Origin of the sequence: Streptomyces arenae (genome assembly GCF_022343545.1) — a bacterium.
In the GTDB taxonomy this organism is placed as follows: domain Bacteria; phylum Actinomycetota; class Actinomycetes; order Streptomycetales; family Streptomycetaceae; genus Streptomyces; species Streptomyces humi.
The window spans coordinates 1-41,767 of sequence record NZ_JAKQYH010000051.1; the positions used below are offsets into that span (position 1 = coordinate 1).

At 72.6% G+C, this 41,767-nt stretch carries 38 protein-coding genes; 26 read left to right on the top strand and 12 right to left on the bottom strand.

Going from position 1 to position 41,767, the window contains the following annotated elements:
* The 5 genes from MB828_RS22230 to MB828_RS22250 all read left to right on the top strand — a co-directional run.
* Window positions 1–1,205 (top strand): 4'-phosphopantetheinyl transferase superfamily protein (locus MB828_RS22230; RefSeq protein WP_301649728.1); only part of this gene is annotated, 1,205 nt, incomplete at its 5' end.
* Window positions 1,202–1,519, top strand: a complete 318-nt coding sequence (locus MB828_RS22235; protein WP_046734524.1) for an acyl carrier protein — start codon at window positions 1,202–1,204, stop codon at window positions 1,517–1,519. The genes MB828_RS22230 and MB828_RS22235, both read left to right, overlap by 4 nt.
* Before the next feature lie 3 nt (window positions 1,520–1,522).
* On the top strand, window positions 1,523–2,338 hold the full coding sequence (locus MB828_RS22240) for an alpha/beta fold hydrolase (protein WP_301649729.1): 816 nt from the start codon (window positions 1,523–1,525) through the stop codon (window positions 2,336–2,338).
* Window positions 2,335–3,501 carry a glycosyltransferase gene (locus tag MB828_RS22245; RefSeq protein WP_301649730.1) on the top strand — a complete coding sequence of 389 codons (1,167 nt, stop codon included), beginning with the start codon at window positions 2,335–2,337 and terminating at the stop codon, window positions 3,499–3,501. Before MB828_RS22240 ends, MB828_RS22245 begins: the two co-directional genes overlap by 4 nt.
* Complete coding sequence (locus MB828_RS22250) at window positions 3,498–4,553, top strand: class I SAM-dependent methyltransferase (RefSeq protein WP_301649731.1); 1,056 nt, start codon at window positions 3,498–3,500, stop codon at window positions 4,551–4,553. Before MB828_RS22245 ends, MB828_RS22250 begins: the two co-directional genes overlap by 4 nt.
* 63 nt (window positions 4,554–4,616) lie before the next feature.
* Here the strand turns inward: MB828_RS22250 and MB828_RS22255 are convergent, their stop codons facing one another.
* Window positions 4,617–5,642, bottom strand: a complete 1,026-nt coding sequence (locus MB828_RS22255) for a lysylphosphatidylglycerol synthase transmembrane domain-containing protein (protein WP_301649732.1) — start codon at window positions 5,640–5,642, stop codon at window positions 4,617–4,619.
* Window positions 5,643–5,844: 202 nt separating this feature from the next.
* On the opposite strand from MB828_RS22255, the gene MB828_RS22260 reads away from it, so the two are divergent.
* Window positions 5,845–6,492, top strand: a complete 648-nt coding sequence (locus tag MB828_RS22260) for a DedA family protein (RefSeq protein WP_301649733.1) — start codon at window positions 5,845–5,847, stop codon at window positions 6,490–6,492.
* A 90-nt stretch (window positions 6,493–6,582) separates the two neighbouring features.
* Here the strand turns inward: MB828_RS22260 and MB828_RS22265 are convergent, their stop codons facing one another.
* Window positions 6,583–7,110, bottom strand: coding sequence for a gamma carbonic anhydrase family protein (locus MB828_RS22265; protein ID WP_301649734.1), 528 nt, complete (start codon window positions 7,108–7,110; stop codon window positions 6,583–6,585).
* A gap of 109 nt (window positions 7,111–7,219) precedes the next feature.
* Between MB828_RS22265 and MB828_RS22270 the strand changes: the two genes are divergently transcribed.
* The 4 genes from MB828_RS22270 to MB828_RS22285 all read left to right on the top strand — a co-directional run bounded on the left by MB828_RS22270 (window position 7,220) and on the right by MB828_RS22285 (window position 10,789).
* Window positions 7,220–7,984 carry an acyltransferase gene (locus MB828_RS22270; protein WP_133024742.1) on the top strand — a complete coding sequence of 255 codons (765 nt, stop codon included), beginning with the start codon at window positions 7,220–7,222 and terminating at the stop codon, window positions 7,982–7,984.
* 147 nt (window positions 7,985–8,131) lie between these two features.
* Window positions 8,132–8,704 (top strand): helix-turn-helix domain-containing protein, encoded by a 573-nt coding sequence (locus MB828_RS22275; protein ID WP_301649735.1) that lies wholly within the window; start codon window positions 8,132–8,134, stop codon window positions 8,702–8,704.
* 32 nt (window positions 8,705–8,736) lie between these two features.
* Window positions 8,737–9,291 (top strand): YbaK/EbsC family protein, encoded by a 555-nt coding sequence (locus MB828_RS22280; protein ID WP_301649736.1) that lies wholly within the window; start codon window positions 8,737–8,739, stop codon window positions 9,289–9,291.
* Window positions 9,292–9,406: 115 nt separating this feature from the next.
* Window positions 9,407–10,789: an MFS transporter gene (locus MB828_RS22285; RefSeq protein WP_301649737.1), complete on the top strand. Its 1,383-nt coding sequence runs from the start codon at window positions 9,407–9,409 to the stop codon at window positions 10,787–10,789.
* Here the strand turns inward: MB828_RS22285 and MB828_RS22290 are convergent.
* The gene (locus MB828_RS22290; RefSeq protein WP_301649738.1) at window positions 10,780–12,162 is read right to left on the bottom strand and encodes a cation diffusion facilitator family transporter; all 1,383 of its coding nucleotides are present in this window, start codon (window positions 12,160–12,162) and stop codon (window positions 10,780–10,782) included. The genes MB828_RS22285 and MB828_RS22290 overlap by 10 nt on opposite strands.
* Window positions 12,163–12,239: 77 nt before the next feature.
* On the opposite strand from MB828_RS22290, the gene MB828_RS22295 reads away from it, so the two are divergent.
* Window positions 12,240–12,605, top strand: a complete 366-nt coding sequence (locus MB828_RS22295) for an ArsR/SmtB family transcription factor (RefSeq protein WP_301649739.1) — start codon at window positions 12,240–12,242, stop codon at window positions 12,603–12,605.
* Here MB828_RS22295 and MB828_RS22300 read toward each other — a convergent pair.
* Window positions 12,562–12,996 (bottom strand): MarR family transcriptional regulator, encoded by a 435-nt coding sequence (locus tag MB828_RS22300; protein ID WP_301649740.1) that lies wholly within the window; start codon window positions 12,994–12,996, stop codon window positions 12,562–12,564. The genes MB828_RS22295 and MB828_RS22300 overlap by 44 nt on opposite strands.
* Before the next feature lie 88 nt (window positions 12,997–13,084).
* On the opposite strand from MB828_RS22300, the gene MB828_RS22305 reads away from it, so the two are divergent.
* The gene (locus MB828_RS22305) at window positions 13,085–14,467 is read left to right on the top strand and encodes a DHA2 family efflux MFS transporter permease subunit (RefSeq protein ID WP_301649741.1); all 1,383 of its coding nucleotides are present in this window, start codon (window positions 13,085–13,087) and stop codon (window positions 14,465–14,467) included.
* Between the two features lie 7 nt (window positions 14,468–14,474).
* Here the strand turns inward: MB828_RS22305 and MB828_RS22310 are convergent, their stop codons facing one another.
* The 3 genes from MB828_RS22310 to MB828_RS22320 all read right to left on the bottom strand — a co-directional run bounded on the left by MB828_RS22310 (window position 14,475) and on the right by MB828_RS22320 (window position 18,039).
* Window positions 14,475–15,683: a 4-hydroxybenzoate 3-monooxygenase gene (locus tag MB828_RS22310; protein ID WP_301649742.1), complete on the bottom strand. Its 1,209-nt coding sequence runs from the start codon at window positions 15,681–15,683 to the stop codon at window positions 14,475–14,477.
* A 75-nt stretch (window positions 15,684–15,758) separates the two neighbouring features.
* Window positions 15,759–17,396, bottom strand: a complete 1,638-nt coding sequence (locus tag MB828_RS22315; protein ID WP_301649743.1) for an APC family permease — start codon at window positions 17,394–17,396, stop codon at window positions 15,759–15,761.
* 217 nt (window positions 17,397–17,613) lie between these two features.
* Window positions 17,614–18,039 (bottom strand): CoA-binding protein, encoded by a 426-nt coding sequence (locus MB828_RS22320; protein ID WP_301649756.1) that lies wholly within the window; start codon window positions 18,037–18,039, stop codon window positions 17,614–17,616.
* A 173-nt stretch (window positions 18,040–18,212) separates the two neighbouring features.
* Between MB828_RS22320 and MB828_RS22325 the strand changes: the two genes are divergently transcribed.
* The 3 genes from MB828_RS22325 (at window position 18,213) to MB828_RS22335 (ending at window position 20,242) form a co-directional block, all read left to right on the top strand.
* A complete protein-coding gene (locus tag MB828_RS22325; protein ID WP_133024751.1) occupies window positions 18,213–18,944 on the top strand; it encodes a hypothetical protein in 732 nt (243 codons plus the stop codon).
* On the top strand, window positions 18,941–19,483 hold the full coding sequence (locus MB828_RS22330) for a SixA phosphatase family protein (protein WP_301649744.1): 543 nt from the start codon (window positions 18,941–18,943) through the stop codon (window positions 19,481–19,483). The genes MB828_RS22325 and MB828_RS22330 overlap by 4 nt, the downstream gene beginning before the upstream one ends.
* A 132-nt stretch (window positions 19,484–19,615) precedes the next feature.
* Window positions 19,616–20,242, top strand: coding sequence for a YigZ family protein (locus MB828_RS22335; RefSeq protein ID WP_133024753.1), 627 nt, complete (start codon window positions 19,616–19,618; stop codon window positions 20,240–20,242).
* A 16-nt stretch (window positions 20,243–20,258) separates the two neighbouring features.
* Here MB828_RS22335 and MB828_RS22340 read toward each other — a convergent pair whose 3' ends face one another.
* On the bottom strand, window positions 20,259–21,662 hold the full coding sequence (locus tag MB828_RS22340; RefSeq protein WP_301649745.1) for an amino acid permease: 1,404 nt from the start codon (window positions 21,660–21,662) through the stop codon (window positions 20,259–20,261).
* 153 nt (window positions 21,663–21,815) lie between these two features.
* Here MB828_RS22340 and MB828_RS22345 point away from each other — a divergent pair, with 153 nt between their 5' ends.
* Together MB828_RS22345 and MB828_RS22350 are read left to right on the top strand one after the other, a co-directional pair.
* Window positions 21,816–22,502 carry a FadR/GntR family transcriptional regulator gene (locus tag MB828_RS22345; protein WP_301649746.1) on the top strand — a complete coding sequence of 229 codons (687 nt, stop codon included), beginning with the start codon at window positions 21,816–21,818 and terminating at the stop codon, window positions 22,500–22,502.
* Window positions 22,503–22,571: 69 nt separating this feature from the next.
* Window positions 22,572–24,044 (top strand): APC family permease, encoded by a 1,473-nt coding sequence (locus MB828_RS22350; protein WP_430381415.1) that lies wholly within the window; start codon window positions 22,572–22,574, stop codon window positions 24,042–24,044.
* 16 nt (window positions 24,045–24,060) lie between these two features.
* On the opposite strand, the gene MB828_RS22355 is transcribed toward MB828_RS22350, so the two are convergent.
* Window positions 24,061–24,288 (bottom strand): DUF5133 domain-containing protein, encoded by a 228-nt coding sequence (locus tag MB828_RS22355; RefSeq protein WP_133024757.1) that lies wholly within the window; start codon window positions 24,286–24,288, stop codon window positions 24,061–24,063.
* A 69-nt stretch (window positions 24,289–24,357) separates the two neighbouring features.
* Entirely contained in the window at window positions 24,358–24,828 is a 471-nt protein-coding gene (locus MB828_RS22360; RefSeq protein WP_301649747.1) for an ATP-binding protein, read from the bottom strand.
* A gap of 200 nt (window positions 24,829–25,028) precedes the next feature.
* Here MB828_RS22360 and MB828_RS22365 point away from each other — a divergent pair, with 200 nt between their 5' ends.
* The 6 genes from MB828_RS22365 (at window position 25,029) to MB828_RS22390 (ending at window position 33,866) form a co-directional block, all read left to right on the top strand.
* Window positions 25,029–25,394, top strand: a complete 366-nt coding sequence (locus MB828_RS22365; RefSeq protein ID WP_301649748.1) for an STAS domain-containing protein — start codon at window positions 25,029–25,031, stop codon at window positions 25,392–25,394.
* A gap of 257 nt (window positions 25,395–25,651) precedes the next feature.
* Window positions 25,652–29,926 (top strand): HAMP domain-containing protein, encoded by a 4,275-nt coding sequence (locus tag MB828_RS22370; RefSeq protein WP_301649749.1) that lies wholly within the window; start codon window positions 25,652–25,654, stop codon window positions 29,924–29,926.
* A 71-nt stretch (window positions 29,927–29,997) separates the two neighbouring features.
* Window positions 29,998–32,700: a SpoIIE family protein phosphatase gene (locus MB828_RS22375; RefSeq protein WP_301649750.1), complete on the top strand. Its 2,703-nt coding sequence runs from the start codon at window positions 29,998–30,000 to the stop codon at window positions 32,698–32,700.
* Between the two features lie 64 nt (window positions 32,701–32,764).
* Entirely contained in the window at window positions 32,765–33,121 is a 357-nt protein-coding gene (locus tag MB828_RS22380) for a PRC-barrel domain-containing protein (protein ID WP_133024761.1), read from the top strand.
* A 25-nt stretch (window positions 33,122–33,146) separates the two neighbouring features.
* A complete protein-coding gene (locus tag MB828_RS22385; RefSeq protein WP_165941542.1) occupies window positions 33,147–33,320 on the top strand; it encodes a hypothetical protein in 174 nt (57 codons plus the stop codon).
* Between the two features lie 102 nt (window positions 33,321–33,422).
* The gene (locus MB828_RS22390; protein ID WP_301649751.1) at window positions 33,423–33,866 is read left to right on the top strand and encodes a universal stress protein; all 444 of its coding nucleotides are present in this window, start codon (window positions 33,423–33,425) and stop codon (window positions 33,864–33,866) included.
* Between the two features lie 23 nt (window positions 33,867–33,889).
* On the opposite strand, the gene MB828_RS22395 is transcribed toward MB828_RS22390, so the two are convergent.
* Together MB828_RS22395 and ppk2 are read right to left on the bottom strand one after the other, a co-directional pair.
* Window positions 33,890–35,608, bottom strand: coding sequence for a SulP family inorganic anion transporter (locus MB828_RS22395; protein WP_301649752.1), 1,719 nt, complete (start codon window positions 35,606–35,608; stop codon window positions 33,890–33,892).
* Between the two features lie 346 nt (window positions 35,609–35,954).
* Window positions 35,955–36,758: a polyphosphate kinase 2 gene (gene ppk2, locus MB828_RS22400; RefSeq protein ID WP_301649753.1), complete on the bottom strand. Its 804-nt coding sequence runs from the start codon at window positions 36,756–36,758 to the stop codon at window positions 35,955–35,957.
* Between the two features lie 42 nt (window positions 36,759–36,800).
* Here ppk2 and MB828_RS22405 point away from each other — a divergent pair, with 42 nt between their 5' ends.
* The 3 genes from MB828_RS22405 to MB828_RS22415 form a co-directional block, all read left to right on the top strand.
* Window positions 36,801–39,182, top strand: coding sequence for a phosphoketolase family protein (locus MB828_RS22405; protein ID WP_301649754.1), 2,382 nt, complete (start codon window positions 36,801–36,803; stop codon window positions 39,180–39,182).
* Window positions 39,183–39,499: 317 nt separating this feature from the next.
* Window positions 39,500–39,940: a pyridoxamine 5'-phosphate oxidase family protein gene (locus MB828_RS22410; protein WP_133024766.1), complete on the top strand. Its 441-nt coding sequence runs from the start codon at window positions 39,500–39,502 to the stop codon at window positions 39,938–39,940.
* 104 nt (window positions 39,941–40,044) lie between these two features.
* Window positions 40,045–41,767: sensor histidine kinase (locus tag MB828_RS22415; RefSeq protein ID WP_301649755.1), on the top strand; the 1,723-nt coding region annotated here is incomplete at its 3' end.

A 41,767-nucleotide genomic window follows, 5' to 3' on the forward strand; every position in this document is an offset into this window, starting at 1 on the left:
CCCGCCCCCCGGCCCCCGAACGCACGCCCGACCACACCGCCGCCCAGCTCTACTCCGAGCGCTGGATGTTCCACGGCCCGGCCTTCCAGGGCGTCACCGAACTCACCGCGATCGGCGACCGGCACGTCCGCGGGGTGATCACCGCACCCGCCGCCCCGGGCGCCCTGCTCGACAACGTCGGCCAGCTCCTCGGCTACTGGATCATGGCCACCCGCGCCGAACGGACCGTCGTCTTCCCGGTCCAGATGCGGCGGATGCGCTTCCACGGACCGGACCCCGCCCCCGGCACCCAGGTCGGCTGCCTGGTGCGGATCACCTCGCTCACCGACACCGTCCTCGAGGCGGACGTGGAACTCACCGTCGGCACGCGGGTGTGGGCGCGGATCGACGGCTGGCAGGACCGGCGTTTCGACAACGACCCGCGGACCCGTCCCGTCGAGCGTTTCCCCGAGCGCCACACGCTCTCCGAGGCCCGGCCGGGCGGCTGGGCCCTGGTCCACGAACGCTGGCCGGACCTGGCCTCCCGCGAGCTGATCATGCGCAACTCACTGGCAGGGGTGGAGCGTTCGCGGTACGCGGAGCACCCGCCACGCGGCCGCCGGCAGTGGCTGCTCGGCCGGATCGCCGCCAAGGACGCGGTACGGCAGTGGCTGTGGCAGCATGGCGAGGGACCCGTCTTCCCCGGTGAACTCCAGGTCGACAACGACGAGTCGGGGCGGCCGTACGTGACCGGCAGGCACGGCCGCACCCTGCCCGCGCTGGACGTCTCGCTGGCCCACCGGGCCGAGGCGGCGGTGGCGATCGTACGCCCGCACCGCCCGGAACCCGGCCCGGGCATCGACCTGGAAGTGGTCACCGAACGCGATCCGGCCGCCGTGGAGGCCGCCCTCGGCCCGGACGAACTCCGGCTGCTGCGGGCGCTCTCGGCAAACGGCTCCCCGGCACTGTGGTTCACCCGGTTCTGGGCCGCCAAGGAGGCCGTCGCCAAGGCGGAAGGCACCGGATTCGGCGGCCGGCCACGGGACTTCACGGTGCTGGAGGCGGCCCCGGACGGCAGCCGGCTGCTGGTCTCGGGCCGGCTGGAACGCGCCTACCCGGTGCACTGCGCGCCGGTCCGCAATCCCCCCGCACTGCCGGACCGCGCGTACGTCGTGGCCTGGACGACCGGACCGGCAGCCGCAGACCCACAGGAGGACCCGCGATGAACCCCACCGAGCCCGAAGTCCGCGCCGACGAGGAGGCGGTGCTCGCCGACCTCACGCGGATGCTCCGGACCCTCCTGGAGGAGTACGGCGACGACGACGCCGAGATCGGCATGGACACCACCTTCAACCGCGACCTGGAACTGGAGTCCATCGACCTGGTCACCCTCGCCGGGCTCCTGGAGGAGCGGTACGGCAAGCGGGTCAACTTCGCCGAGTTCCTGGCCGGGATGGAGTTCGACGAGATCATCGGGCTGACCGTCGGCCGGCTCGTGGAGTACGTGGTGTGGAGTCTGAAGGCCACGGAGGCGGGCTGAACCATGGCGATGGTCGACACCGGAGACGTCCGGCTGCACGTACAGCGCATGGGCCCGGCGGAGGGCCGTACCCCGCTCGCCACCGTGGTCCTCGTCCACGGGCTGCTCACCGACAGCCTGGCCAGCTACTACTTCACGGTGGCCCCCGCCTTCGCCGCCTCCGGCCTGGACGTGCTCATGTACGACCTGCGCGGCCACGGCCGCAGCGAACGCCCGTCCGGCGGCTACACCCTGGACCACAACATCGACGACCTGGAGGCCCTGCTCGACCGGCTGTCGGTCACCGGTCCGGTGCACCTGGTCGGCAACTCCTACGGCGGCACCATCGCCTTCGGCTGGGCGGCCCGCCACCCGGAACGCGCCGCCAGCCTCACCCTCATCGAGTCCGAACCCGCCACCCCCGCCTGGGCGGAGAAACTCGGCGGCATCCTGCACCGGGTCGTCACCGAACTCGCCCACAACGAACCGGACGCGATCGCCTGGATCACCGCCAACCGCAGCCACAACACCGCCCGGCTGGCCAAGGGCGCGGCCCGGCTCGCCCGCGAGACCAGCCTCGGCCGGGACATCCCGGCCAGCCGGGTCCTCACCGAGGAGCAGATCAGCGCCGTACGCTGCCCGGTCCTCGGGGTGTACGGGGGAGACTCGGACCTGGTGGCCGTGGTCCCGCTGAAGGAGTCGCTGCTGCCCGACTACCGGGCGGTGGTGCTGCCGGGGCACGAGCACTCCGTACTGGTCGAGGCGGCCGGCACGGTCGGCGGGCACATCCTGGAGCTGATCCACTCGGTCGGCGCGGCACGGACGGCCGGGGCCCGGTGAGCGGCTTCCTGTTCGTCGTACCGCCGCTGGTCGGGCACATCAACCCGGCCGTCGGCGTCGCGGCCGAACTCGGCGCCCGCGGTCACCGGGTGGCCTGGGTCTGCCCGGACGCCGGGCTGGTGCGGCGGCTGGCGGGACCGGACGCCACCGTGTACCCGTGCGCGGGCGCCGCCGAGGGGGAGCGGCCCGCCGACCTGCGGGGTGCGGAGGCGCTGCGGTTCCTGTGGGAGTGGTTCCTGGTGCCGCTGGCGGACGCGATGGCCCCCGGGGTCCGGGCGGCCGCCGCGGACTTCCGCCCGGACGTGGTCGTCGCCGACCAGCAGGCCTTCGCCGGTGCCCTGGTCGCCGAGCGGCTCGGGCTGCCCTGGGCGACCTCCGCGACCACCTCCGCCGAGTTCGGCGGTGCCTACGACGGAATACCCAAGGTCGCCGCCTGGCTCCGGGACCGCCTCGCCGGACTGCGCGAGCGCGTCGGGGACCCGGCCGGCACCGCCGACCCGCGGTTCTCGCCGCACCTGACGCTGGCCTTCACCACCCCCGAGCTCGCGGGCCCCACCGGCCGGCCGGCGGTCCGCCACGTCGGCCCGTCGATCTCCGCGCGACCGGCCGCCGACGGATTCCCCTGGCAGTGGCTGGACCCCAGCCGGGACCGCGTCCTCGTCTCCCTCGGCACCGCCAACGCGGACGTGGGCGGGCGGTTCCTCGCCGAGTGCGTCAGCGCCCTGCGCGAACGGGCCGACCGGGTCCAGGCGCTGGTCGCCGACCCCGGCGGCACCCTGCCCGCGGCCGCCGACGACAAGGACGTCCTGATCCTGCCCACCCTGCCCCAGCTCCCGCTCCTGGAACGGGTCGACGCGGTCGTCTGCCACGCCGGGCACAACACCGTCTGCGAGGCGCTGTGGCACGGCGTCCCGCTGGTCGTCGCCCCCATCCGCGACGACCAGCCCGTGATCGCCGGACAGGTCGTCGACGCGGGCGCGGGCATCCGCGTGCGGTTCGGGCGGGTCACCGCCCCGAAGCTGGGCGCGGTCCTCGACACCGTCCTGTACGAACCCGCCCACCGCGCGGCGGCGGCCCGCATCCGCACCGCGTTCCGGGCCGCGGGCGGAGCGCAGGCCGCGGCGACCCACCTGGAGACACTCGCAGCCGAGGAGAGCCGATGAGCAAGCCGAGCGAGATCGAGGCACTGCGCCCCGCCTACCGGCGGGACCTGGCCGAGGGCACCGGCCGGTTCTTCGAACCGCCGCGCACCACCTGCCCCTGGTGCGGTTCTGACCGGCTGGCCACCCGGCTGCGCACCACCGACCTGCTCCAGCACAAGCCCGGTGTCTTCGTCCTCGACCGCTGCCAGGACTGCGGGCACACCTTCCAGAACCCCCGACTGAGCGAGAGCGGGCTGGAGTTCTACTACCGCGACTTCTACGACGGCCTCGGCGAACAGAAGATGAGCGGCACCTTCGGCGGCCGGACCAAGATGTACCGGGGCCGCGCCGAGTCCATGGTCCCGCACGATCCGACGCCCAAGAACTGGCTCGACGTCGGCACCGGCCACGGCCACTTCTGCGAGGCCGCCCGCGAGGTGCTGCCCGGCACCGCCTTCGACGGCCTCGACTTCACCGACGGCGTCCACCTCGCCGCCCGTGAGGGCCGCGTCGAGCACGCGTACCGCGGCGCCTTCCCCGACCTGGCCCCCGAACTCGCCGCCCGCTACGACGTGGTCAGCATGTTCCACTACCTGGAACACAGCACCGACCCCGACCGCGAACTGCGCGCCGCCCACGAGGCGGTACGCCCAGGAGGCCACCTCCTCATCGAGGTCCCCGACCCGGAGAGCCGCTACGCCCGCCTGCTCGGCCGCTGGTGGCTGCCCTGGCTCCAGCCGCAGCACCTGCACTTCGTCCCGGTCGCCAACCTCCGCGCACGCCTCACCGAACTGGGCTTCACGGTGGTCGCCGAAGAGCACGCCGAGGCCCACGACCCGGTCGACCTGCTGGCCGCCGTCTGGCTCGCCCTGGACCACACCGCCCCGCACGACGACGCCCCCTGGCTGCCCGAACCGCCCGGCGCCCTGCGCAGGACGCTCCGCGCCGCCCTGCTCATCGCGGGCGTCCCGGCCCTGATCGCCGGCACCCTCCTGGACCGCTTCGCCGTACGGCCCCTCTCGCACCGTCTCCGCCTGTCCAACGCCTACCGTGTCGTCGCCCGCCGCGACTGACGGCCGGGCGACCGCGCACAGCGCCTTCGCCAGCGCGTTTCACAGCGTCTTCGACAGCGCGTTTCACAGCGCCTTCGCGCGGATCATCGCCGACAGCACCAGGGCACCCGGCAGCAGCGGCAGCCAGTCGGTCAGCAAGCGGTAGCCGATCACGGTCGCGGTGGCCACCGCCAACGGGGAGCCGAACGCGGCCAGGGCGAACACCAGCGCCGCGTCCACCGCGACCCCGCCGGGCACCGGTACGGCGCCGCCGGCGGTGCCCGCGGCGAGGTACGCGAGGAAGACGTCACCCCACGACAGCCCGAGCCCCAGAGCCTCCCCGGTGCAGGCCAGGACGCTCGCCTGCACCAGCGGTATCACGGCCGCCCCGCCCCACAGGGCCAGCACCCGGCACGGCCGGGTGTGCACCGCGCGGGCGTCGGTCAGGGCACACCGCACCAGCCCGGTCACCGGCCGCCGCAGCGGTCGTACGACGGCCGTCGCCACGCCCGCCAGGGCCACGACGACGGCCACCGGGACCAGCACCGTGCCGTCCGGGACCAGCTCACCCAGCCGCCGCCACGCCGACGAGGACAGCAGGGAGACCACCAGCACGACGGTCTTCGCGCCGGACCTGGCCACCGAGTACAGCGCGATCGAGGCCGTGGCCCGCTCCAGCGGGACACCCCGGGTACGCAGGAAGCGCACCGTGACGGCGTGCGCGCCGAGCCCGGCGGGCAGCGCGTGGTTGGCGGCCCCGGCGGCGAACTGCGAGGCCAGCAGCAGGCCGGGTGGCAGCCGGTCGGGCACCGCGCCCTGCCGCATGCAGGCGGCCACCACCCAGGTCAGGCAGGTGAAACCGGCCCCGGCCAGCAGCCAGCCGGGTTCGGCGCGGGTGAGCCGGGTGACGCCCTCGTACAGCAGCGTCTGGTTGGCCAGGCCCCAGACCGCGGCGACGAGCAGAGGGGACAGGCACAGGGCGAGCCGGAGCGGCCGGCCCGCCGCCGAGGGCGTCGGCAGCGGACGCACGGGGGGTGCGTCGGAGCCGGACGACGGCAGTGAGGAGGGCAGGGGCGACAGTGAGGAGGGCAGGGGCGACAGTGAGGACACGGGGACGTTGTCCTTCCACAGCGGGCCCGGGGTGGGGAGCCACGGGCTGGTGGGACCGCGGGGGAGCCTTCCCGCCCCGTATGACACCCGGATGTCCGAGAACCGAAGGCCGGGGGGCGGGCCGGTGCCGCGGGCGCCGCGGTGCCCCGCCGACCCGGTAGCCTTCCTGGGGAACGAGCATGCGACAGGGGAGGAACCGGCGGTGCACGTCCAGGAATGGCTCGACTCGGTACCGGCGATCGCCGTCTACGCCATGGTGGCGCTGGTGATCGGCCTGGAGAGCCTGGGCATCCCGCTGCCCGGCGAGATCGTCCTGGTCTCCGCCGCGCTGCTGTCCTCCCAGCACTCGGACGTCAACCCGGTCGTCCTCGGCGCCTGCGCGACGGCCGGCGCGGTCATCGGCGACTCGATCGGCTACGCGATCGGCCGCAAGGGCGGCCGGCCCCTGCTGGCCTGGCTGGGGAACAAGTTCCCCAGACACTTCAGTGAGGGCCATGTCGCCACCGCCGAGCGTTCCTTCGAGAAGTGGGGCATGTGGGCGGTCTTCTTCGGCCGCTTCATCGCCCTGCTGCGCATCTTCGCGGGCCCCCTGGCGGGCGTCCTCCACATGCCGTACTGGAAGTTCCTGATCGCCAACCTGCTCGGCGGCATCTGCTGGGCGGGCGGCACGACGGCGGTCGTCTACTACGTCGGCATCGTCGCGGAGGACTGGCTGAAGCGCTTCTCGTACGTGGGCCTGGCGGCGGCGGTCCTTTTCGGCCTGGCCTCGATGCTGGTCGTCCGCCGCAAGGCGAAGAAGGCCCAGCAGATCACCGAGAAGGAAGCCGAACCGGTGGGCGCCGGCGACTGAAGCGCCCCGTAGGGGCGCGGGCCGTGGTCGATGTGCGGCTCCGCCGCGTGGGCGCGGCAGGCCCCCGGGCACCCGCACCCGTCGTACGCCCTACTCATGCACCCCGCGATGCGCCTTGCCCAACTCCGCGTACAGGGTCCCGTTGAGGGTGACCCCCTGCCTCTCCTCCGCGCTCAGCTCCCGCCGCACCTTCGCCGGCACCCCTGCCACCAGCGACCCGGCGGGCACCACCATCCCCTGCGGCACCAACGCCTGCGCGGCCACCAGCGACCCCGCCCCGATCACCGCCCCGTTGAGCACGGTCGCCCCCATCCCGATGAGGCAGTCGTCCTCCACGGTCGCCCCGTGCACCACGGCGTTGTGCCCGATCGACACCCGCTCCCCGACGCTCACCGGGAACCCGGGATCCGCGTGCAGCGTGGCGTTGTCCTGGACGTTCGCCTGAGCGCCCACGGTGATCTTCTCGACGTCCCCGCGGATCACCGCCCCGTACCAGACACTCGCCCCGGCCCGCAGCGTCACATCGCCGATCACCGAGGCCGTGGGCGCCACGAACACCTCGTCCTCGATCTCCGGCTCACGTCCGCCGATCCCCACGATCAGCGCCCTGTGCGTCATCACGGTCTCCCGTCGTCGTCGATGTCCCCGAAACCTACGCCACGGCCTGGGGCGAAGATCACAGCGGCCCGCCCTCATACGGGCGCGCCCCGCTGAGTACCGTGACCCCGTGCCGAAGCCCAAGAACACGTTCTCGTCCTGGCGCCGCCGCCTCGCCCAACGCGCAGTGCACGCCGTCTGGGCCTGGGCGCAGCGCACCGGATCCGTCACCGCCGACCACCCCGGCCGGTTCCGTTTCGGCGCCCTCGGCGAAGCCACCCGCCTGGCCTTCCCGCTCGGCACGGTCTTCGGCGAACCGTGGATCCACCTCGGCGCGCACTGCATCGTCGGCGAACAGGTCACCCTCACCGCGGGCCTGATGCCCGACCTCGACCTCGGCCCCGACCCGATCCTGCGCATCGGCGACGGCGTTGTCCTGGGCCGCGGCAGCCACGTGATCGCCGACACCACGGTCACCATCGGCAGCGACTGCTACTTCGGCCCGTACGTGTACGTCACCTCCACCAACCACTCCTACGACGATCCGCACGAGCCCATCGGCAAGCAGTGGCCCCGCATGGAGCCCGTGGAGATCGGCCCGGGCTGCTGGATCGGCACCGGCGCGGTCGTCCTGCCGGGCGCCCGGATCGGCCGGAACGTGGTGGTGGCCGCCGGCGCGGTGGTCCGGGGCACGGTGCCCGACCACGCCGTGGTGGCGGGCGCCCCGGCCCGGGTCGTACGGCGCTGGACCGCCGAGGCCGGCTGGCAGCCCCCGCTGCGCACCCCCGCGCCGGTGCCGATCCCGGCGGGCACGACCCCGGAGCAGCTCCGCGCCCTGGCGGAACTGGACGCGGAGGACGTGGCCCGGCTGGCCGAACTGGAACCCGAGGGCTGAGCCGCCGGGGCGTGGCACCGATGCCGGGACCGGCACCGCCCCGCAGTACAGTTCGGTGAACGGTCGGGTACACCTCGCGGTAGTGCATCCGGCCGGATTCTGTCATTCAGGATATTGGACCGTGATGCTCTCGACGTTGGACGGAACGTGTCGGATCTCGACCTGCTGACCCAGTCCCTGGCCCGGAACGTCAAGCACTGGCGTGCGGTGCGCGGCTTCACCCTGGACGTGCTCGCGGCGCGGGCCGGGGTCAGCCGCGGCATGCTGATCCAGATCGAGCAGGCCCGCACCAACCCGAGCATCGGCACCGTCGTCAAGATCGGTGACGCGCTCGGCATCAGCATCACCACCCTGCTCGACTACGAGCAGGGCCCGAAGGTCCAGATCGTCCCGGCCGAGAAGGCGGTACGGCTGTGGCACACCGAGGCCGGCAGCTTCAACCGCCTGCTCGCGGGCACCGAGGCGCCCGGCCCGCTGGAGATGTGGGACTGGTACCTGATGCCGGGCGAGAGCAGCCCGTCCGAACCCCACCCGACCGGCACCGTGGAGATCGTCCACGTCACCGACGGTGAGCTGACCCTCACCGTCGACGGGGTCGACTACCTGGTGTCGACCGGCGCCAGCGCCTCCTTCGAGGCGAACAAGGCCCATGTGTACGGCAACACCGGGGACGTCCCGACGCGGATGGTCATGACGGTCTCCGTGCCGCCCGTGCCCTGAGCCCGCCGCCGGCCGGCTGTTAGCGTGCCGACATGCGCGCACCCATCGGAGACTTCGACACCGCCACCCCCGCCCCGGACTGCCTCGACGAACTCACCGCCCCGGTGGCCGACGCCGTACGTGCCTGGTCAGGCCCCGTCCCCGCCGACCAGATCCGCTACGTCGAGACCGACCCGCAGTGGGCGGACACCGCCGTCTTCGTCGAGCACTACGGGCGCGAACTGCTCGAGCAGTCGGCCAACTGCGTGGTCGTGGCGGGCAAGCGCGGCGGCGAGACCACCCTGGCGGCCTGTCTGGTCCTGTCCACGACCAGGGTCGACGTCAACGGGGTCGTCCGCCGTCAACTGGGCGCCCGCAAGGCGTCGTTCGCCTCGATGGACACCGCGACCGGCGAGACCGGCATGGAGTACGGCGGCATCACCCCGATCGGACTCCCGCGCGACTGGGCCCTGTTGGTGGACCCGGCCGTCGTCGACCTGCCCTGGGTGCTGGTCGGCAGCGGCCGTCGCCGCGGGAAACTCCTGGTCCCGGGCAAGGCGTTCGCACAGCTGCCGAACGCGGTAATCCTGGAAGGGCTCGGCGCCTAGGCCGGATGTCCGGCCGCCGCCGGCCACGCCCCGTCACCGAATGACTCATATCCGCGCATGTGTCCCTTATGGTGGCTTTCGGCGATGGGTCTCGCGGAGGGGACGGAGTGGGGCCATGGCGTTCGCGGAGTCGGCCCCGGTGGGTGGGCGACGGTCCTGGGCGCCCCTGCTGGCGGTGTGCGCCGGGTACTTCATGGTGATCCTGGACGTCACGGCCCTCAACGTCGCCGTCCCGGTGATCGGCCGGGAACTGACGGCCTCGCTCACCGGCATCCAGTGGATCACCGACGGGTACACGCTGGTCTTCGCCGGATTCCTGCTGACCGGCGGCGCGCTGGGCGACCGGCTGGGCAACCGGCGGGTCTTCTGCTGGGGCGTGGCGGTGTTCACGCTGTCCTCGGCCGCCTGCGCGCTCGCCGTCGACACCCCGTTCCTGGTCGCGGCCCGGCTGGCGGAAGGGCTCGGCGCGGCGCTGATCGTGCCCGGCTCACTGGCCCTGCTCCAGCAGTCCTACCCGGAGTCGGCCGCCCGCTCGCGGGCGTTCGGACTGTGGGGTTCGATGGCGGGCGTCGCGGCCGCCGCCGGCCCGCTGCTGGGCGGCCTGCTCGTCTCCACGCTGGGCTGGCGCTGGGTGTTCCTCGTCAACCTGCCCGTCGGCGTGGCCTGCCTGCTGCTCACCCTGCGGCACGTGACCCGCTCGCCCCGGCACCCGGCCCGGGCGCTGGACTGGCCCGCGCAGTGCGCGGTGGTGGCGGCGGTGGCGCTGCTGACCGCGGCGCTCAACGAGGCCGGGCGGCGGGGCTGGTCGGATCCGGCGGTGCTCGCCGGGGTGGGCCTGGCCGCGCTGGCCGCCGTGGCGTTCGCGGTGCGCGAGCGGCTGGCCCGCTCGCCGGTCCTGCCGCCGAGCCTGCTGCGCTCCCGGGCGATGAGCGGGGGAGCCGCGGTCGGCCTGCTGTTCAACTTCGGCTTCTACGGCATGGTGTTCACGGCCAGCCTGGAGTTCCAGCGGCAGCGCGGGTTCAGCGCCCTCGGCACCGGGCTGGCGCTGTTCCCGGCGGTGGCGATGACCATGTTCGCCTCCGTCCTGTCCGGACGGCTGGCCCGCCGCACCGGGGACCGGCCGCTGGTGGTCTCCGGGATGCTCCTGGCCGGCCTGGGACTGGCCGGGTGGGCCGCGGCCGGAACCGACCCCGCCTATCCGCTGCTGGTCGCCCCGATGATGGCCGCGGGCTTCGGCACCTCCTTCGCCCTCACCGGCTCCACCGCCACCGTGATGGGTGCCGCGCCCCCGGAGTACTCGGGCGCCGCCTCCGCCCTGTTCAACACCACCCGCCAGATCGGCAGCGCCACCGGCGTGGCGCTCGGCGGCAGCCTGCTCGCCTCGGCCGCCGACTACGGCACCGGGCTGCGCGTCAGCATGGCCGTCGGCGCGCTCGCCTATCTGACCGCCGCGGCCCTCGCGTGGCTGTGCGTGCCGGTACGGCCGGCTCAGACCTGAGGCGCCGCGCGGTGGTGCGCCAGCGCCAGGTGCGGGTCGTTCTCGCCCGGCGCGGGCGCCGGATCCGCGTGCACCAGCGCCGCCGTCAGCCTCGGTACGGCGTGCAGCAGCGCGTGCTCGGCCGCGACGGCGACCGCGTGCGCCTGCCGTACGGTCGCCTCGCCGTCGACCACCACCGCGACCTCGGCGCGCAGCCGGTGACCGATCCAGCGCAGCCGCAGCTCACCCACCGACCGCACCCCCGGCACCTCGCGCAGCGCCCGCTCGGCCCGGTCCACCAGCTCCGGGTCCACGGCGTCCATCACCCGCCGGAACACCTCGCGGGCCGCGTCCCGCAGCACCAGCGCGATCGCGGCGGTGATCGCCAGCCCGACCAGCGGGTCCGCGAGCTGCCAGCCCAGCGCGGAACCGGCGGCGCCCAGCAGCACGGCCAGGGAGGTGAACCCGTCGGTACGCGCGTGCAGCCCGTCGGCGACCAGCGCGGCCGAGCCGATGTCCCGGCCCACCCGGATCCGGTACCGGGCCACCCACTCGTTCCCGGCGAACCCGACCAGCGCGGCCGCCGCGACCGCCGGCAGCTGGGCGACGGGGCGCGGATCCAGCAGCCGTTCGACCGCCGTCCACGCGGCGAAGGCGGCCGACGCGGTGATCGTCAGCACGATCGCGATGCCGGCGAGGTCCTCCGCCCGTCCGTAGCCGTAGGTGAAGCGACGGTTGGCGGTGCGCCGCCCGAGCACGAAGGCGATGCCCAGCGGTACGGCCGTCAGCGCGTCCGCCGCGTTGTGCACCGTGTCCCCGAGCAGGGCCACCGAGCCGGACACGGCCACGACGACCGCCTGCGCGAGCGCCGTCACGCCGAGCACGGCCAGCGACACCCAGAGAGCCCGCATGCCCCGCGCCGAGGACTCCAGCGCGGGGTCGAGCTTGTCGGCGGTCTCATGGGAGTGCGGCGTCAGAAGATGCCCGAGCCGCTGCCACAGCCCGAGGGGGGAGCGGTGGGAGTGCCCATGCCCCGGGGGGTGGCCGTGGTCGTGGGCGCGACCATGGGGATGGCTAAGGTCGTGAGTGTGGTCAGGGGCGTGGCCGTGGTTGTGGCCGTGGCCATGGGTGTGGCCACCCTCGTGGGTGGGGTCAGGGGCGTGGGTCTGGGCGGGGTCGTTCGCGTGGCCGTGGGTGTGGGCGAGGCCGTGGTCGTGGCGGTGTGCCCGGTCACGGGGGTCGCCCTCGCCCCGGACGGGTCCGCGGGCAGGGGAGTCGCCCTCGTCATGGGCGTGCCCGTCGCGCCCGTCCTGGCCGTGAACGTGGTCCTGCGGGTGCTGGTGGCGGTGCCGGTCGTCCGGGTGTGCGTGGTCGTGGTCGTGCCGGGCGCTCATACGGCTCCCCCTCTCCGGTGCGCGAGGCGTGGACAGGCGGTGCCCACGACAGCCATTATGTGCGTATGAGCGCACGCATGCACCTATCACCTGCGCATCATGCGCATCCGCGCACCCCCGGCGAGGAACAGTTCGCGCTCGCCGCCGAACTCCTGGCGCTGCTCGGCGACCGCACCCGGCTCACCCTGCTGCACGCCCTGACGACGGGCGAGGCCGACGTCTCCACGCTCACGGAGGTGTGCGGAGCGGCCCGGCCGGCCGTCAGCCAGCACCTGGCACGGCTGCGGCTGGCCGGTCTGGTGGGTACGCGCAAGGAGGGGCGCCGGGTGGTGTACTCGCTGAGCCACGGCCACCTGCGGCGGCTGGTCGAGGAGGCGCTGAAGGTGGCGGACCACCGCCTCACCGAGACCGCCGCGGAGCCTCCTGGAGAAGCAGGGAGCTGAGCCTTTCCAGCAGGGCGAGGGCCTCGTCGGGATCGCTGGTGGCCGCCGCGAGCGCCGGGCCCAGCGGTGTCTCCCGCACCGCCCGCATGCGGTCGGACGGTTCGGCCGCCGGACTCAGCAGCGTACGGCGGCCGTCGCGCGGGTCGGGTTCGGCCACGGCCGCCCCGGCGCTGCGCAACCGGGCCACGCAGTTGGAGACCTGGCTCTGGGCCAGCCCCGTGCGCCTGGCGATCTCGGTGACCGTGGTGCCGGGGTGGTCCCGCAGGTCGGCGGCGACGATCAGGACCGTGCCCGTGCTGGTCGGATGCTCGCCGATGCCGTCGGCGGGGACGGCGGCCTCCGCGAGCTTCTGGAGCCGGTGACCCAGCAGATAGAGGTCGATGACATTCACGCGCCTCAGAGTACATCCGGAGAAGATGTATCTCGCGAAGATGCATCTTATCTTGATGCATCTCCATCTGATGGATATGCTTCTGGGCATGCCGAAGACGACGAAGCTCCGTGGCAACCCCTGGGCCGTCCTGGTCACCCTCTCCCTCGGGTTCTTCATGACCCTGCTCGACATGACGATCGTCAACATCGCGCTCCCCGGCGTGATGAGCGACCTGCACACCGGTCTCGACCAGGTGATGTGGACCGTGAGCGGCTACACCCTCGTCCTGGCCGCCCTGCTGGTGACGGCCGCGCGACTCGGTGACATGACGGGCCGGCGGACCCTGTTCGCCCTCGGGGTCGCGGTGTTCACCGCAGCCAGCGCGGTGTGCGGACTCGCCGGCGGGATCGGGGTGCTCGTCGGGGCCCGTCTGGTGCAGGGTCTGGGGGCCGCCCTGCTCACCCCGCAGACCATGGCGTTGATCATGGCCGTCTTCCCTGCCGGGCGGCGCGGCACCGCGCTCGGGATCTGGGGCTCGGTCGCCGGGGTGGCCACGCTCTCCGGGCCCACCCTCGGCGGGCTGCTGGTCAGCACGGTCGGCTGGCGCTGGGTCTTCTTCGTGAACATCCCGATCGGCCTGCTGGTCCTCGCCCTGACCTTCCTGCTGGTGCCCGATCCGGGCACCAGCCGCGCCCACCGCCTCGACCTGCCCGGCGTCCTGCTCTCCACCGCCGCGCTCGCCTGCGTCGCCTTCGCCCTGATGGAGGGCGACCGGTACTCCTGGAACGCCGGGATCCTCGCCCTCGCCGCCACCGGGCTCGTGCTCGCCGCCCTGTTCCTGCGCCAGCAGTCACGGCGTCAGGAGAGCGAACCGCTCATCCCCTTCCGGCTCTTCGCCGACCGCGGCTTCACCGTGATGACCGTGTTGATCGGCGCGATCGGAGCCGCCCTGATCGCCGCCGTGCTGCCGCTCGGCCTCTACTTCCAGCAGGAGCTCGGCTTCAGCGCGGTGCGCGCCGGACTCGCCCTGGCGCCCTCCCCGTTGGTCTCGCTGGTGGTCTCCCCGCTCGCCGGGCGCCTGAGCGACCGCATCGGCGGCCGCCGCGTGCTGTCGGCCGGACTGCTGTCCTTCTGCGGGGGACTGGGCGCGGTGATCCTGCTGGCGCGGGACTCCGCCTCGGCACCGGACTTCACGGTGCCGCTGATGTTCATGGGGCTCGGCACCGGCTGCCTGATCGCGCCGCTCTCCACCGAGGCGATGCGGCACGTCCCCGCACCGCTCGCCGGAGCCGCCTCCGGGGTCAACAACACGGTGCGGCAGCTGGGTTCGGTGCTCGGCTCGGCGGCGGCCACCGCCCTGATGGCCGCGGGGGCCACACCCCTGGCCGGTTTCCGCCTGGCCATGGCCCTCGCGGTCGTCCTGCTCGTCCTGGCCGGGGCGGCGCTGATCGCGACCCGCACCGGAAGCCCGGCGGCCGCGGCCGTCTGAGGGGGGCTCAGTAGGCGGCGGCCGAGCCGAGGTACTGCTCGGCGAAGGCCGTCGCCGCCGCGCGGGAGGTGAACAGCCGCCGCAACCGGGCCAGGGTGGTGCCGGCCAGGAAGGGATCACCGGAGGCGGTGCCGTGGTAGATCCCGGACAGGAACGCGGAGAACTCCTGGTAGTCCCAGACCCGGCGCAGACAGGCGTGGGAGTAGCCGTCCAGTCCGGCGTCGTCGCCCTTGGTGACCCGCGCGACGAGGCCGTCGCCCAGCAGGAAGGCGTCGTGCAGGGCGAGGTTCATGCCCTTGGCGGCGATCGGCGCGGTCAGGTGCCCGGCGTCGCCCGCCAGGAAGAGACGGCCGAACCTCAGGGGTTCGACCACGTAGTTGTGCATGTCGAGCACCCGCTTCTCGAGCAGCGGCCCCTCGTTGAGCGGCGGTGCGCCGGCCGCGCCGAGCCGCTCGCGCAGCTCCTCCCAGACCCGGTCGTGGGACCAGTTCTCCGGGTCGTCGCCCGGCGGGCACTGGAGGTAGTAGCGGGTGACCTCGGGGCTGCGGGCCATGTGCCCGGCGAAACCGTTCGGATGGACGCCGAACACCACGCAGTCCGCGGACGGCGGCGCCTCGGCGAGCAGCGCCAGCCACCCGACGCCGTGGTCCTGCCGCGAGATCCGCACCCGGCCGTCCGGTATCGCGTCCCGGCTCACCCCACGGGCGCCGTCGCAGCCCGCCACGAACTCGCAGCGCAGGACGTGCCGTCGACCGGTCTCGGGGTCGGTGTACGACACGGCGGGCAGGTCCGTCTCCAGGTCGTGCAGTTCGACGTCCCGCACCTCGAACCTGATGTCCCCGCCGCGCACGTCCGCGTACTCCCGAACCAGGTCGGTCACGAGCAACGGCTGTGGATAGACGTAGTGGTGAAGACCCGTCAGCTCGGCGTAGTCGAAGCGGAAGCGCTCGTCGGCGAAGCGGAACTCGCACGCGCCGTGCGCCTGGGCGCGGGCCGACAGGGCGTCGGCCAGGCCGCGCTCGCGGAGGCCGTGCACCACCCGTTCCTCGACGACCCCGGCCCTCGGCCGCGTCTCGATGAACTGCCTGCTCTCGGTCTCCAGCACCACACAGTCGACGGCGGCGGCCCGCAGGATGTTCCCGACGGTCAGTCCGGCGGGCCCGGCGCCCACGACGACGACCGTACGGCGTTCTTCTGACGGGAAGTCGGGATTCACCCCCGCATTATGACGGTGTCCCGTCAGCCACGGCAGTGCCACCGTGGCCGACGGGACGCAGGGGGAGCGGACGGGTCAGTGCGCCGGGGCGTCGGTGACCACGACCTCGTCGATGCTGCGCTCGATGTCCTGGGCGGTGGAGGCGGTCGCCTTGGCCCAGTAGTAGATGACGACGGAGAACGCGGCGATGACGAGGATGTCCCACCACAGGGCGATGTGTCCCTGGCCGCCGAAGCTGCCCTGCCAGGAGATCAGGCCCATGCCGAGCAGGTAGACGGGGAGCCACTGCGCGGCCCTGAAGTCCAGCCGGGGCGCGTCCGGCAGGTTCTTGCTGACGGCGTAGTAGGCGTACCCGCCGAGCAGCAGGTAGCCCAGCACGATCGCGAGTCCGAGCCGCCACAGGATGTCCCAGCCGGACCAGTAGATGATCAGGTTGGCGACCACGAACGACAGCGGGGAGATCACCTTGCCGAAGGGCAGCCGGTACGGGCGCTCGAGGTGCGGCAGCCTGTCGGTGAAGACGCCGTACGCCAGGGGCGCACCGGCGTACATCAGCACGCTCGCGGAGGTGATGAAGCCGACCAGCTGCTGCCAGCTCGGGAACGGCAGGAAGCAGATCACGCCCGTGACGAAGGACATGATCAGGCCGAACCACGGCACGCCCCTGGTGTCGGTCCTGGCGAAGACCTTCGGCGCGTAGCCGTTCTTCGCCAGACCGTAGGAGACGCGCGAGGTGGCGGTGGTGTAGATCAGGCCGGTGCCGCCGGGGGAGATGATCGCGTCGAGATACAGGATCCACGCCAGCCAGCCGAGGCCCACCAGGCTGGCGAGTCCTGCCCACGGTCCGCTGATGCCCTTGTAGTACAGGTGGGACCAGCCGTGCGCGAAGCTGCTGTGCGGCAGCGCGGCGATGAACACGACCTGGAGCAGGACGTAGATGACGGCGCCGATCGCGACCGAGCCGAGCGTGGCGCGCGGCAGGTCCTTCTTCGGGTTGCGGCTCTCGCCGGCCAGCTGGATGGCCTGCTCGAAGCCGAGCAGCGCGAAGATGATGCCGCTGGTGCTGATCGCGGCCAGGACGCCCTTGGCGCCGAACGGGGCGAAGCCCTCGGAGTGGAAGTTGGACGGGTGGAAGTTGCCGATCGCGATGATGAAGATCGCGGCCAGCGGTACGGCGATCTTCCACCAGGTCGCGGCGCTGTTGGTGTGCGCGAGCACCCGTACGCCGAAGAAGTTGACCCCCGCGAACAGGGCCATCAGCACGACCGCCACCGCCAGACCGCTGTGGGTCAGGGTCCCGTTGGTGTGCTGGAGGTGCTGGGCCCACTTCCAGTGACCGGCGTAACCGATCATGGCCTCGACCTCGATCGGCGCCACGGTCGCGGCCTGCAGCCAGGAGAACCAGCCGAAGGACATGCCGGCCAGGCCGCCGAAGGCGTAGTGCGGGTAACGGGCCGTACCGCCCGCCACCGGGAACATGCCGCCGAGCTCGGCGTGCACCAGAGCCAGCAGCACGATCGCGATCGCGCCGATCACCCACGAGATGATCGCCGCGGGGCCTGCCTCCACGACGGCCTTCTGAGCGCCGTAGAGCCAGCCGGACCCGATGATCGAGCCCACTGAGGCCCACATCAGGCCGATCAGGCCGACGTCCCGCCTCAGACCGCCGGCAGGACGAGCGTCCTCCACGGCGGGTTTCTCGACACTCACCATGTCAAGTGGCCTCTCATTTTCTCAACGCAGATTTAACGAGCAAGAGGGCACAACTTAAGGGTGAGTTCCGGAAGGGCAGAAGAGCCTTGCCGAAGATTTGACCCTCGATCTTGCCTGTCTTGGCCAAAGCTTTTGCGCAGGTGAGCGAGGGTCACAGAATGTCCGTATTCAGTTCCTGAATGTGAGAAGAAGGTAAGACAGGAAGCTCAGATCCAGCTCAAATCCCGCTCGGATCCTGGCCCAGGCGCGGAATTTCGATGGCCGGGCAGCGGTCCATGACCATCTCCAGGCCCGCGGTCCGCGTCCGCTCGTACGCCGCCTCGTCGACCACCCCGAGCTGGAACCAGACCGCCTTCGCGCCCTTGGCCACCGCCTCGTCCGCGACCTGGCCGGCCTGCTCGCTGTTGACGAAGACGTCCACCACGTCGACGTCGAAGGGGATGTCCGCGAGCGACGCGTAGCCCTGCTCACCGTGCACCGTCTCCGCCTTCGGGTGGACCGGCACGATCCGCTTGCCGAACCGCTGGAGCACCTGCGCCACCCCGTACGCCGCCCGTCCCCGGTTGGACGACAGGCCGACCACCGCCCAGGTGTCGCCCGTCCCGGTCAGGATCCTGCGGACCGTCTCTGCGTCGCCGTACACCATCGGCCTCCTCGGCTGGGGGAAACATCTGCCGTGGCCAACCGCCGCCGTCGGGGCCTGATTCCCCGGTCCGGAGGGGTCCGAGGTGTCGCATGTCCCGTATGTCCCGCCACGGCGACCGGAATCGGCGCAAGGTGCCTGCGTGCGGCCCTCCGCACGCCTACGCTCAGCCCGTGCTGCGCATTCTCGACGCCAAGACCGGTGAGACCGTCCCCGCCGTCCCCGCCCGCCGTGCCCTGACCCGGGTCGAGGCCCACGTCTCCGGACACGACCTGACGGGGCTGCGGGTCCTGCTCACCACCGACCTCCTGCTGCGCGCCCTGGAGCTCGGCGGCACCCCGGTCCTGCCGCTGCTCAGCGCCGACCGCCACCAGGCCGAACTGCACGCCGCCGCCACCGCCCTCGGCATCCGTCCCTTCGAGTCCGGCCGCGATCTCGCCGCCGGACTCGGCGAGGCCCAGGTCGTGCACGTGACGGCGCGGGACGCGGCCGTGCCCGGCACCGGGGTGACCGTCGCCGTGGCCCCCGCCGGCGGACCGGACGCGAACGTCCTGACCGGGCTCGCGGACCCGGCCGCGCTCCGGCTCGCCCTCCTCGACGCCCCGCGCGGCACGGCCGTCCGTCTCGCCGCCGGCGCCCTCGACGCGGCCGGGCGACGGCTCGGGCGGTTGCGCCAGTCGGTGGCCCGATGGGCGCGCAGCCCCTCGCGGCCGGTGCCCGAGAAGGTGCGGGGGCGGCTGCGGGACGCCTGGGAGGACGACCTCGACGTGCCCGGTGTCCTCGGGGTGCTGCGCTGGATGGAGGACCAGCCCGAGATCCCGGACGGCGCCCGCTTCGAGACCTGCGCCTACGCCGACCGGCTGCTCGCCCTCGACCTCACCCGCGACCTCGGCGGGCCGGCGTGAGCGGCGGGGCGGGCGCGGGCCAGCTGCGCCGGCTGGTCGTGCTGAGGCACGCCAAGTCGGCCTGGCCCGAGGGCGTCCCCGACGAACTGCGTCCGCTGGCCGCGCGCGGCCGCCGTGACGCCCCCGCGGCCGGCCGGGCCCTCGCCGCGTCCGACTGCCTGCCCGACCTCGCCGTCTGCTCCACCGCGGTGCGCACCCGGCAGACGTGGGAGCTGGCCGCCGGCCAGTGGGGCACCCCGCCGCCGGTCCGCTACGACAGCAGGGTGTACGCGGCCGGCGTCCCCGAGCTGATGGAGGTGGTGCGCGGGGTCCCGGCGGAGGTGGCGACGCTTCTGCTGGTGGGGCACAACCCGGGGCTGGCGGAGCTGGTCCTGGAGCTGGCCGGGGAGGGCCTGGACGACACCTTGGAGCAGGTCCGCGCGAAGTTCCCGACCTCGGCGATCGCGGTCCTCGCCTGGCACGGCACGGAGTGGACGGCACTGGGCCCGGGCACCGCCCTGCTGACCGAGGTGACGGTGGCCCGAGGCCGCAAGGGATAGCCGGACCGACCGCACCGGAGGGCGTGGGATAGCCGGGCCGGCCCGTTTCGGGGACCCGGGGTAGCCGGGCCGCCCCGGATCTGGAGGTTCAAGGCTGCCGGACGGCCTCGGGCGGCCGCATAGGGTGGGCGGATGCAGGACGAGTACCGCACCGTCGCCCGCGCGGGCACGCACGAGACCGAGGTCAACCGTTCCCGCTTCCTGTGCGCCCTCGCCCCGGCGGCCACCGAGCGCGAGGCCCAGGACTTCGTCGCGGCGATCCGCAAGGAACACGCCGACGCCACCCACAACTGCTGGGCGTACGTCGTCGGCGCCGACGCCTCCGTCCAGAAGGCCAGTGACGACGGCGAACCGGGCGGCACCGCCGGGGTGCCCATGCTCCAGATGCTGCTGCGCCGCGAGATGCGCTACGTCGTCGCCGTCGTCACCCGCTACTACGGCGGCGTGAAGCTCGGCGCGGGCGGGCTGATCCGGGCCTACGGCGGTGCGGTCGGCGAGGCCCTGGACACGCTCGGCACGGTCACCCGCCGCCGCTTCCGGCTGGCCACCGTGACCGTCGACCACCAGCGGGCCGGCAAGGTCCAGAACGACCTGCGGGCCACCGGCCGCGCGGTCCGCGACGTGCGCTACGGGGAGGCCGTCACCATCGAGATCGGCCTCCCCGACGCCGACGTGGACACCTTCCGCGCCTGGCTCGCCGACGCCACGGCGGGCACGGCGAGCCTGGAACTGGGCGGGGAGGCCTACGGGGACGCGTGACGGTGCGCCGTCCGCCTCACTGCCTGCGGGCGGTGACCCGCTGGCGGACCACGGCGAAGACGACCACGCCGAGGGCCACCAGGGTGGACAGGACCACCTGGTCTCGGCCGCCGCCGTCGCTGGTGTCGGTGAGCATGTAGCCCAGCACGAAGGTGATCAGGGCGATGGTGGCCCAGGTCAGGTACGGGTAGAGCCACATCCGCACGACGAGCTTCTCCGGCGACTCGGCCTGGATGATCTTCCGCATGCGCAGCTGGGAGAAGCAGATGACCAGCCACACGAACAGGGCGATCGCACCGGAGGAGTTCAGCAGGAACTGGAAGACCGTGTCCGGCCAGAGGTAGTTGAAGGCGACGGCCACGAAGCCGAAGACCACCGAGGCCAGGATCGCGCTGCGCGGCACCCCGCGGTTCGTGGTGCGGGCGAAGGCCGCCGGGGCGTCGTTGCGTCCGCCGAGCGAGAAGGCCATGCGGGAGGCCGTGTACAGGCCGGAGTTGAGACAGGACAGCACCGAGGTCAGCACGATGGCGTTCATGATCTGCGCGGCGTGCGGAATGCCGATCGAACTCAGCGCGGCGACGTACGAGCCGTCCTTGAGGATCGCCGGGTCGTCCCAGCGCAGCAGCGACACCACGATCAGGATCGAGCCGAGGTAGAAGACGGCGATCCGCCAGATCACGCTGTTGGTGGCCTTGGTGACGGCCCCGCGCGGGTCAGCCGACTCGCCGGCCGCGAGGGTGACGATCTCACTGCCCATGAACGAGAAGACCACCATCAGGACGCCCGTGAGGATCGCGCCGGGCCCGTGCGGCAGGAAGCCGCCGTGGGCGGTCAGGTTCGAGAAGCCCGAGGCCGGGTGGTCGGAGCCGGGCAGCAGCCCGAACAGGGCCAGACCGCCGACGACGATGAACGCGGCGATGGCGACGACCTTGATGCCGGCGAACCAGAACTCGAACTCGCCGTACGAGCTGACCGAGACGAGGTTGCTGGCGGTCAGCACCAGCATCACGATCAGCGCCCAGCCCCACTGCGGGACGGCCGGTATCCACCCGGCCAGGATCTTGGCCCCGGCGGTGGCCTCGACGGCGAGCACCACGACCCAGAAGAACCAGTACAGCCAGCCGATCGTGAAGCCGGCCCAGCGGCCCAGCGCGCGGTCGGCGTAGGCGGAGAACGAACCGGAGGTGGGGTTGGCCGCGGCCATCTCGCCCAGCATCCGCATCACCAGGACGACGAGCACACCGACCAGGGCGTACGACACGAGGATGCCGGGGCCGGCGGCGGCGATGCCGGAGCCCGAGCCGACGAACAGGCCGGCGCCGATCACACCGCCGATGGCGATCATCGACAGGTGCCGGTTCTTGAGCCCGGCCTTCAGGCCGGGCTCGGTCGGCGGGCTTTCGGGGAGCGTGGTGGTCATCTCGACATCCAGGGGGGAGGGGACGGGGGGACGAGCGGCACGAAAATTAGTTCATGACGATCCAAAAAAACAGTCTTGTTTAAATGTTCACCCTGCTCTATTTTTCGCTTCAGCGTCGGGCCGCGTCGGCAGGGGCGCCGTTAGGGTGGCGTCGTGGTGAATACCGGGGGCAAGTTCGGCCCCTACAACGGGCCGGGCCCCGTACGGCCGGGAGCGGAGCTCGTCCGCTCCCGGATAGCGCTGCGGGTGCGCCTGAGGTCCGAGGCGCCGGGGGACCGGCTGCCGGACGCCGGCGTCCTCGCAGAGGAGCTCGGCATCGGTGAGATCACCGTGCGCCGCGCCCTGGAGGGCATGTGCCAGGACGGCCTCCTGGACCGCCGCAGGGGCCGCTCGGGCGGCACCTTCGTGGCCCGGGAGTGGGACGCGGTCCTCGCCGTGCTGCACGATCCCGCGGAGGCGGCCGCGCTGGACGCCTTCCACCTGCTCCTGGAGTGCGGCCTGGTCTCCCACGCGGCCGGCGAGATCCCGGACGGCGGCCTTGACGGGCTGCGCACGCTCGTCGAGGACATGGACCGCGCCGACGCACCGGACCGGCTGCCGGAGCTGGAGGCCCGCTTCCACCTCGAACTGGCGCGGACGCTCGGCGGACCCGGGATCCGTGAGTTCGCCGCCGACCTGCTCGGCCGGCAGTGCCTGCTGCTGCCCGCCCCGGAACCCGAGGTGGTACGCGCGCGCAACCGCCATCACGCCGATCTCCTCAAGGAACTCGTCCGCGGCGACATGGCGCTGGCGGTGGCCGCGGTGAAGGCACACCGGCACGCCGGGCCCGGCGTCGTCTGACCCCCGCCGGTCCCCGCCCGGCCCCGCAACCGCAACCGCTCGCACACCGTCCCCGAAGGAGCTGGCGTCATGCCCGATCCCGCATCCGCCGTCGGCCCCCCGCCGGCATCGGGCCCCCCGGGCCGCGCCACCCCCCAGCGACTGCGCGGCGGCGTCCTCGGCATGGCCGACATCGCCGCCGCCACCATGGCCAACGTCGGCCCGGCCATGAGCTTCTTCTTCGGCTTCGCCTTCCTGGCCACGACCGCGGGCGTCGCCTCGCCGCTGACCATCGTCGCCGCCGGCGTCGCCGTGGCCCTGCTCGGCAACACCCTGGCCGAGTTCTCCCGGGCCCACCCCTCGGCCGGCAGCTTCATCACCTTCGTCGGCCGGACCTTCGGGCCGGTCAGCGCCGTGACCACGGCCCTGCTGGCGGGCCTCGGCTACATCGTCGCGATGGCGTCCGTCATCGCGATCTCCGGCGGGTTCGTGCAGATCACCCTGCACCACTACACCGGCCTCGAGATCCCCTGGATCATCTGGACCCTGCTGCTGACCGGGCTCGCGATGCTGCTCATGCTGCGCGGCATCGAGGTCTCCACCAAATGGGCCGGGTACTTCTTCGCCGTGGAGATGCTGGTCCTGGTCGTCGTCTCGGTCGCGGCGATCGCCGGGCACCACGGAGCGCTGTCCGCCGCCCCGTTCCTCCCCGGCCACATCACCCACGGCTTCGACGGCCTCGCGGCGGGCTTCCCGATCGCGGTGTTCCTCTTCGTCGGCTGGGAGAACTCCGCCGCGCTCGCCGAGGAGACGGAGAACCCGCGCCGCAACGTGGGCCGCGCGGTGTTCTCCTCCATCGCCATCATGACCGTCAGCTACATCCTGTTCGCCTACGCCACCGTGACGGGCTTCGGCTACGACGTGCGGCGGCTCGGCGCCTCGCCCATCCCGTTCATCGACGTCGCCCAGGACACCCTCGGCGCACTGGCCGCCCTCGCCTACGTCGGCGGCCTCACCTCGACCCTCGGCGTACTGATCGCGGGCATCAACTCCCAGGCCCGGCTGATCTTCAACGCGGGCCGGGAAGGGCTCCTGCCGTCCTTCTTCGGCTACGTCCACCCCACGCGTCGTACGCCGAACAACGCGATCGTCACCTTCACGGTCACCGCGCTGCTGATCATCGGCGGCTGGGGACTGGGCCATGTCCTGGGCGGCGGCCCGATGGACCCCGTGGTCTTCTTCACCGAGTCCTCCAGCCTGGGCGCCATCCTGATCCTGCTGGTCTACCTGGCCTCCAACATCGCCCTGCCGCTGTACTACCGCCGCTACCGGCCGCAGGAGTTCCGCCCCCTGCGCCACCTGGTCCTCCCGGCGGCCGGCGCCCTGGCCATCCTCGTCCCCCTCTACTACCTCGCCAAGCCCGGCCAGCCGGCCCCGTACAGCTGGTTCCCGTACGCGGCCCTGGCCGCCCTGCTCGCCGCCGTCGGCTACGCCACCCTCCTGGTCCGCCGTGACCCGCACCTCGCGGAACGCGTGGGCTCGGTCGTCGCCGACGCGGAGTGAACGCGCCGCCGTCCGGTCAGGCCGAGAGCAGGGAGTCGTCCTCCGTGCGGGCACCGGGCAGCCGGTGCCGGGCGGCGACGAGAGCCGCGTCGATGTCACTGGTGCCGGTGGCCACGCACAGCGTGTAGGCGATGTCCGCCATCCGGTTACGGACCTCTTCGGACCCGTCGTCGGCGTTCAGGACCCGCAGCGTCTCGTACTGCTCGATCAGGTTCATCAGCACGGCGGGGTGGGCCATGAGCATGGCAAGCCTCCTGCGTCATCACGCGTCACATGGGTCGTACACCGCCCCGTGTGCCCCGGCGCCTGCCGTTCACTCCCCCTGGGAACGGCGCCCCCGTCGGCCGTCCGGGCGGCCGAGGCCGGGCAGCACCTCGTCGAAGAGGTCGAGCCGGGCGGTGATGCGCTTGCCGACCGGCTCCCGTCGCGCCTCGAAGCCCCGCACCACCGCCAGCACGATCTCCAGACCGTGCTGGCCGACCCGTCCGGTGTCGGCGGCACGGGCCAGCGGCAGCGTCGGGTCGCTGTCCCACACCTCGATCTCCAGCGCCCCGTCGGCGATGCCCAGCCGCAGCAGCACCGGACCGGGCGCGTACTTGAGGGCGTTGGTGACCAGCTCGCTGACGACCAGTTGCGCCAGGTCCACGGCGCGGGCCGGCACCGGCACCCCGTACGCGGACCGGGCCCGCGCCAGGAACTCCGACGTCCGGTGGCGGGCGCCGGCGATGCAGCCGTCCGCCCCGTCCAGGGCGAAGGTGACATCGTCAGGTGCGGCTTGCGGCATCCGGGAACACTCCTCGAACAGGACAGGTTCCCTGCCGACGTTCTGCAATACCCCGTTCATGGGCCCGCGTTTACCCGGTGATGCGCGGCACTACTCCCGGTCGGCGAGAAAATCGGGCCGTCTCGCGCATCACATCCGACTTCCCGGGGCAGCGTTGGCTACGGAGAAACCCAGCCGGACCGAGGATGTGCAGGTCGCAGGTGACAGACAACCAGGAAGCAACGAGTCGGGGCCGGCTGTCCGTGACCCGCGCCGACACCGACGGCATCACCGTGCTCACCCTCAGCGGTGAGGTCGACTACGAGAGCGCGGGCGCCCTCGCCGGGGCGGTGCCGCCGGCCGACCCCACCGCCGGGGCACGGATCGTCATCGATCTGAGCAGCGTCACGTTCATGGATTCCAGCGGGATCAACACCCTGGTCACCGCCTACCAGACGACCCGGGACGCCGAGGGCTGGCTGCGCATCGCCGGTGCCCGCGGCCCCGCCCTGCGCATCGTGCAGATGGTGGGTCTCGACGCCCTCGTCAGCTGTCACCCGACCGTCGAGGACGCCGTCACGGCGTGACGAACGCGTCCGGGAAAACGGCCCGAGTACCCCGCTTCCGCGCCCTCATGCCGACTTTCTCACCCTCATTTTCAGGCCGGTCGTGAGGCTCCCGCGGGCTTTGGCCGCGCACTGTTCCGTGCGTTAATCTGCGACCGCTTTCCCATCGGCCGGAGCCGTCGAACACGAAATCTCCGCTGGTGGGGTGGGGCTTGCGGCCCTGGTGTGGTTCCGAGTCCTCGGGGTGGGGACTCTTGGGGAGTGGAACGAGGGTGTGCATGAGCGGCACGAAGGTGGACGCCCAGGTGCAGGCGCCGGGTGAGCAGGAGCTTCGGCAACTGCTGGCCGGGCTGACGGCCGTACGCGACGGGGACTTCGGCACCCGGCTGCCTGCCGACGGACAGGGGCTGCTCGGCGACATCGCCACGGTCTTCAACGGCATGGTCGACCAGTTGTCCCTCTTCACGTCGGAAGTGACCAGGGTGGCCCGCGAGGTGGGCACCGAGGGCACGCTGGGCGGCCAGGCGGAGGTGCCCGGGGTCTCCGGCACCTGGGCCGACCTGACCGACTCGGTCAACGCCATGGCGGGCAACCTGACCACGCAGGTCCGCGACATCGCCCAGGTGGCGACCGCGGTGGCCAGGGGCGATCTGTCCCAGAAGATCGACGTGCCGGCCCGCGGGGAGATCCTTCAGCTGAAGGAGACCGTCAACACGATGGTCGACCAGCTGTCCGCGTTCGCCGACGAGGTCACCCGTGTGGCCCGCGAGGTCGGCAGCGAAGGACGCCTCGGTGGTCAGGCACAGGTGCCCGGCGTCGGTGGTGTCTGGCGGGACCTGACCGATTCGGTCAATTTCATGGCCGGAAACCTCACCTCCCAGGTCCGCAACATCGCCCAGGTGACGACCGCCGTGGCGCAGGGCGATCTGTCGCAGAAGATCACGGTGGACGCCCGCGGCGAGATCCTTGAGCTGAAGAACACCATCAACACGATGGTCGACCAGCTGTCCGCGTTCGCCGACGAGGTCACCCGTGTGGCCCGCGAGGTGGGCACCGAAGGACGGCTCGGCGGCCAGGCCGACGTCAAGGGCGTCAAGGGCACCTGGCGAGACCTGACGGACTCCGTGAACTTCATGGGGGGCAACCTCACCGGGCAGGTCCGCTCCATCGCCCAGGTGGCGACCGCGGTGGCCCAGGGCGACCTCTCCCAGAAGATCACCGTGGACGCCCGGGGCGAGATCCTCGAACTCAAGGACACCATCAACACGATGGTCGACCAGCTGTCCGCCTTCGCCGACGAGGTCACCCGCGTCGCCCGCGAGGTGGGCACCGAGGGGAACCTCGGCGGCCAGGCGATCGTGCGAGGCGTGTCGGGGACCTGGAAGGACCTGACGGACAACGTCAACGTGATGGCGTCCAACCTGACCGGTCAGGTCCGCTCCATCGCCCAGGTCGCCACGGCCGTGGCGCGCGGTGACCTCTCGCAGAAGATCACCGTGGAGGCCAAGGGTGAGGTTGCCGCGCTGGCGGACGTCATCAACACGATGGTCGACACGCTGTCCGCGTTCGCCGACGAGGTCACCCGCGTCGCGCGCGAGGTGGGCACCGAGGGGCGCCTGGGAGGTCAGGCCCACGTGCCGAACGTGGCCGGCACCTGGAAGGACCTGACGGACAACGTCAACTCCATGGCCAACAACCTCACCGGCCAGGTCCGCAACATCGCCCTGGTGACGACCGCCGTGGCCAACGGCGACCTGTCGAAGAAGATCGACGTCGACGCCCGCGGCGAGATCCTTGAGCTGAAGACCACCATCAACACGATGGTCGACCAGCTGTCGTCGTTCGCCGCCGAGGTCACCCGCGTCGCCCGCGAGGTCGGCAGCGAGGGCCGGCTCGGCGGCCAGGCCGAGGTGGAGGGCGTCGAGGGCACCTGGAAGCGGCTGACGGAGAACGTCAACGAACTCGCCGGGAACCTCACCCGGCAGGTCCGGGCGATCGCCGAGGTCGCGAGCGCCGTCGCCGAGGGCGACCTGACCCGCTCGATCACCGTGGAGGCCTCCGGCGAGGTCGCCGAGCTCAAGGACAACATCAACTCCATGGTGGGGTCGCTGCGCGAGACCACCCGGGCCAACCAGGAACAGGACTGGCTCAAGACCAACCTCGCCCGCATCTCCGGCCTGATGCAGGGCCACCGCGACCTGCCGGTCGTGGCCGAGCTGATCATGGACGAGCTCACGCCCCTGGCGGCGGCCCATTACGGCGCGTTCTACCTCGCGGAGGACACCGCACGCGGTCACGAGCTGCGGCTGGTCGGATCGTACGGCTACCCGGACGACGCGGACCGGCCCTCCCGGATCCCGGTCGGACGCTCCCTCGTCGGGCAGGTCGCGCGCAACCGGCGGCCCATCACCGTGGAGGACCTGCCCGAGGGGTACGTGACGATCTCCTCCGGTCTCGGACAGGCGGTGCCCAGGGCCCTCGTGGTGCTGCCCATCGTGGTCGAGGAGCAGGTGCTCGGTGTCATCGAACTGGCCTCGCTGACCGGCTTCACCCAGATCCACCAGGACTTCCTGACCCAGCTGATGCCGACCATCGGCGTCAACCTCAACACCATCGTGGCCAACGCCCGCACCGACGAACTCCTCGAGGAGTCCCAGCGGCTGACCTCCGAACTCCAGGCCAGGTCCGAGGAGTTGCAGGTGCAGCAGGACGAGCTGCAACGCTCCAACGCCGAGCTCGAGGAGAAGGCCTCGCTGCTGGCCTCGCAGAACCGCGACATCGAGGCGAAGAACCTCCAGATCGAGCAGGCCAGGCAGGAACTGGAGACTCGCGCACAGCAGTTGGCGCTGGCCTCCAAGTACAAGTCGGAGTTCCTGGCCAACATGAGCCACGAACTGCGCACCCCGCTCAACAGCCTGCTGATCCTGGCCCAGTTGCTGGCCCAGAACCCCTCGCGCAACCTCACCCCGAAGCAGGTCGAGTACGCGGGCATCATCCACTCGGCGGGCTCGGACCTGCTCCAGCTGATCAACGACATCCTCGACCTGTCCAAGGTCGAGGCGGGCAAGATGGACGTCGCGCCCGAACGGGTCCCGCTGCGCCAGCTGCTGGAGTACGTCGAGGCCACGTTCCGGCCGATGACCACCCAGAAGAGCCTGGAGTTCAAGGTGGCCACCGCCGCGGGCACGCCGGCCGACCTGCTCACCGACGACTCCCGGCTGCGGCAGATCCTGCGCAACCTGCTCTCCAACGCGGTCAAGTTCACCGAGGAGGGCGGCGTCCAGCTGCTGATCGAACCGGCCGCCGACCGGGAGGTCCCGCCGGGGGTCCTGCGCGGCGGTCCTGTGGTGGCCTTCCGGGTCGTCGACACCGGCATCGGCATCCCGCACCAGCAGCTGGAGACGATCTTCGGCGCGTTCCAGCAGGCCGACGGCACCACCAGCCGCAAGTACGGGGGCACCGGCCTGGGCCTGTCCATCACGCGGGAGATCGCCCATCTGCTCGGCGGCGCCGTCACCGTCGACAGCACCCCCGGACAGGGCAGCACCTTCACGCTGTACCTGCCCGTCGCACGCGCGGACTTCGAGGAACTGCTGGAGAACGGCGGCCGGCCGGCGGAGCAGCCGCAGACGGCCCTCACCTCCGGCGACGCCCCGGAACCCCTCGAACTGCCCGCCCCCGCACCGGCGTCCGAGCACCGCAGGCGACGGCTGCTGGTGATCGAGGAGCGGCCGCGCGGCCTGCTCACCCTGGTCGCCGAGCGGGCGGTCGGAGACCTCGCGCACGACCCCGGTGACCCGCACGGGGCGATCGACCTCATCACCGCCGTCGGCGCCCAGGAGGCGGCGAGCACGCTCGCGGCCGAGCCCTGCCACTGCGTCGTGCTGGAACTGGGCATGCCCGGCAAGGAGGGCACGGACTTCCTGGAGGCCATGCGCGGCGACTCCGCGCTGGCCAGCGTGCCCGTCCTGATCCACACCGGGCACCGGATGGAGCTGGCGCAGGAGCAGGCCCTGCGCGCCCTCGCCGGGGGCCGGCCGCTGGACTTCCTGTCCAGCCTGGACGAACTGCGTGAGCGCATCACCCTGCACCTGTCCGCCGAACAGCCCGGCGACGTGCTGTCACTGGTCCGCGCGGAGGAGCCGCACCGGCCGGCCGCGCAGGTCGTGGACGACGCCTTCCTCGGCCGGACGGTCCTGGTGGTCGACGACGACGCACGCAACCTCTTCGCCCTCAGCGGGGTGCTGGAACTGCACGGCTTCCAGGTCCTGCACGCCGACAACGGCCGCAAGGGCATCGAGATGCTGCTCGCCCACCCCGACATCTGCCTGGTCCTGATGGACGTGATGATGCCGGAGATGGACGGCTACGCCGCCACCGCGGAGATCCGGGCCATGGACCAGTACGCGGAGCTGCCCATCATCGCCGTCACCGCGAAGGCGATGCCGGGCGACCAGGAGAAGAGCCTCGCGTCCGGCGCCAACGACTACGTCACCAAACCCGTCGACACCGGCGATCTCATCGCCCGCGTCCGACGATGGCTGTCCGTGTGAGCGGAGCCCCGAGCCACCGCGTCCACCAGCAGCCCGCGTGACGTACGCACCAGCGGAGGAACAGACACACCGTGAGCGATCTCCGTCAACCGCCCGAACCCCGAAACCCCGGCACCCCGGCGGGCGACCACCCCACGACGGGAGCCCCCGCCCCGGCGGACGCTCACCCCTCCGCGGACCCGGACGGCCCGAGGACCGGCCCGGCAGCGGCGAACGGGGACGGCCCTGCCTCGGCCGGGGGTCCGGCCTCGCTGGACGGTCTCGCTCCGGCCACGGGTCCGGCCTCGAACGGCGTTCTCGCCGCGGGTGCGGGTGCGGCTGCGGCTGCGGGTCCGGGTCCGGCCTCGGCGGGTGGTCTCGCTCCGGCGGACGACGAGACGTCCGCCGCCGTCGGCGGTGGTGACGAGGTTCGGGTCGCCGGCCCGGACGGCGGCGGCGGGGAGCGGTCGCCCGTCGGCCGGCTGGCGGCGACCGTGGAACGGCTGCGGCGTGAGGTGCGGGCCGCGCACGTCGAGGCGGACGGCCGTGCGCTGATCGAGATGGCCAAGGGCATCCTCGTGGAACGCCTCGGGTGCGGCCCGGCGCAGGCCGCCCGGCAGCTGGCCGAACTCGCCGAGCAGGCCGGGGTGACCCCCCTGGAGTTCGCCGTCGACGTCATCAACCAGGCCGCACGGGACCGGCTCTCGGAGGTCACCGCCGACTTCCTCACGGTCACCGCGGCCCACACCGAGACCTCCGGCTCGGCGAGCGTACGGCTGCGGGCCGCCGAGAGCGGTGCGCTGGCCGCCCACGACACCCAGGCCGTCGCCGACGCCCTGCTGGAACACGCCCTGGCCCCGCTGGGCGCCGAGGCCGTCGCGATCTGGGCCCTGGGCACCGACGGCTCGCTCACCCTGGCGGGCCACGCCGGGTTCTCCGCCGCCGAGGCCGGCCGCTGGCGGCACGTCCCGCCGGGCGTGGCGACCGTGGCCCGCCGGGGCCTGACCGAGCGCGAGGGCCACTGGATCCACAGCCTGGCCGAGACCGGGCTGCCCTCCATCGGCCAGCACCAGAACCCCGAGGGCGGCCGGGCGGCCGTACCGGCCGGGACCGGCGGTCGTATCCACGGCGTGCTGGAGATCGCCTGGGCCGCCCCGCTGGACACCCCCGCCCCGCCGATCGTCCGGCAGGTCGAGGCGCTGGCCGATCTGTGCGGACACACCCTGGAGACGTCCGGCCCGGGCCACCTCGACGGCGACGCCGGTCCGCGCGCGACGCCGGACGTCACCGAGCTGATGGACCTCGCCGAGGGACTGCACGACCCGGCCCTGGTGCTGGTGCCGCACCTGGACGCCGACGGCAACCTCGTCGACTTCCGGATCCATCACGTGAACAGCCGTTTCCTGGACCCCGCCGGCCGGCCCCGGAGCGTCATCAACGACGCCCTGCTCCTGGAGGCCTACCCGATGGTCGCCGGCCACAGCGAGCTCTTCGAACGGATCGAGCGGGTCTTCGCCACCGGCGAGCCTTACCGCGCCCACCGCATGCGCCTCACCGCCCTGGTCGACGACGTCCCGCTGTCCGCGGTCGCCGACTTCAACATCAGCCGGCACGGCGGCAGCGTCCTGCTCATCTGGCGCATCGAGGACGAGACCGCCCGGCTGGCCAGTCTGCTCAAGCACGCCCAGCGGCTGGGCCGGATCGGCGGCTTCGAGGAGAACCTGCTCACCGGCGAGATCACCTGGAACGGCCAGCTCTTCGACCTCTACGGCAGGCCCGCCTCCGCCGCCCCCGTGCCGCTGGAGGACCTGGCCGCCCACGCCCACCCCGACGACGCCGTCGCCATCGGCCGCTTCCTGCGCACCCTGCTGCACCGCCGCCACCCCGCGTCCACCTCGTTCCGCCTCCAGCGCCCCGACGGGGTCACCCGCCACATCCGGGTGGTGGCCGAACCGGTCCTCGACTCCGGCGGCGAGCCGTACGTCCTACGCGGCGCCTACCAGGACATCTCCGCCCACCACTGGACCGAGGTGGCCCTGGCCGCCACCCGCGACCAGCTGGCCCACACCGAGCAGCAGGCCAGCGAACGCAACCGGCTCACCCTCCAGCTCCAGCACGCCATCATGCCGCCCGCGCAGGCCCCGCTGGCGGTCCCCGGCCTGGACCTGGCGGTGCGCTACCGGCCCGCGGAGACCCAGAACCTGGTCGGCGGCGACTGGTACGACGCGGTCGTGCTGCCGTCCCGGATGGTGCTGCTGTGCGTCGGCGACGTCGCCGGACACGGCATCGAGGCCGCCACCAGCATGGTCGTCCTGCGCAACGCGCTGCGCGGCCTCGCCGTGACCGGCGCGGGCCCGGGACAGCTGCTGTCCTGGCTGAACATGGTGACCCACCACCTGACCGGCTCCGTCACCGCCACCGCCGTCTGCGGTCTGTACGACCCCGACCGCCACACCCTGCGCTGGGCCCGGGCCGGCCATCTGCCGCCCGTCCTGGTCCGCGGCCCCGAGGCGGAACCGCTGCCGCTCGTCCAGGGCCTGCTGCTGGGCGCCGTGCCCGAGGCCGCCTACCAGGAGCACGAGGTGCAGCTCGCCGTCGACGACACCCTGCTCATGTACACGGACGGCCTGATCGAACGCCGTGACCGGTCCGTGGAGGAGTCCCTGGCACAGCTGCTCACCGCCGCGCGCGCGGTTCCCCGGACCCTGGAGCAACGACTGGACCGCCTGCTGACCCACAGCAGGTCCGACACCGACGACGACACCTGCATCGTCGGCATCCGCGTGGTGCCCTGACCCCGGTCCGCACGGCGCGTCTACCTGCCTGCTCCGGGGGTACCCGCACCACCGGAGGTGGGCGATGTTCGAAGCAGCAGACATCCGGGAATGGCGCGGCCACGACGTCGTGGACCCCGCCGGTCACAAGATCGGCGTCCTCGAGGCGGTCTACGTCGACACCGCGACCGACGAACCCCTCTACGCCACCGTCACCGTCGGGCTGCCCACCCGCCGCCGGCTGGCGTTCGTCCCCCTGGTGAAGGCGACCGTGGGTCCCGGCTACCTGAAGGTCGCCTACGACCGGGGAGTGGTCAAGAAGGCCCCCGCGATCGACACGGACGGTGAGCTCCCGGCGGCCCGGGAACCGTCGGTCTTCGCGCACTACGAACTCGACTACACCCCCGGCGCCGGCGGCGAGCGGCGACTCGCCCGGCGCTGACCGGACCGATGCGACGGGAGAACCGATGTCCCTGTTCCTGCTCCTGATCCTCGTGGCCCTGATCCTGGGCATCGTCGGTTTCGCCGCCCACGGACTGTTCTACCTGTTCGTCATCGGCGCCGTCGTCCTGGTCGCCGACCTGGTCTACGGCGTGCTGCGGCTGCGCCACGGCGGACGGCACCACCGCATCGTCCGCTGACCCTGCCGGAGGCGTATCTCTGGCGGCCCGCCGCCACATCGCTCAGCGTGGGAGTGAGGGGGCTGGCCGGGCGGCGCACGCGCCGTGGGAGAGGTGGGTCCGATGGACAGGGAAGTCGCCGCGCCGAGGGTCGTGGTCGGTGTGGACGGGTCGGCGTCCTCGTACGGGGCGCTGCGCTGGGCGGTGCGCTACGCCGGCCTGGTCGGCGGCGCGGTCGAGGCGGTGACCGTGTGGGAACTCCCGGGGCTGTACGGCTGGTCGGGGCCCGCGGTGGACATGGACGTCGACCAGGAGGAGGCCCGGGACCGGATGCGGCAGGAGCTGACGGAGGTGCTCGGCGCGCAGGGAGCCGAGTCCGTCACCACGCATCTGGTGCACGGCAACACCGCCGACGTGCTGTTGCGGGCCGCCGAGGGAGCCGAGGTGCTGGTCGTCGGCGGCCGGGGCCGCGGCGGGTTCGCGCGCGCCCTGCTGGGTTCCGTGAGCACGCACGTGACGCAGCACGCCGACTGCCCCGTGGTGATCGTCCGCGCCGAGAAGCCGTGACCCCCTCCGGACGCCGTGGCCGGTCAGTCCTGCGCCGCCACCCACTCGTGGTAGGCGGCCACCGCCGTCGGCAGGGTGGGGAAGACGCGGTCGGGGCCCACCGTGTCGGTGAGGCCGTAGGCCCGCAGGTCGTCGAGGAGGTCCTGTTTGACCCGGGCCAGGGCGAACACCACGCCTCGGCCGGTCAGTTCACGGCGGAGGTCGTCGACCGCGTCGAGGGCGGTGATGTCGACCTCCACGTTGGCCTCGGTGTTGAGCACGAACCAGCGGACGGGCTCGGCCTGTTCGTCGACGGCGGCCAGTGCCCGGCGCCGGAAGTTCTCCGCGTTGGCGAAGAACAGGGGCGAGTCGTAGCGGTAGACGAGGAGACCGGGGACGGTGCGGGCGGTGGGGTAGTCGTCGACGTCGTGCATGCCGGCCAGGCCGGGGACCAGCCCCTCCACCGCGTCGTGCGGACGGGCCACCCGGGTGAGGAGCTCCGCGACGGACAGGCCGACGGCGACCAGCACCCCGTAGAGGATGTCCAGGGCGAGGACCCCGGCCAGGCAGCCGAACGCCAGCAGGAGTTCGCGGCGCCGGAAGGCGGCCAGCCGGCGGAAGCCGGCCAGGTCGATCATGCGCAGCGCCGCGTAGACGACGAGGGCGCCGAGGACCGCGGACGGCGTGCGCGTCAGCAGCGGGCTGAGCAGCAGCAGGACCGCGAGCACGAACGCCCCGGCCACCAGCGAGTACAGCTGGCTGCGGGCGCCCGCCGAGGCGGCGAGGGCGGTGCGGCTGGCGCTGCTGCTCACCGGGAACCCGTGCACGGCGCTCGCACCGAGATTGGCCGCGCCCAGGGCCAGGAACTCCTGGTCGGCGTCCAGGTCGGGGCCCTCCTCGTCCGGGCCCGCCCCGCTGAAGGCACGCGCGGTGAGGATGAAGTCGGTGTAGGCGACCAGGAGGACGCCCAGCGCGGGCAGCACCAGGCGGCGGATCTCGCCGAAGTCCGGTGCGGAGAGACCGGGCAGGCCCGAGGGGACGGTACCGATGACCTTGATGCCGTAGCGGTCGTCGAGACCGAACGCGACGACCGCCGCCGTGGCCAGCGCCACCACCAGCAGCGGACCGGGAAGGGCCCGGAAGTACCGGGCCACGAGCAGGAGGACCGTCAGGGCCAGCGCGGCGAGGACGACGGTGGGCGGGTGCGCGTCCGCCAGGTGCGTGAGGAAGGACCACAGTTGCGGGAAGAACCCGGTGCCGGTCGTCGGGACCCCGGTGAGCTTGGTCAGCTGGTCCGCCATCATGATCAGGGCCACGCCGGTCAGGTAACCGATGAGGACCGGGCGGGACAGCAGGTCGGCGAGGAATCCGAGGCGCACCGCCCGGGCGACCAGGCAGAGCAGGCCGACCGTGGCGGCGAGCGTCGCGGCCAGCACGGCGTACCGGTCCGGGGCACCGGCGGCGAGCGGGCCGACCACGGTGGCCGTCATCAGGGCGGTGGTGGACTCAGGACCGACCGACAGCAGCCGCGAGGAGCCGAACACGGGGTACAGGATCAGCGCCGGCAGGATCGCCCACAGCCCGGCGACCGGCTGCAGACCGGCCACCTCGCCGTACGCCATGACCTGCGGCACCAGGTACGCGGCCACGGTCATGCCGGCCAGCAGATCGCCCTTCAGCCAGGCACGCCGGTAACCGAGCAGCGAGGCGAGTCCGGGCGTGAGCCCGCGCCATCCCCGCCGTCCGTCTCCGCCCTGGGTCATGCGCCGCCTTCCGCCGTGTGACCTCCCAGCATCCACCGGAGCGGGCCCGCCACGTGACAGACGCGCGGCGGACCGCCAACGTGCCCTGCCGCCGGATCCGTTCGGTGGCGTGCACGGTCCCGTGCCGGGTACGCGTCCGGCCCGGCCGCGGGCGGCATGGGCCGGAAGGCCCGGGGGCGGGACCACCGGCCCCTGTGCCGGAGCACGCCGGGACAGGAGGCTGGACCAGGATCCCCGCGGATCCGACGGCCGCCCGGAGCCCCCGCCCCCTCAGCAGGAGGTGAAGACCATGCCGCGCACCGGCACCGCCGGGACGGACGGCTCGCCCGACGGCGGGGCGGCCCCCTCACAGGCTCGCGGCGTGGTCCGGGACGTAGGTCTGGAGATCGCGCGGCGGGCGCTCGTAGCCGGTCGACGCGGGCCGCTCGGGCAGCTCGAGCACCGGCGGCGGCACGTCGTGGTACGGCACGGTCGAGAGCAGGTGGGCGATCATGTTCAGCCGGGCGGCCCGCTTGTCGTCGCTCTCCACGACGTACCAGGGCGCGTCGGCGATGTCGGTGTGCACCATCATCTCGTCCTTGGCCCGGGAGTACGCCTCCCAGTGGGTGATCGACTCCAGGTCCATCGGGGAGAGCTTCCAGCGCCGCACCGGGTCCTCCATCCGCTTGCGGAACCGGTCCTGCTGCTCGGTGTCGCTCACCGAGAACCAGTACTTGCGCAGCAGGATCCCGGACTCGACCAGCATCCGCTCGAAGATCGGGCAGTGCCGCAGGAAGAGCTGGTACTCCTCCTTGGTGCAGAAGCCCATCACGTGCTCGACCCCGGCCCGGTTGTACCAGGACCGGTCGAACAGCACGATCTCCCCGGCGGCCGGCAGCTGCTCGACGTACCGCTGGAAGTACCACTGGGTGCGCTCGCGCTCGGTCGGCTTCGGCAGCGCCGCGATCCGGGCGACGCGCGGGTTGAGGTGCTCGGTCACCCGCTTGATCGTGCCGCCCTTGCCGGCCGCGTCCCGTCCCTCGAAGACCACCACCAGCCGGGCCCCGGTCGCCCGCACCCACTCCTGGAGCTTCACCAACTCCGTCTGGAGACGCAGCAGTTCCTGCTCGTACGTCTTGCGCGGCAGCTGCGCCGCCTGCTTGCCGGCCATGCCGCCTCCACCGCCCGACGACCCATCCACGGGAGTCATCTCATGTCCAAGGTCGAACACCAGGACGCCACGGTACTGTCCGACACGGAACTCCGCACGCTGGACGCGCACTGGCGGGCCGCCAACTACCTGGCCGCCGGGCAGATCTACCTGCTGGCCAACCCGCTGCTCGGCGAGCCGCTGCGGCCGGAGCACATCAAGCCGCGGCTGCTCGGTCACTGGGGCACCTCGCCCGGCCTGAACCTCGTGTACACCCACCTCAACCGGGTGATCAAGGCACGCGGCCTCGACGCGCTGTGCGTGTGGGGGCCGGGCCACGGCGGCCCGTCCGTGCTGGCGAACTCCTGGCTGGAGGGCAGCTACAGCGACACCTACCCCGACGTACCGCGGGACGCGGCGGGGATGGCACGGCTGTTCAAGCAGTTCTCCTTCCCCGGCGGCGTACCCAGCCACGTGGCCCCGGAGACGCCCGGGTCCATCCACGAGGGCGGCGAGCTGGGCTACTCCCTGGCCCACGCCTACGGCGCCGCCCTCGACCACCCCGACCTGCTGGTGGCCTGTGTGATCGGTGACGGCGAGGCGGAGACCGGGCCGCTGGCCGCCTCCTGGCACTCCAACAAGTTCCTCGACCCGGCACACGACGGCGCCGTCCTGCCGATCCTCCACCTCAACGGCTACAAGATCGCCAACCCGACCGTCCTGTCCCGCCTGCCCGAGGCCGAACTCGACGCCCTGCTGCGCGGCTACGGCCACGACCCGATCCACGTCACGGGCGACGACCCGCACCAGGTGCACCGGGCCATGGCCGCGGCGATGGACGACGCCCTGGACCGCATCGCCGCCATGCAGCGCTCGGCCCGCGAGGACGGCGTCACCGAGCGCGTGCACTGGCCGGTGATCGTGCTGCGCACGCCCAAGGGCTGGACCGGCCCCGCCGAGGTCGACGGCGTGCCCGTGGAGGGCACCTGGCGCGCCCACCAGGTGCCGCTCGCCGGCGTCCGAGAGAACCCGGAGCATCTGGGGCAGCTGGAGGCCTGGCTGCGCTCCTACCGGCCGGAGGAACTCTTCGGCCCCGACGGCCGGCCGGTCGCCGACGTGCTGGCCTGCGTCCCCGACGGTGCGAAGCGCCTGGGCGCGTCGCCGTACGCCAACGGCGGCCTGCTCGTCCGCGATCTGCCGCTCCCCGGCCTCGACGAGTTCGCCGTCCCCGTCGAGAAGCCGGGCACCGCCCTGCACGAACCCACCCGGATCCTGGGCGACCTCCTCGCCCGGGTCATGGAGGACACCGGCGCGCGGCGGGACTTCCGGCTGGTCGGCCCGGACGAGACCGCCTCCAACCGGCTCCAGGCCGTCTTCGACGTGACCGGCAAGGCCTGGCAGGCGGAGCGGCTGCCGGTCGACGAACACCTCGAACACGACGGCCGGGTGATGGAGATCCTCTCCGAACACCTCTGCCAGGGCTGGCTGGAGGGCTACCTCCTCACCGGGCGGCACGGACTGTTCTCCTGCTACGAGGCGTTCGTGCACATCGTCGACTCGATGGTCAACCAGCACATCAAGTGGCTCAAGACGTCCAGGCAGTTGCCCTGGCGGGCCCCCATCGCCTCCCTCAACTACCTGCTCACCTCGCACGTCTGGCGCCAGGACCACAACGGCTTCTCGCACCAGGACCCCGGGTTCGTCGACCACGTCCTCAACAAGAGCCCGGAGGTCGTGCGCGTCTACCTGCCGCCGGACGCCAACACCCTCCTGTCGGTGGCGGACCACGTCCTGCGCAGCCGGGACTACGTCAACGTCGTCGTGGCCGGCAAGCAGCCCTGCTTCGACTGGCTCTCCCTGGACCAGGCCCGCGTGCACTGCGCCCGCGGCGCCGGGATCTGGGAGTGGGCCGGCACCGAGAACGGCGGCGAACCCGACGTCGTCCTCGCCTGCGCCGGCGACGTGCCCACCCAGGAGGTGCTGGCCGCCGCCCAGCTGCTGCGCCGGCATCTGCCGCAGCTGGCCGTGCGCGTGGTCAACGTGGTCGACATGACCCGGCTGCTCCCCAAGGACGAACACCCGCACGGGATGGCCGACTTCGAGTACGACGGCCTGTTCACCACGGACAAGCCGGTGATCTTCGCCTACCACGGCTACCCCTGGCTGATCCACCGTCTCGCCTACCGCCGCACCGGCCACCAGAACCTGCACGTGCGCGGCTACAAGGAGTCCGGCACCACGACCACCCCGTTCGACATGGTCGTCCGCAACGACCTGGACCGCTACCGCCTCGTCATGGATGTCATCGACCGTGTTCCCGGCCTCGCCGTCCGCGCCGCCGCGGTACGCCAGCAGATGGCGGACGCCCGTACCCGCCACGAGGCCTGGATCCGCGAGCACGGCACCGACCTGCCCGAGGTCGCGAACTGGACCTGGACCGGGTGACCGGGTGACCCCACGCTCCCGCGGCCGCGAAACGCAGGGGGCCAAAGGCCCTTCCCGCCGCGACCTGCCCTTCCCGCCGCGGCCTGCCTCCTTCTCGGGGCCTGCCTCTTTCTCGGGGACTGCCTGTGCAGGTGCCGCGGTCCGCTCCTGTCCCGGCGTCGGCTCGCCGCACCGGCGCCGGGGCGCGGCCGCCCCAGGTCCTTTTCCGGGGCGGCCGGGACTGTTGGCCCCTGGTCTCGGCTCCGCGCGGCGGCGGAAGCTTGAGGGACGTGGTGCCCCGGGGCGGTGGCGCCGCACGACCGGAGACGAGGCGGCCGATGTACGCCAACGACGGATTCCGTGAACTGGACCGTGGCGAGTGCCTGCGGCTGCTCGCCGGGGTGCCCGTGGGCCGGATCGTGCACACCCGGCACGCGCTGCCCGCCGTGCTGCCCGTCAACTTCGGCCTGGACGGCGACGGCGCCGTGCTGCTGCGGACCTCCGCCGCCTCCGAGCTGGCCCGCGCCGTCGACGGGTCCGTGGTGGCCTTCGAGGCCGACGAGGTGGACGCGGACAGCCGGTCCGGCTGGAGCGTGGTCGTCACCGGCGCCGCGACCGTCGTGCACGATCCAGCCGAGCACGCGCGGCTGGTCCGCGAAGGGCCCCGCTCATGGGTCCCGGCGGCTCACGAGGTCTTCGTGCGCATCGAGCCGGACCTGGTCACCGGACGGGCCCTGACCGGCGGGCGCACCCGGAACGGGGCCGACCTGCGAACCTGAGCCGCGCTGTCCGGTTCCCGGTGTTCTCCTCCGCCCCCGGCACTAACGTGAGTCCTGACCGGACCTGCCGGTGCGCCCGACTCGACAGGATCTGGAGGACCGCGGTGGAAGACCCCGAGGCGGCCCGGGTACGGCTGCCGCAACTCAGGCTGGACGAACTCCTGGACGAGTTGCAGGCCCGTCTGGACGCCGCCCGTGGCACCCGCGACCGGGTGCGCAGCCTGCTGGAGGCGGTGCTGTCGGTCGGCCGGGAACTCGATCTGGAGCAGGCGCTGCGCAGGATCGTGGAGGCGGCGGCGGTGCTGGTGGACGCCGAGTACGCGGCGCTCGGCGTGATCGGTCCCGACGGCAGGCGGCTGTCGGCCTTCCACACGGTCGGCGTCAGCGACGAGGAGATCGCCCGGATCGGCCCGTTCCCGGAGGGCCACGGCATCCTCGGTGAACTGATCCGGCACCCCGAACCGCTCCGTCTCGTGAAGCTCTCCGAGCACCCGGCGTCGTACGGCTTCCCGCCGAACCACCCGCCGATGAACACCTTCCTCGGCGTCCCGATCCGGGTCCGTGACCAGGTCTTCGGCAACCTGTACCTGACCGAGAAGCGGGGCGGCGCGCAGTTCGACGAGGAGGACGTGTCGGTGACGTCCACGCTGGCGGTGGCGGCCGGTGTGGCCATCGACAACGCCCGGCTGTACGAGGAGTCACGGCTGCGCGAGCGGTGGCTGCGGGCCAACGTGGAGATCACCCACAGCCTGATGTCCGGCGGCGACCCCGCCGAGGCCCTGGCACTGATCGCCGAGCAGGCCCGGTCCATCACGGGTGCGGCCCTGGTCGCCGTCGCGGTCCCGATGGAGGACGCCGACTCGCTCAGCGTGGACATCGCCGTCGGGATGGACGCGGACGACCACCGTGGCCTGGTGCTGTCGCTGGAGAAGACCCTGATGGGCCTGGCCTTCTCGGCCGGTGCCCCGGTGTCCAGCGAGGACGTCGGCCGCGACGACCGGGTCTCTCCCGAGCCGCCGCGCTTCCAGGGCCTGGGCCCCGCCGTGGCCATCCCCATCGGGGCCGAGGACACGGGGGTGCGGGGCGTGCTGCTGCTGGCCCGGGAGATCGGCGGCAGGGTCTTCACGGGCTGGGAGACGGAGACCCTGCAGGGTTTCGCCGCCCAGGCGTCCATCGCGCTGGAGCTGGCCGAGCGCCGCCGGGACGCGCAGGAGATCGCCGTGCTCCAGGACCGCGACCGCATCGCCCGCGACCTGCACGACCTCGCCATCCAGCGGCTCTTCGCCACCGGCATGACCCTGCAGAGCGCGGGCCGTTTCATCGAGCACACCGAGGCGTCGGAACGGGTGCTGCGGGCGGTGGACGACCTGGACGAGACCATCAAGATCATCCGGTCGACGATCTTCGGCCTGCGCACCCGTGAGGGCGGTGCCGGCAGCGGCCTGCGGGCCCGCGCGGTCCGGGTCGCGGGGGAGGCGGCGCCGGTGCTGGGCTTCGCGCCCAGCCTGCGGATGGAGGGGCTGCTCGACACCGACGTGCCCAGGGAGGCCGCCGACCACGTCGTCGCCGTGCTCGCCGAGTCCCTCACCAACATCGCCCGGCACGCGCACGCCGACCGCGCCGACGTGACCCTGGCCACCGACGGCCGGGAACTCCGGCTGACGGTGACCGACAACGGCGTGGGCATACCCGCCGGTGGCCGCCGCGGCGGCCTGCGCAACATGGCGGAACGGGCGGCGGAACTGGGCGGCCGACTGAACTGGACCACCCCCGAAACCGGCGGCACAACCCTGACATGGCAAGCCCCCCTCCCCACCCCCCAACCAC

What these genes read in the sequence shown, in the direction of transcription:
- MB828_RS22235 (WP_046734524.1), top strand. Translation starts at nt 1,202, where the DNA reads ATGAACCCCACCGAGCCCGAAGTCCGCGCCGACGAGGAGGCGGTGCTC.
- MB828_RS22240 (WP_301649729.1), top strand. Translation starts at nt 1,523, where the DNA reads ATGGCGATGGTCGACACCGGAGACGTCCGGCTGCACGTACAGCGCATG.
- MB828_RS22250 (WP_301649731.1), top strand. Translation starts at nt 3,498, where the DNA reads ATGAGCAAGCCGAGCGAGATCGAGGCACTGCGCCCCGCCTACCGGCGG.
- MB828_RS22265 (WP_301649734.1), bottom strand. Translation starts at nt 7,110, where the DNA reads ATGACGCACAGGGCGCTGATCGTGGGGATCGGCGGACGTGAGCCGGAG.
- MB828_RS22280 (WP_301649736.1), top strand. Translation starts at nt 8,737, where the DNA reads ATGCGCGCACCCATCGGAGACTTCGACACCGCCACCCCCGCCCCGGAC.
- MB828_RS22285 (WP_301649737.1), top strand. Translation starts at nt 9,407, where the DNA reads ATGGCGTTCGCGGAGTCGGCCCCGGTGGGTGGGCGACGGTCCTGGGCG.
- MB828_RS22290 (WP_301649738.1), bottom strand. Translation starts at nt 12,162, where the DNA reads ATGAGCGCCCGGCACGACCACGACCACGCACACCCGGACGACCGGCAC.
- MB828_RS22295 (WP_301649739.1), top strand. Translation starts at nt 12,240, where the DNA reads ATGCACCTATCACCTGCGCATCATGCGCATCCGCGCACCCCCGGCGAG.
- MB828_RS22305 (WP_301649741.1), top strand. Translation starts at nt 13,085, where the DNA reads ATGCCGAAGACGACGAAGCTCCGTGGCAACCCCTGGGCCGTCCTGGTC.
- MB828_RS22315 (WP_301649743.1), bottom strand. Translation starts at nt 17,396, where the DNA reads ATGGTGAGTGTCGAGAAACCCGCCGTGGAGGACGCTCGTCCTGCCGGC.
- MB828_RS22335 (WP_133024753.1), top strand. Translation starts at nt 19,616, where the DNA reads ATGCAGGACGAGTACCGCACCGTCGCCCGCGCGGGCACGCACGAGACC.
- MB828_RS22340 (WP_301649745.1), bottom strand. Translation starts at nt 21,662, where the DNA reads ATGACCACCACGCTCCCCGAAAGCCCGCCGACCGAGCCCGGCCTGAAG.
- MB828_RS22350 (WP_430381415.1), top strand. Translation starts at nt 22,572, where the DNA reads ATGCCCGATCCCGCATCCGCCGTCGGCCCCCCGCCGGCATCGGGCCCC.
- MB828_RS22355 (WP_133024757.1), bottom strand. Translation starts at nt 24,288, where the DNA reads ATGCTCATGGCCCACCCCGCCGTGCTGATGAACCTGATCGAGCAGTAC.
- MB828_RS22360 (WP_301649747.1), bottom strand. Translation starts at nt 24,828, where the DNA reads ATGCCGCAAGCCGCACCTGACGATGTCACCTTCGCCCTGGACGGGGCG.
- MB828_RS22370 (WP_301649749.1), top strand. Translation starts at nt 25,652, where the DNA reads ATGAGCGGCACGAAGGTGGACGCCCAGGTGCAGGCGCCGGGTGAGCAG.
- MB828_RS22380 (WP_133024761.1), top strand. Translation starts at nt 32,765, where the DNA reads ATGTTCGAAGCAGCAGACATCCGGGAATGGCGCGGCCACGACGTCGTG.
- MB828_RS22385 (WP_165941542.1), top strand. Translation starts at nt 33,147, where the DNA reads ATGTCCCTGTTCCTGCTCCTGATCCTCGTGGCCCTGATCCTGGGCATC.
- MB828_RS22390 (WP_301649751.1), top strand. Translation starts at nt 33,423, where the DNA reads ATGGACAGGGAAGTCGCCGCGCCGAGGGTCGTGGTCGGTGTGGACGGG.
- MB828_RS22395 (WP_301649752.1), bottom strand. Translation starts at nt 35,608, where the DNA reads ATGACCCAGGGCGGAGACGGACGGCGGGGATGGCGCGGGCTCACGCCC.
- ppk2 (WP_301649753.1), bottom strand. Translation starts at nt 36,758, where the DNA reads ATGGCCGGCAAGCAGGCGGCGCAGCTGCCGCGCAAGACGTACGAGCAG.
- MB828_RS22405 (WP_301649754.1), top strand. Translation starts at nt 36,801, where the DNA reads ATGTCCAAGGTCGAACACCAGGACGCCACGGTACTGTCCGACACGGAA.
- MB828_RS22410 (WP_133024766.1), top strand. Translation starts at nt 39,500, where the DNA reads ATGTACGCCAACGACGGATTCCGTGAACTGGACCGTGGCGAGTGCCTG.